Origin of the sequence: Paludibacter sp. 221 (assembly GCF_010501035.1) — a bacterium.
GTDB lineage: Bacteria > Bacteroidota > Bacteroidia > Bacteroidales > Paludibacteraceae > QVMH01.
Genome location: NZ_QVMH01000005.1, coordinates 57,079 through 105,101 on the forward strand (window position 1 = coordinate 57,079; position 48,023 = coordinate 105,101).

Genomic DNA, 48,023 nt, shown 5'->3' on the forward strand with positions numbered 1-48,023 from the left:
CGCCTTTCAGGCACCCTCTCCAAACGGAGAGGGAAAAAGGAAAAAAAGTTTTTGAGAGGGACTTTGAGAGTGAAAAAACGAAAGAACAATATCTGATGAATTTGATGCTTAAAATGTAATTTTGATGCGGTTGCCCTTATTTTCATTTCCGCGTGTAAACAAAATGTCCTTATTGTATGTTTATTAATTTTAAAATAACATTTATTAAAAAATCATAGAACATGAGTATTATTCTTTACATTATCGTATCAAGCATTGCTGTTTATTTTACGGCATGGTTGCTGCCGGGTATCTCGGTCGAAAGTTTTGGAACTGCTATTATTACAGCTATCGTATTAGGCGTGCTTAACGCTGTTGTAAAACCTCTTTTACAAGTATTGTCGCTTCCTATCACGGTCGTAACATTAGGCTTGTTCCTGTTTGTTATTAATACGCTTATTATCCTGTTGGTAGGTTGGATAGTACCGGGATTTCATGTAGCTAACTTCTGGTGGGCGTTGTTGTTTAGCGTTATCCTGAGTATTGTTATGGCAATATTAGAAAGTGTTGTGTAACGAAAATTTACAGCATACAAAAAGGCTTCTGATTGTTTGGGTCAGAAGTCTTTTTTTTGTGTTTTTACGCGTTGAAGAGTAACATGCCCAGCCACACAAAGAATAAACTAAGGACAACGCTTGCTGCAATATAAGCAAAAGCAAGCATTGGTTGACCGGAATGAAAAAGATTGAAATTTTCGAGGGCAAAAGCAGAGAATGTAGTAAAGCCGCCACAGAATCCGGCAATAAGCAGGTGTTTTAAGTCTTGGTTTACAAGCCCTTGTTTGATAAATAAGCCAAAAATTAATCCTATAAGGAAGCTGCCAATCATGTTGACTATAAAAGTGGCTAACGGGAAATGGGAATGAAAATACTTTTCGACCACCACGTTTGTCAGGTAACGAAGTATACTGCCAACTCCTCCGCCAATTCCTACCAATATAATAGCACGTATCATATTTATTAATCCTTTTTTATTTTTCGGGGTAAAGATAATAAATCTTGTGGAACGGTTGTATGTAAAATAGTTTCAATTTCGTTGGGTAGTACCATAAATTTTGTTTGTATTGGCTGCAATATAATGAAGACAAGCACAATGCCCCGGTTTTCTATATTAAAAAGAATATAAATTGATAAATAAGCTATTGTATTAATAATTTAAGGCTTTGGTAACAACAGCACTTACTGTTGTCGTCAAAGCCTTAAATTGCCACTAATCAGCTATGAATGATTACATTATGATTTTATAAGATATTCCGTTTACAGTTATAATATAAATTCCGGCAGGAAGATTTGCTGATTCGTAATCGACTTCTGTTCCCGAAAGGGTGTAAGCCCGGCATACATCACCATCATTTAAACCTTCAATTACGATTTTTCCATTCTGGCTGTAAATCCGTAGCTGTGTCGATTGTGAATTTAGAGCAGTAGTGCCACCTCCTAAGTCAACTAATATTGTTTCGCCAGACTTATTGTAAAGCGAACCGTCTTTTGATGAATAGACAGTATTTTCGGCATCAACGGTAATTTTGGCAAGATTTTTTAATCCAACCAGTGAGCCTGCTCCTTCGGATGGATTGATTTTCGTAATTGTCAGTTCCGAAAAACTTCCTGCCGCCGTTACTGCACTTGATAATTTACTGAAACCTGTACAAGCGCCTGTAGTAACTGTGAAGTTTTCGGTAACTCCTCCTGATATTATTTTTGCTGTATATTCAGTATCGTTATATGCCAGCGAAATAGCTATATTTTCCTTCGAGCCTTTCTGTATAGTTATGGCATCAGAGAAGGTGTGTTTCGTTGCTCCTCCACCATACTTATATACTATTGTACCTTTACTGTTTTCTCCTCCCGCTGTACCGTTGTTGAGCCAGAACTGGAATCCGCCTGTATAGTCATCAAGGCTTGGTGCTTCGCCTGAAGCAAAAAGAGCTGTTCCCCATTGATTAAAAGATTCACCGCCTGTATTCAGACAAGCATCTATTACCCAGATATCACTGCTCAGTACCGGATTTGTTAGTTCTACAGGAAATAGTGTTGTTGCAGGGCTCTCGGCTGATATTTCAGTATCAAGGCTTGTTACTGTAGCAGGGATATCGATTTCAGTTAATTCTGTATTACCTTCGAAAAGCTCCTTATTCAGCCATTTAACGGTGTAAGTAACATCGTCTATCTTCACTGTACCAGGTATTGTGAGTACACCATCGCCTGATGTTACGACTTCGGTCAATGCAATATCAGTTCCGATTGCTACATAATCAAACGACCAGTTATCTATCAGAATCGGTTCTTTTGTGTTTTGATTGTGAGCACTCAGGTCAACTAATACAGATGTACCTGCGGCGTCATACAATGATCCATTTATTGAAGAATATACTGTATTATCTGCGTCAACCGTAATATAAGTCAGGTTAGGAGCACCGGATATACTACCTGCCGTTGTACCAAAAGCGCATCTGTTTATTTCCAGTTTGGAGAATGTTCCGGCTGCGCTGATTGCGCTTGACAGTTTGTCAAAGCCGACAAAAGCATCAGGAGGTGTGATGCTGAATTTTTCTGTTTTATCGCCCGAACCTAATATTGCAGTAAATTTGCCTGTACGGTCGTATGTCAGGTTGATGGAAACATCATTTGTTCCTTCGGGAAGAATAACAATCTGATCGGAAAATGTATAGGTCGAACTGCTGTTTCCATATTTATACAGTATGCGTCCATTATTATTGCTTGTTCCGTTATTGAGCCAGAACTGGAAACCACCTGGGTAATGGTCGGTGTTGGGTACTTCGCCGGATGCGAACAAGGCAGTACCCCATTGGTTGAAAGATTCGCCACCAGTATTTACCACAGCATTGATAAACCATGTATCAGTGCTCGACACTGGTGTGGTAAGTGTAATAGGATTGTTTGCAAAAGGTTTTGACGAAGGTTCTTCGGTAGCTATTTCAGTACCCAGGCTGATAAGCGATGAAGAAATACTAATTGTTTTAAGTGATGTGTTATCCTTAAAAAGGTCATTTTTAAGTGAAATGATTGTATAATCGACGCCGTCGATATTTACAGTAGCCGGAATAATAAGATGTTCTCCACCGGATGTGCCCACTTCGGTGAGTACAATTTCAGTTCCAACCGCAACATAGTTAAAAGACCATCCATCATTTAACTGAATGGGAGCTGCTGAGAGACGAAGAGAAAAAGCTGTAAAAGCAAGTAATAATATACTTACAATAAGTCGATTGTTTTTCATACTATTAGATTTTTTTAAATTCAAGTTATTATCTTCACGTGATTTTATTAAACATATATCCATAGGATAATGTGGGAATTATAATATAATTTTATAAGACACATTATTGACCATCACAATATAGATGCCGGTAGGAAGTATGGTTTCCTTATTCACTTCATAGCCCGATATGGTAAAAACTCGGCATACATCCGATGTACGCAAGCCTTCAATTGTTATTTTACCGTTTTTTCCGTACACTTTTACATCCGGAGCCTGTAAGCAGGATAGCGAATTTGTATCATCGTCCGGAATTACCGAAATACTTAAAGGATACTTGGTAGCTTTGCTGATATATGTTATAGTTGGTAATGTGTAGGGATACCAATCATAGCTCTTGTCACCAACCGATACGCGTGTCTGAACTGTACCGCTACCGTCGCTTACTACCTCGAAGCTAAATTTTGTACCGTTGGTCTGGTCAACAACAATGTTATCTATGTTAACACTGTTGTTGAGCATTATTTCACCACCCGATTTCAGGTAATACTGAAACTTATAACCATCGAAAGCATTGTTCCCCTCGGTAAAAAGCGACGACCCCCATTGGTTAAACGACTCGCCAAATACAGTTATTTCAGCGTCTATTCTCCATTTGTCGGAAGTAGAAAGCGGCGGGTCGAAAGTGGTATAATTTTCTCCTGCCGGAAGTACAGTAGTTTCGCCTTTTTCCTCAAAGTTTGCCGTAAGTGTGACCGACTCTTTTTCGTAATAGCTGAACGGATTCTCTGTGCTTAAAATAGTTCCACTCTCATTAGTCCAGTTTTTAAAAGCATAGCCGATTTTACGGGTGGCTCTTACTACAACTATATCTGTAGTGGTTACTGTATTGCCTGTTTGTCCGTCAATAGCCACGGTTCCTTTTTTTTCATCGTCAACCGCTACCGTAATAGTACGCGGCGAAGTAATTTCATCCATTACAAGCAATGAACTGCTGAAACGGAGCCCGCAAAGCGCAGTTGTTCCAAAATCAATACTCCCTCCGGCAATATCGGTATAGAGCAGTAAATCTTTTCTTCCCTTCTGTGCATTAGCAGGAATATTGATTGTAAAAAGCGCAGTGCTTCCATTTACAACCGGAGAAAATTTTTCATTTTCGCTGTAACTCCCGTCACCGTTGAAGTCAATATATACCTTCATTAGCGGTTGCGCCAATAAGTTTACTTTCAGTGTTTTGCTACGGTAGGCATTTACCTGATATGCCACATCGGAGGTAAAATCGGCCGTGTTTTCTACAGGAAGCAAGATTGTAGTGCTGTTTGCTCCTTCAATCATTAGCTCGGCATAATACTTACCAAACACTTCTGCTGCCGTTTCAAGCGGATCGCTTTGCGATACGAAAGGATATGGCTCGGTAGTGGTTGGAGTAGTAGCCCATTCATATTCCATATTAAAAAATTCGGTTGAGTTTGGAGTTGAAGTACCCGCTTTGATACGGTCAAAATAGAGTTTCCAGCGTTTGTAGTAATAATCTTTCAACAATCCTCCCCATTCGCGGTTTGAGTAGTCATGCAATCCGCTGCTGTTGGCAGATGCCAACGGCCCCCATGTGCTTACCTGCAAACGTGCATTTTTTTCATACAGGTCTTTTTCTGCCTGTGTAGTTCCCAGGCTGCGGGCATCGTTTATCCATCTGCCAAGCATGAAATCAGGAATTGTATTCATCAGTTTATCCTGATCAATGATTACCTCAAGAAAACGATCCATCAAAGCATTGCGCAATTTAGTATTGCCATCCGTATTAGCTTTTTTAATGCGTTTCAATAATCCGTTGGCATAGTCGGCAAGCGTCTGGCGTACAGCGTCAACCACATCATACTCGTAATTGGAGCCCGACAGCACATCTTTTTGAGATAATAACAGATAAGCTGCTTCGCGTACATCATCCACGTTGTAATAAATAGCGGAAGTTGACCAGGTAGATACGCTACCGGCATCTAATGAGGGACGAGCGCACAGCAAAGATTCTGATACTCCCTGCTGACCTGTTGTACATTTATAAATGCTGTTCATAAGCAGCTGCCATGCCTCTTCTGTTTTATCATTCTGAGCACCATAGCGTGCCTTGGCATAACCTTTAATCCATTCGTCAGCCGGAGTTTTGGTATTGCGCCATGCCAACTCATAAACCGACTCGTACAACACGGGGTTATTTTCGCTGCCTTCCATTGTAGTACCAATTCCAAGCATTGTTTCAGGAAACTGCGCTTTGGCTTCGTAAAACTCGTCAATTGTTTTTTCAATACGCCCGTGCAAGCCGGTACGGCCTCCGAAGTTGCTCAACATACAGAATACGAACTGATGTTTGTCGCCGTCTGATTGTTTGTAGCTGTTTCCCCATCGTTTCACACCATCAGAGAACAAATCGAGTACAATAAGAGTACCCGGCTCAAGTGCATCCAAAGCCTGTTGACGGGGATTTTCATTCCACGACTGCAATACCCATTGAGGGGTAACTGCATTGCCGCTGTAATTCTTCATCGCATTGTATATTGCTTTATATGCAGCGTCAAGATTTACACCGCTCACATTGCCACCCTCATGAAAAGGGTCCATGCTATAATAACGCGAAGTGCCATACAGGGTACGCATTTCATCATAATAATACTGAGCCATTTCGTTGAAATTAGCGTCGGTAGGCAACAAAAATCCGGGACGCTGAAAACTGCACCACGTTCCGGGGTTTGAAATGTTCCAGCCTTTTTTCGTAGCGATATTACTTGGTACCATACCCGAATATCCTGCAAAGACAGGCTCAATATTCAACTCCCGCATGCGCGCTACTATTTTTTTCTGTAATGCCTCCTGTTGGTCATACCAACTGTCGGGGTTTGGTCCTCCCCAACCTTCAAGATTATTCATCAGAAACCACGCCTGAAAACCCGAGCCGGCAATAAACTCGTTGGCCTCAGTTTTGGAATACCCCAGCTTGTTTACCAGTACATTACGCCATACAACTTCTGTTCCGGTAAGTGCCAATGGCATATTTATACCATGCATTGCCATCCAGTCGATTTCTTTCTCCCATCGTTCCCAATCCCAAAATGCCATTGTATAGGAGTAAGTACAATAATTAAGATAATAACGGTATTTGAGCGAAGTAGACCGTGTCTCGGCTGTTGCTGGTACCGGAAGTGTAACAGCGCTCAGGTCGGTAGTCAGATTATTCCATGTCAGCAACACATTTGCATTATATTTCAGATACCAGTGTATTCCTGTTGCCACGGATAAATAACTGTCGCCAATGATTTTTGGTTTTCCGCTTTCGGAGGTAATCGTAAAATACTCTTTCGAATCAGCTGATGGTTCTATCGAAGTCAAAATCCGTTCGGAAGTACCTGCACCACCTATGCGGTTCAGTAAGTCTTCGGCAGGAGTAGTAGCCGCATTCATGCAAAATGCGGTCAACATAAAAAATGTAATTAATAAAAGATAGTTTTTTTTCATTTCGTCATGATATTTTTTGGTAATAATAAGCAGATGGAAATGGAGCATATTTACGGCGAATTTCCACACTTTTGAAACAAAGTTAAAAATGAAATAATAAAAAATGAAGTGATGGGAGATAAAATATAAATCAGTTGGACTATAATTGTTTGTTTATCAGCTAAAAAGATAAAATTTATGAGTAAAAAAAGTAAATAGATTTCAATTCTCAATAGCGTATTTAGAATGAAAATTGAAGCAAAATAGTAAATGTTGTTATTTAAGTGTTTGTGCAATTACAGCTTAATAGAATCTTTCTTATTTTTCAATATCTATTTTGGAGCGAACAGTGTGAATAGTGAAAATTCTTTGTAAATAAATGCCTATTTTTGTACTTTGTTTTTTAGAATACAAAAGGAGATGATAGTTTGCATAGCAGAAAAACCGAGCGTAGCACGTGACATAGCAGAGATACTTGGAGCTAAAGCCCGAAAAGATGGTTACATCGAAGGGAATGGCTATCAGGTAACTTGGACATTCGGGCACTTATGTGGTTTGCTCGAGCCGCACGATTATGCGCCTGAGTGGAAACCTTGGGCTTTGAGCCGACTGCCCATGATTCCGCAGCGTTTCGGAATTAAAGTGATGGATGATAAAGGAATACAAAAGCAGTTTCAGGTAATTGAGAAACTTGTACAAAGTGCTGATGAAGTAATAAACTGTGGTGACGCAGGGCAGGAGGGGGAGCTTATACAACGCTGGGTGCTTCAAAAAGCACTTTGCAAATGCCCTGTGAAGCGTTTGTGGATTTCGTCGTTGACAGAAGATGCTATCCGCGAAGGCTTTGCCAAATTGAAAAAACAAGATGAATATCAACGCTTGTATGAGGCGGGCTTGTCGCGGGCTATAGGCGATTGGCTGTTGGGTATGAATGCTACGCGCCTGTACACTCTGAAATATGGTAAGAACAAACAGGTACTCTCTATTGGTCGGGTTCAGACACCTACGTTGGCTTTGATTGTCAACCGCCAGTTGGAAATAGAGAATTTTAAACCGGAGGCTTACTGGGAGTTGAAAACCGTTTATAGGGATACTGTTTTTTCTGCAACAAAGGGACGGTTTTCGAGTGTGGAGGAGGGAACCGAATTTCTTCGGAAGGTAAAAGAAGCACCTTTTACAGTAACGGATACATCGGTGAAAAAGGGAACTGAATCGGCTCCCCGTTTATTCGACCTGACTTCGTTACAAGTAGAGTGTAATAAAAAATTCGGCTATTCGGCCGACGATACATTGAAGATAATCCAAAGTTTATACGAAAAGAAAATCACCACCTATCCCCGTGTAGATACCACTTATCTTAGTGATGATATGTACCCAAAAGTTCCGAATATACTGAAGGGACTGAAAGATTATGAATTACTGACAAAACCTTTGCTTGAAACCAAGCTGCCTAAAACTAAGAAGGTTTTTGATAATAAGAAAGTTACCGACCACCACGCTATTATTCCTACCGGGATGAATCCATCGGGCTTGACCGATACGGAAAAGCGTGTGTTCGATTTGGTTGCAAGGCGTTTTATTGCAAATTTTTATCCGGAATGTAAAATATCGACTACGACGGTTTTAGGCGAGGCAGGCGAGGTTGAGTTTAAAGTTACCGGAAAGCAGATATTAGAGGCGGGTTGGCGTATTGTTTTTGATAAAGCGAAAGAAGAAGATGAAAACAATAAGGAGGCCGACGAGGATAAAACATTGCCATTGTTTGAAAAAGGTGAAAGTGGCCCTCATGACCCTGATTTAGCTGAAAAATGGACATCACCTCCCAAGCCCTATACAGAAGCTACTTTGCTCAGGGCTATGGAGACGGCAGGTAAGTTGGTGGATAATGAGGAGCTACGCGATGCCCTTAAGGAGAATGGTATAGGACGGCCCTCGACACGGGCGGCTATTATCGAGACTCTTTTTAAGCGTGGCTATATCCGAAAGGAAAGAAAAAACCTGATAGCAACGCAAACGGGGGTTGAGCTTATCCAGACTATTCAGGAGGATTTGCTAAAGTCGGCAGAGTTGACCGGAATGTGGGAAAAGAAACTTCGCCAGATTGAAAGCGGTGAATATCAGGCTAAAGATTTTTTGGACGAACTGAAAGATATGGTGTGCAAGGTTGTGCTCAATGTAAAAAGCGATAACCGGACAATTGATGAAATAATGAGTTTGGCAAAACAAGAAAAAGACCCGATAGTAGGTACTGTATGCCCTCTTTGCGGAAAAGGTACACTGCTGAAAGGAAAAACTGCTTATGGGTGCAGCCAATGGAAAAGTGGCTGTGAGTACAGAAAACCGTTTTGAAATAAGTAGGGTTGCTAAAAAGAATTTGAATATGCAAGAAGGAAAAATAACAAAGGAGTTTATAGTAACAGAAGCAGATACAGCCGCAAAATTGGGTTCGGGCACTTTAGCTGTTTTGGCAACTCCAATGCTGGTGGCTTTTATGGAAAACACGGCTATGCAGTTAGTTGCTGACTTGGGCGAAGGTGAATCGAGTGTAGGAACAATGATTAACGTTCAGCACCTAAAGGCCAGCGCAGTGGGCGAAAATATACGCTGTACGGCAGAAATAACCAATAGGGAAGGACGTAAGTATAACTTCGGTATCGAAGCGGTAGATAGCTCAGGCGAGGTGATAGGCAAGGCAACACATGAGCGGTTTGTTGTAAATGTGGAGCGGTTTATGGGGAAACTGAATAAATAAATTTTCTTGGTGTAAACATTTATGTTTTTAGTCTGTCTCATCGGATTTGTAATCCGATGATATTCTAATAGCGGATTTAAAACCCGCAAAATAATAGCTTTCGGATTGCCGCTCGAACTTGCTCGCACCGCAAAGCGGATTGTTCCATTGGCTTGCCAAGAAATCCGAAAGGACGAGGGAATTAATGCTGATGCGTTAAACTGTTTTTTTGTTTTGACAATCGAAATATATCATCCGGATGCTCTGTAGGAGCATAGGTTTGATAATAACACATAATAACGAGCATTATTCGTGCCGTAGGTACGAAACCATTATTGCAGCAAGTAGCGTACCTACGGCACGCAGAGGCAGTACTAAAAGCCGGTCATTACCAAACTCTCGTCCCTATGGGACTTTAAATATTAATGTGGCTTTTAAATCGAAAAAACGATGTTTTTATGTATGTAGCTATGTAATATATAATTACTCGAAATAATTTATTTTTAACGTATCAGTATTAATATAGAATAATGGATTTAATTTTAAAATACTTTCCCAATTTAATGGATAAGCAAAAATCCCAGTTTGCGGCTCTTTATGATTTGTATACCGACTGGAATGAAAAAATAAATGTAATTTCGCGCAAGGACATAGTAAACCTGTACGAGCACCATGTATTACATTCATTATCAATTGCCAGTATTATTCAGTTCGACGATGGTACACGGGTACTTGACGTAGGGACGGGCGGTGGTTTTCCGGGGATTCCTTTAGCTATTTTATTCCCTGGTGCAGAATTTGTTCTTATTGATTCAATCGGAAAAAAAATCAAAGTTGGAGCAGAAGTTGCTAATGCGATTGGATTACAAAATGTGACTTTGAAGCATCTGCGTGTACAGGACGAAAAAGAGAAATTTGATTTTGTGGTGAGCCGTGCTGTTATGCCCTTGGGCGATTTGGTGAAGTTAGTTAGGAAAAACATAAGTGCGGAACAGAAAAATGCAATCCCCAACGGATTGATTTGCTTGAAGGGTGGGGAATTACAGCACGAAATACAATCCTTTAAGAATATAGCAGAGCTTTATAATATCAGTGATTATTTTGAGGAAGAATTTTTTGAAACTAAAAAAGCGGTATATCTTCCGCTTTAATCAATAGGAGAAATTTTTTTTACAGATGGAAATAAAAATATTTACTTTCAGCCCTTTTCAGGAAAACACTTACGTGCTGTATGATGAAACAGGCGAAGCCATCATTATTGATGCCGGGTGCTTGTTTGATGCCGAAAAAGAGGAATTAAAGGCTTTTATAGAAAATAACAACCTGACATTGAAACGTGTTATTAATACCCACCTGCACCTCGACCATCAGTTTGGAAATAAGTTTCTATACGATACATTCGGGATAGCTCCGGAAGCTAATCAGAAAGATGAGTTTCTTGTAGATATGTATCCGGTGCAGACACAAACTTTTGGGTTTGAGAATGCTGGAGAGGCTCAACCGTTGAAAGGGTATCTTGAAGATGATGAGAAAGTGGTTTTTGGCAACACTGAATTGAGAGCCATATTTGTGCCGGGACATTCGCCCGGAAGCCTTGCATATTACAGCGAGAAAGATAATATCCTTTTTAGTGGTGATGTGTTGTTTTTGGAATCTATCGGGCGTACAGATTTGGTTGGGGGCGATTATGCCACACTTATCAGGTCGATTACCGAACGCTTGTTTACACTACCGGATACTACCGTTGTATATCCGGGACATGGTGATAATACTACGATAGGATATGAGAAAATGAATAATCCTTATTTGTAAATAATTAATCCTCATGGTTAGATAAATATTGGTAGGAAGGGTAACAATACCCTTCCTACTGTTTTTATTTAAGCAGGTAATATTGTATGAATCCCATAACTTCCATAGTAAGGGCAATGCCGATGTGTACGATTACACCTCCCCATATATGTTTTGTCTGGTAAGCGAGCACACCGAGTATGTACCCTCCGAATATAGAGGATATCGTTTCTACTATCGGTTTTCCAAAGTGAATTGAAGCATAAAAAGCCACCATAGGCAATATAGCTTTAGGCCCAAGTATCGAGGTCATCCCGATGATTAATGCCCCTCTGAAAAACAATTCGGTAACTACAAAATCGACAGAGTAAGCCGATTCGAAGATTAGAGTTCTTCCTATGGTTGATAAATTGAAAATACCATCATAGTGCCATGGTCGGAATTGGGGATAGGCTTTTAAAAAATCGGGCGTGAATGATGTTATTACTAAAAAAGGCAACAGTAAAAGGAATAATAGCATATAAGCGTCCAAATGTTTTGAATTCCACGAAAGCCCGTAAAACCCTTTTACGTTTTTTTTGTCGATAGATAATTTTAGGAATATAAGAGGTATCACAATGAGAACAACGGATTTTAATTGTGCTATTATCCGCATCACAAAGTTTCTTTCCAGATGCGATAAATCAGGCAGTTCCCATTGACGATATTTGTAAAAACCGATAGATACCCCGTATATTATGATGAAGAATAGGCTCTTAAGGTAAAACCGGTAGTTTTTTAATGTTTTATAGTCTTTTTGGATAAGTAGAACGGGGATTGCTGTTGAAAAATAAATGAAGATATAGAAAAGAGGGTACATCCACATCGACTTGCCTGTATAATAGCTGTTGCGCATTATATTTTTGTAAAAATCAAAATGGTAATTCAGAAATATACAAATAAATATGAAGGCAAGTGTATAAGCGTACGTTTTCCAGTTGAAATCCTTTTTTACAAATTCAACAAATGTGCTTATGAGCGATTTAAGTGATTTTTTTAGATTCATGGGGTAAAAGTGTAGTAAGGCTTGTAATTATATAATCGTTTTTAGATAGTCTATAATATTTGCATATAGATTCCGGTGGTAGTATTTGCCATCCTTTCCCAAAGTTGTGTTATGCCACAGCAGGCAAAGCTCTCCATTATGTTTTTTTGTTTCGTCTATCAGCTTCTGAACATAATTATAGGCTTCTTCTTCGTTCAATCCCATATACCTTTGCTCATTCAGCGTTCCATCCATTACGGTAAGCGGATGTAATGTAAGCGATGTTAATTGCTTAGTTGCAGGATTTATCCAAAGAACAGGCCTTGATGTCCCTAACCGGAAACCGGCAACGTCAGCATATCCCATTGTGAAATCGTGGGTTATTCCCGCTTCTACCAGAGCTTGCATATCTTCGGGCTCCCGTGTATCAAGAAAATGGTGACGGTTATAATATACGGGAGATTTAATGGCTTTTTCCAGCTTGGCTTTTTCTGCAGGAATCAAAGATGGGTGTATCCCCGCCTCATAACTTGCATGTAAGCCAATGGAAGCATTGTTGTCTTTTAGGAGTTGAAAAAGATATTGAAAATCTTTCCCATACACATCAGAATGAGGTTTGTCTTCTTGCCGCTTGCCTCCTCCGGGTTTAACGAAAAAGATGCTTTCGGTACATCCCTTTTTCAGAGAGTTATTTTGCTCCAATATCCATGCGAAAGTAAACCAAGGGTCGTGTTGTATGCCTGTGAAATATGTTTTTAAAGCCGTTTTGAACTGTGAATTGCCCCTTAATAAGGCACCTACCACACTTTTCGTATTTCGGTAATGAGCAATGCAATCAACATCGTGAGTCAGGTATATTTTCTTTATTTGAGGTTTTGGCTCTTGAATGTCGAATCCTGTTTCGCGCAGCAGTTTTCTTAGTAATTTACCGTATTCATCTACTAAGGGATAACTTATAAATCCGGCTTGGTAGGGTAAAGATTCTTTTCCGGGAAAACGTCCATGTACATCTCTTATCTCACGGCGAACATATTCCTCGTACCTGCTAATGAGAAAATAAGTGCTTGCAATAATATCGGCGTGAAGAACCGTAGTTTCTCCCTTTTTCTCAATCTTGGCGTCTCCAAAAAGGATTGGGATTCCTTCAAAATTATTTAGAGGCAGCTTAGGCAATGATTTTTCGGTTCCGTATATTGCATCGTCAAAAAAATCCGATTTTACTATTACCAGCTTGTATTTAGGGTGCTTATTTACATCGGAAGTATAAGCAATTTCGGAAATAATATCCGAGGTGTTTTCTCCCCTCAACAAAAATTCTATTATGTAATTGAATGTTTCGAGCATTTACTAACAGTCAAATTAATAGTAGGTTGGGATTATTTCAACTTTCTTCGTTGCACATGCGAGAATGTGAGTACGATTGCAACAATTAGCCCCAGCCAAATATCATTAGTGGCGAATATTCCGAATATCTCGGGGTTTTCAGGGTATTTCCCGCTTATCAGACGAAGGATAACAACCAGTATTATATATACCGCAAAAACTCCCACCCCGTATAGTACAATCTTAAGTTTTGGATTCATCTTTATCGTTTTAGATTACAAATATACGTAAATAAACAGACATTCGTGTTGAAGGGGGTGGATGTTATATTTGGTATACATAATTTTCAATTAAACAAAATAAGCATCAAAATTTCGTTTTCGATGCTTATTTTTATTGTTTTATGTATTTGCTTGATTATCTGAAACTTATGCTTAGTGGGCTTGCGGTTACTTTGCTGAAATGCAAAAGTGCATCGAACCAGTCATCGTCGGTTGCGAATCCCCATTTGCTCCATCCACCTCCGAAGTAGTACGTAAACTCGTACCCTTGCTGGTAGTCGGATAAGATAAGTAAGTGGTTGGGTTCTTTTTCAGTTTCCACTTTACCCGGCATAAAAACTCCTACATAGTTTCTTCCCGAAGGTATTCCTGCATCGGATACAGCATTTTCGGCATAACCGATTACATTATTCTCAGTATCAATAAATTCAACGCCTTTGCCATCATGCAGAAATATACCTCCCGCTATCTTGAGTGGCATTTCGTTTCCTTCGTAAGTAACCTCAGCTTTGTTGAGGATGCTACCTGCGTCAACGGTAATTTTTATTGTTTGTTTGTAGTAGTTACTGTCTACTTTAACCGAATCGTAAGTCAGTTTGAAAATAGCGCGCAAAGGGCCGTTTTCTATTACTTCCTGTTGGCTGTAATGGTCGCCTACCCATAGTTTGTCGGTATAAAGCGCAACACCACCTGCACCAAGTGTATGTCCTACCTTATAACAATCCAATCCCAGTCCGTGGTCGATGTGATATGAAAGCCCTTTCTTCAATTCGTCGTGATAAAACTTATCTACAATTAGCTCGTCGGTACGTTTCAGCCAAAGGTCGACCCCATTGCTTGGATTTTCATTTGCCAATGCCGGGCCATACATCCGATATGCAGCAAAATTATTTTCCCATGCAAAGTCGTCTTTACGCTCAGAAATATAACGTGCATAAACCAATGCTTTTGCCTGTTTCGGAGTGCCTTCGGTCAAGGTATAGTTGCTTTTCGAGCTGGCTTTAACGTCAGCTTGAAACAGCAGTGTTTGCTTATCGGATAAAAGTTGATAATCTATTTCATTTCCTCCTTCATCTTTCAGTATGTACGACTTTTTGTTGAAGTTGCAATTTAATACAGATGTTTTTACTTCAACGATTTCACCGGTGCGGTCAAATTCCGCAAAATTGTTTACAACAATCGTGCGCGGTTCGCTGGAGCATGAAACCAAAAGAATGACCGCTAAAAACGAAAATATTAATTTTTTCATTTTATATAGAATTTATACGGTTTTACAAATAAGCCTCTGCTAATTTCAGCAGAGGCTTAAGTATTTAAATTAAGGTTGTTTTCCGATATAAGCAAGGATGCCACCGTCTACGTACAGGATATGTCCGTTTACAAAATCAGATGCTTCAGATGCAAGGAATACAGCCGGACCAACTAAGTCTTCGGCAGTTCCCCAGCGGGCAGCAGGAGTTTTTGCAATGATAAATTGGTCGAATGGGTGGCGTGAGCCGTCTGCTTGTTTCTCGCGAAGCGGAGCTGTTTGCGGTGTAGCTATATAGCCGGGGCCTAAGCCATTACACTGAATGTTGTATTGACCATATTCGGAAGCAATGTTGCGGGTAAGCATTTTTAAGCCACCTTTTGCCGCTGCGTAAGCCGATACTGTTTCGCGTCCGAGTTCGCTCATCATCGAGCAGATATTGATGATTTTTCCTTTGCCTTTTTTCATCATGCTTGGAATAACAGCTTTGGCTACGATGAAAGGCCCATTCAAGTCGATGTCGATAACCTGACGGAAATCGGCAGCAGACATTTCGTGCATAGGGATACGCTTGATGATTCCCGCGTTGTTTACAAGGATATCAATAGCACCTACTTCTTTCTCTATCTGGGCAACCATAGCATTTACTTGGTCTTCGTTTGTCACGTCACACACGTATCCTTTAGCTTCAATATTTTTTTCCTTGTATGCAGCTATTCCTTTATTAACCAACTCTTGATTAATATCGTTGAATACTATTTTAGCTCCCGATTGAGCCAGACCGGATGCAATAGCAAATCCGATTCCGTAAGTAGCACCTGTTACAAGAGCTACTTTTCCTGTTAAATCAAATTGTGTCATTTTGTTTATTATTTCTCAAGTCAATCCGGATATATTTCTCCGGCGTTTTGTGTTGTTTTAATTAGTTCCGTTTTATCAGAGAGTACAAGGTTTTAAACCTCACACTCTCTGTTTTGTGAAGTCTTATTAGCGCAATTCGGTTTCTTTGTAGAAATCTTGGTCGCCATAATCAAGGTTTTCGCCAGCCATTCCCCAGATAAAAGTATAGTTGCTTGTAGCAGCAGCCGAGTGTATCGACCATTCGGGAGAGATAACGGCTTGGTCGCCTTTCATCCATATATGGCGTGTTTCAGTAGGTTCCCCCATAAAGTGACATACCGCTTGCCCTTCGGGTACTTCAAAATAGAAATATGCTTCCATACGGCGGCTGTGTGTGTGTGCCGGCATTGTATTCCATACGCTGCCCGGTTTCAACTCTGTCATGCCCATTTGTAGCTGGCATGTTGGCAACACTTGCGAAACAAGCATTTTGTTTATATTGCGGTGGTTTGCACCCTCCATAGTTCCCATTTCGGCAACTACGGCATCAGCTTTTGTTACTTTTTTATCGGGGTAATTGCGGTGTGCCGGGGCCGAGTTGAAATAAAATTTAGCCGGATTGTTAGGGTCTAAACTTTCGAAAATAACTTCGCGGTCGCCCGCTCCTAAATAAAGTGCTTCCTTGTAATCCAATTCAAACACTTCGCCATTAACGGTAATTTTACCTTTTCCGCCTACATTGAACGTGCCGAATTCGCGGCGCGAGAGGAAAAACTTGGATTTCAATGGGTCTATCGACTCCAGATTCAGTTTTTCTTTTACCGGCATGGCTCCACCTACGATTAAACGGTCGTATAATGTGTACACCATGTTTACTTCATCGGCGGTAAACAGGGTGTTAATCAGATGTTCTTGTCGGAGGCGAGCTGTATCGTAGCTCTTAGCATCTGCAGGGTGCGATGCATAACGAAGTTCATAATTAGTTTTCATGCTTGTATGCTTTTAAAATGATGTTATAAAAAATCTTTGTAAAAATTTTTGATGTTCACGATTACAAAGATATTAAAAGAGCGGGGTATAAAATGTATAATTTTGTTCAAAAAATGTATAATTTTAAACAGAAAGGGGAGGATTGGAGGCGTTTTACTTATTTATTTTCATAAGCCAGCCCAAGTTGAGGGCTAAATTCATGTTGTCGGAATAACGGAAAGTTTTCCAGTTTCGATGATAAATATTGCTTAAACTGTAATTGGCCCGAGCTTCGAGCGAGAAGTTCTGTTTTTTTACAGAGAATTCGAAACCCAATCCGGCTGTGACACCGTAATCAAATTTACTTTGTATCTCTTTTGTATGCTGTGGGCGGGTAGATGCACCTGTGTTGTCTATCAATGTTTTTTCACCAATAAGGAAGGCAGCTTTGGGGCCTATATTAAACACAAAACGGGATTTTTTGCCAAAGTAGATGTGCGCTAAAAACGGTAGCTCTATGTAGTTCAAGCGTTTGGCGTATAAGTTTTCTTTTTCTTTCCATCCCCGCTGCGATAGGTTAAGCTCTATCTGCATTCCTAAGTTCTTTTCTGTCACATAACGAAATGTTACTCCTCCGTTGTACCCAATGAGAATATCCTGCTCCACATTGGGCGTAAACATAACCATCGAGGCTGTAGCACCGTGTGAAGTTCCGATGTATATTTCGGCAGGGTCTAATAAGATAGTCTGCGAAACAGCATATACAGAGGATATTAATAATACACAGAGGAAACAAATTTTTCGCATGGCATTTACTCTTATATGACTATCTGCTTTCTTGTTAATTAATAAAAATTATTTTTTCAAGGGGCTTTGCCCCTGTAACCCCACTTCATTTTTGCCTTGATGCAAAAACGAAGCAAAAAAATCAAGACTGTGCCCGCTTCACACGAAAAATTGGCGTTTGCCGGCTAAAATCTTCCAAACTCGCTCCTCACGTCGCTCAAACAGGGACGATTTTTTAACGCCGTCTGCTCTTATTTTTCGGCTCACCGGACAAGGTCGGTCCGACGAAGAAAAAAGTTATACGATAAAACGGATATTCATTTACTCTATTTTATCTGACTTTCGCCTAAATAAACCTGTTGATTAATGAATCCCGATTTTGGTGAATTACGCCTGAACCGGAATTGCGATTGCAGTCCTTCCAGATACATATCTAACTCGGGAGCCGACAGAATATCTAATTCCTCGTTGTTGAGCAACGTGATGAAATAACTTAATAAATCGTATCCAAGTATGTCGTAACGCGGATTCTGTTCGATAGCTTTCCAACCCAGCAAGTCCAGAAACCTTTCTTCATATTCTTCCAGATTCTCCATTTCATATTCAGTTCTGAATGCTGATACATATACGCCAATAGGACGGTGCGAATTTTGGCTTTTCCAACTGAATTTTTCCAATAGCATTATATCATAACGCCTGTCGGTGCGGTTCAGGTTTTCAAAGTAAGGTTGTACGTTTCCGAAACGTTCGGTATTGAATATTATCAGATTTTTTTTAGAATAAACTGCTACCGAGTCGAATAAATTGACATCGGGGTAGGAGAGGGTTAGTGTTTGATACGCTTTACCTTGCTCTTCCAATATGCTTTTTAATTGCAGGCTTGTAGTGAAACCTTCGTCCTGAACGGGAATACCCTCTATATCGGCAAATATATAGTTCATATTGTTCAGCTTTGTTTCAAACAGATGCTTAAGGTGCTCAATTTCGGCTTCGTTTCCGGGATTAAACTGAAAAACATAGGGGTTGTACTCAATATCCATTACCTTGGATGTGAACGGGATGAGCATCTTAACCTCATTTTGCCGTGCGAATAGTGTAGCCACAGGCACTTGGGCTGTATATGCCGGCCCTACTATCAAGTCCATTTCCTTTAGTTCGGGGTGGTTGGTCAGAATAGCTTCCATCGTTTCCTTTGTTTTCCCCGTGTCGTAGGTATATATATCAAGCGATATACCTTTTTCTTTGGCTTCGTGAATAGCCAATACCGCTCCACCGTAAAAGTCGACAAAACGTGCTATGCTTGCGTCGTTTTTGTTTTCGAGGGCAAATGGCAACAGGAATGCAATGCTCATTGCTTTTTCGCTTGGAATAATGCTGTCTTTCTTTTCCAGAAGTTTATCCCAGTCGATAAAAGATGTTGTTTCTCCTCCTTTGGTTTCGGTTGTTATTAAGCCGGCATAATACGGTATCCGTAATTCCTGGCCTATGCCTAATACTTCGAAATCGGGATTTATTTTTAAGATATCATCTACTTTCACTTGGTATTTTTTGCCTATGGAGTAGAGTGTCTCTTTTGGTTCAACTTTATGTATCAGGTATTTAACCGACAGGTCTTCTTGTAGCTTTTCTTCTTTTTTTTCAGGGTATATGTCTTCCGGCTTAGGTATTCGCAAAATGTCTCCTTCTCTTAATCCGGCTTTGGCCTGTGGGTTGTATCTCAGTATGTCTTCTTGGTTTACCTCGTATTGCTTGCTAAGCGAGTAGAGGGTTTCTTTTTTTTGTATCCGATGATAATAAAAGTTAGGCTCCGACTTTGATTGTAGGGTAGGTGTTGTGTTTTTGGCTACGATTGGAGTTTTCTCTTTTGGGGATTCGGCAGGGCTGCTTCCTCCAAAAGCGGACGCAATTATATCAACAGGTGCGGATTTTTTGCTTTCACCCTTGTGCTGCTGAATGGTGGTATCCGAAGGCCTTACGTCTTTTTTCTTTGGAATAAAAATGACCTGACCTGCTTTTAATCCTTCTTTAAGTTCGGGATTTACAGATAAAATCTCGTTTTGTGGAACTCCGAAATTTACACTGATACGGTACAGCCCTTCGCTTTGGCGAACGGTATAAATATAATATTCGACACCATCTATAACTTGTGTCTTATAATGGTCTTCCTGTGCATAAAAGTGCAAAGGTAAGAGAAGCATAATAAGAAAACAGATAATCTGGTTTTTCATATACATTTTTGAAATCTTAAAAAAAACAGCAATCATTTATTCTTTTTAAAGAACGCTGTTTTGTGCAGTTTGTTTTATGCCGCGATTTTTTTTTAGAACAGATGCAAATGTAAGAAAAATAACGGTATCTGCTGACGCAAGTACAATAATTCAACGTTTTTTTTGTTTTTGATTAGAAAGGTGTACTTTTGTGTACAAATAATGATATACCATCGTTTTATTCGTACACAAGAGCTTATGTTGTACGAATTTGAACCACCTGTATAGTATGAAAAAACCAATTTTCCTTTTATGTTTGTTGAGTTTTATACTGCCTGTTACGTCGCAGGTTACGTTAAATAATCCCGAATCGCAATACCTGCAATACGATAAGGCTCCGGCTGATGTGTCAGTATATATAATAAACGGAATAAAACCTACTTCGGCACTTCAATACTGGGGTTCGGCAGGCGAGAGCAGTTATGTATGGTATAAGTATAAAGGCGGCGTAAAAACGAACTATGCTTCGAATACCAACGATGGCAGTAATTATTCCGAAATTCAGCTTGATTATGAAAATGCAGCAGGATATATCTTGGAAGTAGACGGGGCAGAAAAAGCTGTAGTATGGATAATTGATTATCAGAATTTTTTACCTGATTTCAGTTCGGCTGCTTTGGAGCCGGTACTCGAAAACTCGTCGTGCGATGGTATTATATTGAAGTTGAATCCGTCGTCGACTGTCCCTGCATTGAGCTATCAGAAACCTCAGTCGGCTGCTCCTTATCCTATCGACCGGACTTTTACATTGACTTACGAAACTCGTGAGTGGAATGATAGCTGGTCGGACAAGGAAGAAAAGAAACAAGTCGTACTTCCCAAAGAAACGCTCATAAGGCTGTCCGCACCTTTGAAAGATACAAAATTCACCTTATCAGGCGATGAGTTTGCAGAGAGGCTGGAGATAGACCCGTTGCCGACAGTACAGTTGGAAACAAGCCCATATGTGGGGATTGAGTCTCGCATGAAAGCATTTTTGATAGTGCGCGATGCTACTAATGAGGTGGAACGGCCAAAAGAGGACGCGCCAAACCCTCCGATAAATGGTTCAGCACCCCTTCAAATAACTATTGAGGGTAATTCGAGCGACCCCAACAACACTATGTACACGTGGCAGATATATAAAGGAAAAGAGGTTTGGATAACCCGTACGGAGGAAAAACTGTTCAATGTGTTCAGCGAAGCCGGCAGCTATAAAGTAAAGCTCCATGTGGAGAATGGAACTTGTGCATATACAGACTCTATCGATGTGAATGTGTCTGAATCGCTGTTGGAAGTGCCTAATGTTTTTACCCCCAATGGTGATGGTGTTAACGACGAATTTAAGGTTGTGTTCCGTTCTTTAGAGAGTTTTCATTGCTGGGTGTATAACAACTGGGGGAAACTAATATACGAATGGACAGACCCTACAAAAGGCTGGGACGGACGTATAAACGGAAAGAATGCCGCTATGGGACCTTACTTTTATGTGATAAAGGCAAAAGGTACTGATGGTGTTAAGTATGAAAAAAAGGGAGATATAAACCTTATCCGCTAACGTGTATCATTGTGCTGATGGCAGAATTAATTTATTAGAAATTTCATCTGTATTTTTACCCTTATATTTAAAAAAAATTATGACAAATGCTTCTACTATAGCTGCTATATCAACTCCGGCAGGGAGTGGCGGCATTGCTGTTATACGTGTTTCGGGCAAGGATGCTTTCGGATATGTCAGCCGGATTTTTGTTCCGAAGAAAAAGGATTTACAACTAACCGAAAAAGAAGCAAACAGCGTTGTTTTTGGTTCGGTAGTAACTGACAAGGGCGAAACTATTGACGATGTCTTGGTTACGCTTTTTCGTTCTCCCCATTCCTTTACCGGCGAAGATACAATCGAAATTTCATGTCATGGTTCGGTGTTCATTCAGCAGCAGATTTTAAAGTTGTTGCTTAAGCAAGGGTGTGAGTTGGCTCGTCCCGGTGAGTTTTCGCAACGCGCGTTTCTGAATGGAAAAATGGATCTTTCGCAAGCTGAGGCTGTGGCCGACCTGATTGCGTCTACTTCGGCTGCCTCGCACCGGATGGCTTTAAGCCAAATGCGTGGCAATTTCTCCAACGAACTGACCTTGATTCGTGAGAAACTGTTGAATTTTGTTTCTTTAATAGAGTTGGAACTCGATTTCAATGAGGAAGATGTAGAGTTTGCCGACCGTAAAGAATTGAACCTGCTTGCTAAAGAAATAGAGGAAAAAATATCGAAACTGGCAGATTCATTTAATCTGGGTAATGTGCTCAAAAACGGAATCCCGGTAGCGTTGGTAGGCGAAACAAATGTGGGAAAATCTACCTTGCTCAATCTGTTTTTGAATGAGGAAAAGGCAATTGTGTCGGATATACATGGTACAACCCGCGATGTGATTGAAGATTCGGTGAATATTAATGGTGTGATGTTCCGCTTTATTGATACGGCCGGAATCCGTGAAACGAAGGATAAAATAGAAAATCTGGGAATAGAACGTACTTATAAAAAGATAGAACAAGCGAGCATTATTTTGTGGTTGATTGACAGTACGCAAGTGAGCGAACATATTGAATGGCTGACTGAGCGTATTGCTAAGCGGGCTGTTGGGAAAAAGGTGATATTGGTCTTTAATAAGATTGATAAAATTGATGAAGAGGAATATAAAGTGCTGGATGAGCTTTTTGACCAGTTTGATGCCGAACGGATTTATATTTCGGCTAAAGAGCGGATTAATACCGAAGAGTTGGAAACTGCTTTGTTAAAGGCTGCTCAAATACCGGAATTGCAAGCTACGGATGTGGTGGTAAACAATGTACGCCATTATGAGGCGTTGACTAAAGCACAAACCTCTATTCAGCGTGTTATTGACGGATTGGAAAATAATATCTCACACGACTTTCTATCTCAGGATATCCGTGAGTGTATGCACTTTTTAGGCGAGATAACAGGGCAAATATCAACAGATGAGATACTTGGCAATATCTTTAGTAAATTTTGTATCGGGAAGTAGGTTGAGATTATCATCCATTTCCAATAACTATCATCAATAGCAAAGTATCTTATTGCAAATCAGTTATATTTTATCTAATTAGAGCTATTCAGTAAATAGTTTCAAAATACCCCTTTCTAAAGATAAAAAAATCCCAACTAATTAGCAATAATTTAGTTGGGATTAATTTTTTGATTTAGGAATAGGCCTCAAATGAATTTGAAAATTCATCGGCTACAAGTGTCATTGGAATAAAAGCAACTATGTCTTCATCCTCTAAGCTGTTTTTCGGATTTAAGACAAATACATCCTTCAACCTACACCAGCACCACCCCTCTGGCACTTCGAACGGAATTTCATCCTCGATACATTTTACCGTTCCATCAGCGAACTGCTCATAATGGGACGTATCCGCATTAAGGAAAATTTTTATGTAGACATTCCTCATTCAGGCAAAAGAGTAAAAGTCTCGCGGCTTTTCGCTGATCTGAAAATAGGACATAGCAAATTCCTTTACAGGATTTACTATGTGAATAACCAACTTTGTTATCTTTCGGCAAGCAAAAAAGGTTCTACAGGGTTTTGTGTGGAAGCATATCTGAATTTCCAAGAAAAAGCAGTTTGTCAAAATAGGAAATGCATCTTGTTTCCCGATATACCCTACAATTCCACACATGATTTTTATCTTTATTTATATTCATCCCAGCTTTTTATAGGAATTTCATTCAAATCAATTTCGCAGAAAGCATGAATAAAAGCCGCAGCCAATCGCGCGTTGGTAAAAAGCGGAATATTAAAATCGATAGCGCCTCGCCGGATTTTATACCCGTTGGAAAGTTCGCCCTGTGTCAGGTTCTTCGGAATATTAATGATCATGTCAATTTGTTTTTCACGAATCATTTCCAAAGCGTTCGGTGTGCCTTCTTCGCTCGGTTGATAAACCAAAACAGAGGGGATTCCATTGATGTTTAGAAACTTATGCGTCCCTTTTGTGGCGTAAATAGTGTATCCTTCTTCTTGAAGTAGGCGACAGGAATCCAGTAAGTCTACTTTCGATTTCGTTGGACCGCCGGATACGAGTATGTTCTTCTTCGGAACGCGCATACCTACCGACAACATCGATTTGAGAACTGCTTCGTAATAATCGTCTCCTATGCAGCCTACTTCGCCTGTCGAAGCCATATCGACTCCCAATACCGGATCTGCTTTTTGCAAGCGTGAAAACGAGAACTGAGATGCTTTGATTCCGACATAATCCAAATCAAATTCGTTTTTATTGGGCTTTTCCACTTCTTCGCCCAACATAACGCGGGTTGCTAATTCGATAAAATTTAGCTTCAGTACCTTGGAGACAAAAGGAAAACTTCTAGATGCCCGCAGGTTGCATTCAATCACTTTAATATCATTGTCTTTTGCCAAAAATTGAATATTGAATGGCCCCGTGATTTGCAAAGCCTCAGCAATCCGGCCGGTTATCCGTTTGATACGCCGCACCGTTTCCACATATAGTTTTTGTGGTGGAAACTGAATAGTTGCATCGCCAGAATGAACTCCGGCAAACTCGATGTGTTCGGAAATGGCATAAGTAACTATCTCGCCTTTATTAGCCACGGCATCGATCTCTATCTCTTTCGCGTTCTGAATAAATTCGCTCACTACTACCGGATGTTTTTGCGAAACATAAGCAGCCAACTTCAGAAACATTTCCAATTCTTCAGGATTGGAACACACATTCATCGCCGCGCCCGAAAGCACATACGAAGGACGCACCAACACAGGGAAACCGACTTCTTCCGCAAACGAATTAATATCGGAAAATGATGTCAGTTCTTTCCATTTTGGCTGGTCAATTCCTAAATTATCCAGCATGGACGAAAATTTGTGCCTGTCTTCCGCGTTGTCGATACTCAAAGCAGATGTTCCCAAGATAGGAACTCCGGCTTTATCCAGCGAAAGCGCCAAATTGTTCGGAATTTGGCCGCCGGTAGAAAGAATCACACCGTGAGGATTTTCTATTTCGATAATATCCATTACCCGCTCGTAAGTCAGCTCGTCGAAATATAAGCGGTCGCATATATCGTAATCGGTCGATACGGTTTCCGGATTGTAGTTGATCATAACTCCCTGCCAACCTCGCTTGCGAATAGCTTGCAAGGTATTGACGGAACACCAGTCGAATTCGACCGACGAACCGATGCGGTACGCTCCCGAACCGAGAACAATGACAGCCCCTCCTTCGGAGGGGTTTGGTGAGGCTGAACTTTTGGGGGGATTTAGGGAGGCCTGAGTTGGATGGGCTATTACATCATGCTCAGTTCCATTATATGTAAGGTACAGATAATTCGTTTGCGCCGGATATTCAGCCGCGAGGGTATCGATTTGCTTAACAACAGGAAGGATCTTTTGTCTTTTTCGAGATTCCCGCAATTCACTCTTTTTATCTGAGGCAATGTCGGAATCTTTGTATATCAGTTTAGTAATTTGGAAATCAGAAAATCCTTTTTGTTTCGCGTCTCTTAAAAGCTTTTCCGGTAGTTCGCTTATGGAATTATAGCTGCTTATATCTTTTGATGTTTTATGAATCGACTGAAGTTTTTGTAAAAACCACAAATCAATTTTAGTCAGCTCGTGTATTTTTTCGATGGAATAACCGTTCTCCAATGCTTGTGCAATGATAAAGATACGTTTGTCTGTCGGCTCGGATAAGGCTTTGTCGATGTCATCTACCTCCAGATCTTTGTTTCCTACAAATCCGTGCATTCCCTGAGCAATCATTCGCAAACCTTTCTGGATAACTTCTTCAAAGTTTCGTCCGACAGCCATAACTTCTCCTACGCTTTTCATACTGGAACCGATTTCGTGCGATACGCCGTGGAATTTTTCCAAATCCCAACGTGGAATTTTGCAAACAATGTAATCCAATGCCGGTTCGAAAAAAGCAGGAGTTGTTTTGGTAACGGAGTTTTTCAATTCCTGCAAACCGTATCCTAACCCAAGTCTAGCCGCGACAAATGCCAGCGGATAGCCCGTTGCTTTGGATGCTAATGCCGAAGAACGACTTAAACGAGCATTGACCTCGATAACCCGATAATCCTCGGAAACCGTGTCGAAAGCATACTGAACATTACATTCGCCCACAATGCCGATATGACGAATAATGCGTATAGCCAATTCGCGAAGTTTGTGATACTCTTTGTTGGTGAGGGTTTGCGACGGAGCTACAACAATACTTTCGCCCGTATGAATGCCCAGCGGGTCGAAATTTTCCATATTACAAACCGTAATGCAATTGTCGTATTTATCGCGCAGTACTTCGTATTCAATCTCTTTCCATCCTTTCAGCGATTTTTCAATTAATAACTGATTGGAGTAGTTGAACGCTTTTTCGGCTAAGGCTTGCAACTCATTGCGATTGTTACAAAATCCACTTCCCAAGCCGCCCAAGGCATAAGCCGCCCGCACAATAATAGGATAACCCAATTCCGCCGCCGCTTTGCGGGCTTCTTCAATGGATTCTACTGCGACACTTTTAATCGTCTTGACATCGATTTCATCCAATTTTTTAACAAACAATTCCCGGTCTTCCGTGTCGATAATGGCTTGAACAGGCGTTCCCAATACTTCTACATTGTATTTTTCGAATACTCCGGATTGATAAAGTTCCACACCACAGTTCAAGGCCGTTTGCCCTCCAAACGAGAGCAGAATACCCTCAGGGCGCTCTTTTTTAATCACTTTTTCCACAAAAAAAGGCGTAACCGGCAAGAAATAAATTTTGTCGGCAACACCTTCGGATGTTTGCACAGTTGCGATATTGGGATTTATCAAAATAGTTTCGATACCTTCTTCTTTCAACGCTTTCAACGCCTGCGAGCCGGAATAATCAAATTCGCCCGCTTCTCCGATTTTCAGCGCACCGGAACCGAGCAGGAGGACTTTCGAAGCCCCTCCAAACCTCCCCGAAGAGGAGGCTTCCATCGTTTCTGAGGCTTCAGCTACAAGTATAGGAGACGAAGCTAACTTTATATCCCCTCCTTCGGAGGGGCTTTGGGAAGCTGTCATTTCTTTTACGAACATATCAAAAAGAAATCCCGTATCAGTCGGTCCGGACGCGGCTTCGGGATGGAATTGGGCGGAGAACCAAGGCTGCGTTTTATGGCGGATGCCTTCGTTCGAGCCATCGTTCATATTGGTAAATAATACTTCCCAGTCAGTGTTCAAAGTTGAAGTATCTACCGCGTATCCGTGATTTTGGGAAGTGATGTAGCACTTGGTCGAATTAGCCAATTGTACCGGTTGGTTATGGCTTCGATGCCCGTATTTCAATTTGTAAGTTGTTGCTCCGGCTGCTTTTGCCAAGAGTTGATTTCCCATACAAATTCCCATGATGGGTTTTCCTTTCGCCATAGCTTCTCGGATATGTTCAACCGTAATGTTGCAATGGTCGGGATTACCGGGACCGTTTGATAGGAAAAGTCCGTCGTATTCCAGCGTATTGAAATCATAATCCCAGGGAACCCGCACAATCGTAACATCGTGTTGTAATAAACAACGGATAATATTATGTTTCACACCACAATCGACAAGCACCACGTTTTTGGATCCGTTCCCATATTTCAGGACTTCCTTACAACTGATTTTAGCGATTAAATTCTCTTCGGATATATCAACAAAATCGATTTCGTTTTCAGAATCAAACACGATTTTCCCTTTCATGGAACCGTTTTCCCGAAGAAGCTTGGTTAAAGCACGGGTATCGATTCCATATATCCCCGGAATTTTATGTTCTTTCAGCCAGTCGCCAAGACTTTTATTTGCGTTCCAATGGCTGTATTCGTGCGAATATTCGGAAATAATCAATCCGCTGACCTGAATTTTCTCCGATTCGTAAAATTCAGAAAGTCCGTTCGTGATTTTATCTTCCGGCACGCCGTAATTTCCCACCAAAGGATAAGTAACCGTCAGTATTTGTCCTGCGTAAGAAGGATCGGTCAGGCTTTCGGGATATCCCACCATAGCTGTGTTGAAAACCACTTCGCCCGAAACGGGAGTCTCGTATCCGAAAGAAATTCCACTCAGTTGTACTCCGTTTTCTAATATTAGCCTTGCCTTTCTTTTCATATTAATAAGTTCAATGTTGTTTATTTGACGCTTTGCTATTAAAATCGTGTAAAATTACGACATTTTGTTTTTGTTTTTAGCGAAATATATTAAAATTATCATTTTAATTTTGTGCAGTGTAATAAATAGACGGAATAAATAGGAAATAAGTTGCAATTTGTATTATATCAATTCTTTTTTATGTTATTTTGAAACGCATAAAAATAAAACAAACCTTTTTGCTCATTTTTGTTGTTCGGAAAATCAAAAGCACTCAACTTTGCAGCGTAATTATTTCTTTTTGTCAGCAAAATAAGTAAAACAAAAGAAAAATGAAATTCACAAAAATGCACGGTATCGGAAACGACTATATATACATTAATTGTTTTGAAGAAACGATTGAACAGCCTGAGCAGCTCGCCATTCGGTTGAGCGACCGCCACAAAGGTATTGGCTCCGACGGATTGGTATTGATAATGCCGTCGTCGCATTGCGATTTCCGCATGAGAATGTTTAACGCCGATGGTTCCGAAGCCGAAATGTGTGGAAATGCTTCGCGCTGTGTGGGAAAATACGTGTACGACAATGGATTGACGAAAGAAACCGAAATTACGCTCGAAACTTTGGCGGGTATAAAAAAACTGAAATTATTTTTGGACGCCGACGGTTTGGTCAAATCTGTCAGAGTAGATATGGGCGAACCGATACTTGAAGCTTCGCGCATTCCCGTAAAAATAAACAAATCGTCGGTTATACGAGAAACGGTGGATTTGGGAAACGCGGTACGCAAAGCAATTACCTGCGTTTCGATGGGCAATCCGCATACAGTTATTTTTACGAAAGACATTGACAAACTGAATTTGCCGGAAATTGGCAGCCAAATTGAGAACGCTTCGATTTTTCCAAAAAAAACAAACGTGGAGTTTATTCAAATTATTTCGGGCAATAAACTGAAAATGCGGGTTTGGGAACGCGGTTCGGGCGAAACAATGGCTTGCGGAACAGGAGCTTGCGCGGCAGTTGTAGCGGGAATTTTGAACGGCGTAGCAGCTCGAAAAACAACCGTAGCACTTCGCGGCGGAGAATTGACCATTGAATGGAACGCTTTCGACAATCACGTTTACCTCACGGGAGAAGCCGCCACTGTGTTTGAGGGAACAGCCTTTTGAAAAATGTTTCGACTACAAAATTTTAATGGATATATTTTAAGTTTTTACAAAATAAAACTAACAAAAGCCTCCCTTGAGGGGAGGTTTGGAGGAGCTTATGATACAAATAAACGAATATTTTCAGAAACTATCCCAAAACTATTTGTTTTCGGAAATAGCAAAAAAGCTAAAACAATACAAGGCGGAACACCCCGAAGCCGAAATTATCAGCTTGGGTATCGGCGATGTAACCCGTCCGTTGGCACCGGCGGTTGTGCAAGCTATGCACAAAGCGGTGGACGAAATGGCGGATGCCTCGACTATGCGCGGATACGCACCCGAATGTGGATATTCTTTTTTGATAGACACGATTATAAAAAACGATTTCAACGCGCGCGGCATTCAACTCGATGCGGATGAGGTATTTGTGAGCGATGGCGCAAAAAGCGATACCGGAAATATAGGCGACATATTGAGTACGAAAAACGTGGTGGCAATTACCGACCCGGTGTATCCGGTTTATTTGGACACAAACATAATGGCGGGACGTTGCGAAATGTTTGAAAACGGCGAATGGAGCAATATTAAGTACTTGCCCGCTGTTCCCGAAAACGATTTTGTTCCCGCGCTGCCCGCGAAAAAAGTGGATTTGATTTACCTCTGTTATCCGAATAACCCGACTGGCACAACTTTGACAAAAAGTCAATTGAAACAGTGGGTCGATTACGCGATAGAAAACAAAGCGTTGATTTTGTTCGATGCGGCTTACGAAGCGTTTATTACAGACGCGGATGTTCCGCACAGCATTTACGAGATAGAGGGCGCAAAAAACGTGGCGATTGAGTTTCGTAGTTTCTCGAAAACAGCCGGATTTACAGGTGTTCGTTGCGGTTACACCATAGTACCGAAACAATTGAAAGCCTACGATAAAAACGGCGAGGCATTTCCGCTCAATCCGTTGTGGAATCGCCGACAATCGACCAAGTTCAACGGAACGGCATACATTGTACAGCGCGGCGCCGAAGCCATTTATTCGCCCGAAGGAAAAAGGCAGATCCGCGAAACCATTGACTATTACATGGAAAATGTGCGGATTATTAAAGAAGGCTTGGATGAATTACGATATACAACTTACGGCGGTGTAAACGCGCCTTACATTTGGGTAAAAACGCCGTCGGGAATCACTTCGTGGGAGTTTTTCGATAAACTGCTGAACGAATGTCAAATTGTATGTACGCCCGGCGTAGGTTTCGGGGCAAGCGGCGAAGGTTTTGTTAGAATGACGGCTTTCGGAACAAAAGAAAATACAATCCAAGCAATAAAAAGAATGACGAGAAATTGATGATTTACGCATTGAACTGATGAGACGTGGCGTGCCGCATCTCATCGGAGAAAAAACAAATACAAACAACCAACTATTTAAACAACCTCTAAGAATGAAAAATTAAGAATAATTCTTTGATTCTTAATTCCAAATTCTGATTTCCAAATTCTGATTTTTTAATTTTTAATTCTTAAATTTTATGACAATAATTCCAACAGGCTACAAGCCGGCTATTGTTCCCGAAGAGATGGAGCAGGCCATTAAACAGATAAAACTGAAATTTCAAGACGAATTGTCGCAAGCCTTGAACTTGCGGCGGGTAACAGCACCTTTATTTCTTCTTTCGGGAACGGGTATCAACGACAACCTCAATGGGGTGGAACGTCCCGTTTCGTTCGAAATTCCCGCTATCGGCGGAAAACGTGCTGAAATTGTTCACTCGCTTGCCAAATGGAAACGCATGAAACTCGGCGCTTACCGCATTGAGCCGGGCAAAGGACTTTACACCGATATGAATGCCATTCGTGCCGATGAGGAATTGGATAATCTTCACTCGCTTTACGTTGACCAATGGGATTGGGAGCGCACCATTATCGCCTCCGACCGGAACCTGGATTTTCTGAAAGGTATGGTCAAAAAGATTTATCAGGCACTCAAGAATACAGAGCAATATGTATCCCGGCAATATCCGAATATAAGACCTACACTGCCTGAGGATATTGTTTTTATCCATACGGAAGACCTACAAAAGGAATATCACTCCCTTTCGCCAAAAGAACGTGAAAACAAGGCTGCTGAAAAATACGGAGCCATCTTTCTGATTGGTATCGGTGGAGAACTTCCCGATGGAAAGATACATGATGGACGTTCACCCGACTACGACGACTGGAGTACACCGACAAAAGACGGTTACAAAGGTTTGAACGGCGATATCATTGTTTGGAACCCAATTTTGGAGCAGGCATTCGAGATCTCTTCCATGGGAATCCGTGTGGATAAAGCAGCTTTGTTATTGCAATTGAAAATCAGAAACAGCGAAGGCCGCAAGGACTTACAATTCCACAAAAGCCTGTTGGAAGATAGGATTCCTTTGTCCATAGGGGGAGGAATCGGGCAGTCGCGCCTCTGTATGTTCCTATTGCATTGCGCCCATATCGGCGAAGTGCAAGCCAGCATCTGGCCCGACGAAATGGTGAAAGAATGTGCGAAGAATAATATTATTTTAAAATAAAAAGCCTTTCCAAACCTCCCTGAAAGGGAGGCTTTTGAGTGCAAAGGCCGACGGAAAATACAAAATATAGAGGAGAATCACATTCGCCCGAAAAAAAGAAATATCATTAATTTAAAAATAAAGCCTTAGATAGTTGGAAAGCCTCCCCTTCAGGGAGGTTTGGAGGGGTTTCTTAATTAAATATAACATGTCAAATTTAAGATTTAGCGCAGTAAAAGAAGCTTCAAGAAGAATAGCCGTTGAAGTTCCTGCACCGAAAGAAAAAACGTCCGATTATTTCGGAAAAAATGTATTCGACCGCAACAATATGCGTAAATACCTGTCGAAAGAAACCCTGAAATTAGTGATAGGCGCTATCGACAAAGGCGAACCATTGGACAGGCACGTTGCCAACCACGTTGCCGCCGGTATGCGTATGTGGGCAATGGAAATGGGTGCGACACATTACACACACTGGTTTCACCCGCTGACCGACGGAACTGCCGAAAAGCACGATGCGTTTGTCGATTTCGACGGAAACGGTGGCATGATTGAGGAATTTTCGGGAAAACTGTTGGCTCAGCAGGAACCCGATGCGTCGAGTTTCCCTAACGGAGGTATCCGTAACACCTTCGAAGCTCGCGGATATACCGCTTGGGATCCGTCGTCGCCGGCGTTTATCGTAAAAGATACGCTTTGCATTCCCACTATTTTTATATCGTACACAGGCGAAGCACTGGATTATAAAACACCTTTATTAAAATCAATCGCTGCGATAGATAAAGCTGCTACCGAAGTATGCCGTTACTTCGACAAAGATGTCAAAAAAGTATTCTCCTACTTAGGCTGGGAACAGGAGTATTTTTTGGTCGATAAAGCGTTGTACAGCGCACGTCCCGATTTGGTTTTAACCGACCGCACGCTCATGGGACACGACAGCGCGAAAAACCAACAGCTCGAAGACCATTATTTCGGCTCGATACCGACGCGGGTGTGCGCTTTTATGCGCGATTTGGAGTACGAATGTTACAAACTGAGCATTCCCGTAAAAACCCGCCACAACGAAGTAGCACCCAATCAGTTTGAAGTAGCTCCGATTTTCGAAGAATGCAATTTGGCGAACGACCACAACCTGTTGCTAATGTCCACTATGGATATTGTAGCCGAACGCCACGGTTTTAAAGTGTTGTTGCACGAAAAACCGTTCAAAGGAATCAACGGTTCGGGCAAGCACAACAACTGGTCGCTTGGTACTGATACCGGTGTAAACTTGCTCGGAGCAGGCAAAAACGCGAAAGAAAACCTGCAATTCATAACTTTTATAGTCAATGTATTGATGGCGGTTTACAAGAACAATGCGTTGCTCAAAGCCAGCATTTCGTCGGCAACCAATGCGCACCGCTTGGGAGCTAACGAAGCGCCGCCCGCCATTATTTCGGTGTTTATGGGTTCGCAGATTTCCACTTTGCTCGACGAAATTGAATTGAGCGCGGGCATTAAAGATATCGAGTTGAGCGAAAAAACCGGCAAACGTTTGTCACTGAATTACATTCCCGAAATTATGGTTGATAACACCGACCGCAACCGTACTTCGCCGTTTGCCTTTACCGGTAACCGTTTCGAGTTCCGTGCGGTGGGCTCGTCGGCAAATTGCGCTGCCGCCATGTTGGCGCTGAACACCGCCGTAGCAGCTCAGTTGAAACAATTCAAAGCCGAAACCGATGCGTTGATTGCTTCGGGAAAACAGATAGATGAAGCTATTTTCAGCATTATTCAGCAATATATCAGCGCGTCGAAAGCCATTCGTTTCGATGGAAACGGTTATAGCGACGAGTGGAAAATTGAAGCCGAAAAACGAGGACTGAATTGCGAAACACGCGTTCCTGTTATTTACGATGCGTATCTGACAAGCCAAAGCATCGATTTATTTACGCAAACAGGCGTGTTGAGCGAAAAAGAAATCCATGCCCGCAACGAAGTGAAATGGGAGCAATACACCAAGAAAATCCAGATTGAAGCGCGCGCGTTGGGCGATTTGGCAATGAATCACATTACGCCCGTAGCTACCCGTTATCAAGGTCTGCTGTTGGACAATGTATCGAAAATATTCGCTTTGTACGACAAGGAAAAAGCCTCGAAAATCGCTTCGCAGGATTTATCGATTATAGAAAACATTGCCGACCACCTGAATTTTATCAAACTAAAAGTGGACGAAATGGTCGAAGTGCGCAAACAAGCGAACAAAATAGAAAACGAGCGTGAAAAAGCCTTGATGTATTGCGAAAAAGTAGCACCCTACCTCGACGAAATCCGCTACCATGTAGATAAACTCGAACTGATGGTTGATGACGAAATGTGGACACTTCCGAAGTACCGGGAAATGCTGTTTATAAGGTAAGAATTAAGAATTTAATGTGCAAATGTGTAAATGCACAAATGCTTTTTCTTTGTACGAGGCTGTCTCAATAGTCAAATAGCAAAGTAAAAAACTTTCAAATTGTAAGTTCGCCACGAAGTGGCAGGTTATTTCAGCCCAACGCTTCGCATTGGGCTGAATTAGAATGGGCTTTCAGCCCTAAGAACTTACAAACTGAAAGTTGCAAATTGGTTAATTCAGCTTTTGATATAGTTCTCGTAACTCTTTACTTGTAATTCATAATTTGTAATTCGTTACTCACTCGTCGCTCATTTGTTTTTAACAAAAGTAATTTAAAGCCCCTCTTTCGGAGGGGTTGGGGAGGCTGATATGAAACAAAACAACTTATACAATCCCGAATTCGAACACGATGCCTGCGGTGTCGGATTGGTGATAGACATTCACGGGAACAAATCGCACGACATTGTTGAGAAAGGTTTGCAGGTACTCGAAAACATGCTGCACCGCGGAGCCGAAAGCGCCGACAACAAAACAGGCGATGGCGCGGGCATTATGCTTCAAATTCCGCACGAGTTTATACTGTTGCAGGGCATTCCCGTTCCCGAACGTGGGAAATACGGCACCGGCTTACTCTTTTTGCCCAAAGACGAGGAGCAAGCCCGCCTCTGTATGGATACGTTCGAAAACGTGTTGGCACAAGAAAATTTGAATTTGCTCGCTGTACGCGATATGCCTGTCAATAGCGATATTCTGGGTGAAATATCCCAACAGAACGAACCGCTTATTAAACAGATTTTTGTGGTGGAACAAGATCTTTCCGCCGACCGATTGGAGCAGAAACTGTATATTGCCCGAAAAAAAATAGAGAAAAAAATACTGCAATCGTCGCTGCAAAACAAACGCGATTTTTATATCGTCAGCTTGTCCACCACCCGCATTGTATACAAAGGTATGCTCACTTCCACGCAGTTGCGCGAGTATTTTTCCGACCTATCCAGTCCCTATTTTACAAGCGCGTTGGCATTAGTACATTCGCGTTTCAGCACCAACACTTTCCCCACTTGGGATTTGGCGCAGCCCTTCCGCCTGCTTGGACACAACGGCGAAATCAACACCATTCGTGGCAACCGCTACTGGATGGAAGCCCGCGAAAACCTCTTTCAAATGAAGAATGAAGAATTAAAAAAGAAGAATGATACATCAGACACCGAATTTTTAACTCTTAATTCTTCATTCTTAACGCCTATCGTTCAGCAAGGCATGAGCGATAGCGCCTCGCTCGACAATGTGTTGGAGTTTCTCGTTATGTCCGGGAAATCGCTTCCGCATGCGTTGGCAATGCTTGTGCCCGAAAGTTGGAACGACAAAAACCCTATCCCCGACGATTTGAAAGCATTTTACGAATACCATAGCATTATTATGGAACCGTGGGACGGACCGGCAACTCTACTCTTTACCGACGGACGGTACGCGGGCGGTATGCTCGACCGAAACGGACTTCGTCCCGCGCGTTATCTCATTACCAACAACGACATTATGGTGGTGGCTTCCGAGGCGGGCGTACTACCTTTCGAAGCGAGTGAAATTCGCAAAAAAGGACGATTGAAACCCGGAAAAATGCTTATGGTCGATACGCGGGAAGGTAAAGTTTTTTACGATGCCGAACTGAAAGAAACCCTTGCCAAAGAATATCCTTATGCCGAATGGCTGTCTAAAAATCGGATTATTCTTTCCAACATTCATTCCGGGCGGACGGTAAAATACGGTATAAAAAACCACGACCGCTTGCTCAATGCTTTCGGATATTCCAAAGAAGATATTGAAAAAATAATCCTGCCGATGACCACCGAGGGCAAAGAACCGATTGGCTCGATGGGCAACGACACGCCGCCGGCTGTGCTTTCTGAAAAACCGCAACGGCTGTTCAACTATTTCCGGCAGTTGTTCGCGCAAGTAACCAACCCGCCTATTGACCCCATTCGTGAAGAATTGGTGATGTCGCTATCGCTGTATATCGGCTCGCAGGAGGGAAATTTGCTCGAACCCTTGCCCGAATTGTGCAAAATGGTGAAACTTACCTCGCCCGTTATCAACAACCGCGATTTGGATATTCTGCAACATTTGGACTACAAAGGTTTCCGCACGCTGGCCATTCCCATCTTGTTCGATGCGAATGTAGATACGCGGTGCGCCACGTCTATACTGGCGGAAGCCCTCAAATCAATTTGCAACCAAGCGGAACAGGCAGTAAACGAAGGATACAATTATGTTATTTTGAGCGACAAAGGCATAACTGAGCAGCAGGCAGCGATTCCTTCTTTACTTGCCGTTTCCGCTGTGCACCACTATTTAATCAACAAAAAGAAACGGATGCAGATTGCCATTGTGGTGGAAACGGCGGAGGTACGCGAAGTGATGCATTTCGCCCTTTTGCTCGGTTTTGGCGCTACTGCAATCAATCCCTACATGGTTTTTTCTATTTTGGAAAATGCTGTCAATTCGCACGAAATACAACTCGATTACCACACGGCGGAAAAAAATTACATGAAAGCTGTGAACAAAGGCTTGCTGAAAATCATGTCGAAAATGGGTATTTCCACGCTTCGCAGCTATCGCGGGGCGCAAATTTTCGAAGCCATCGGCGTAAGCCAACAACTGCTCGACAATTATTTCCGTGATATGACCTCGCGTATCGGCGGAATTGAGTTGGAAGACATTGCCAAAGATACCTTGCACGACCATTTTTCGGCGTTCGCCAACAACGACGACGAAGTTCGTTTGTTGCAAAACAACGGCTTTTACAACTACCGCAAAAACGGCGAATACCACGCGTGGAATCCCGAAACTGTTTCGAAACTGCAAATCGCCACACGCTTGGGCGATTACGCTAAATTCAAAGAATACACGCGGATTGTGGACGAAAAGATGCACCCCGTATTTCTGCGCGATTTCTTTACCTACCGACGCAATCCCATTGATATTTCGGAAGTCGAACCGATCGAATCCATTACCAAACGCTTTGTAACCGGCGCTATGTCGTTCGGCTCCATCAGCAAAGAGGCACATGAAGCAATAGCTGTCGCGCTCAATACGGTTCACGGACGGAGCAACACGGGCGAAGGCGGCGAAGATTCCGCACGTTTCCAAATCGGCGGCGATGGTTTGAACAAACGAAGTGCCATTAAGCAAATTGCTTCGGGGCGTTTTGGCGTTACCGCCGAATATTTGGTCAATGCCGACGAACTGCAAATTAAAGTGGCACAAGGTGCGAAACCCGGCGAGGGCGGACAGCTACCCGGCTTCAAAGTGAACGAAATTATCGCCAAAACGCGCCATTCCATTCCCGGAATTACCCTTATTTCGCCGCCGCCGCACCACGATATTTATTCCATTGAAGATTTGGCTCAGCTTATTTTCGATTTGAAAAATATCAATCCAACAGCCGAAATAAGTGTAAAATTGGTAGCCGAAAGCGGCGTTGGAACCATTGCCGCCGGTGTTGCCAAAGCCAAAGCCGACCGCATTATTATCAGCGGCGGCGAAGGTGGAACCGGTGCAAGCCCCATTAGTTCGGTAAAACATGCCGGCATTCCGGGCGAACTCGGACTTGCCGAAACGCAGCAAACGCTCGTAATGAATAACCTGCGCGGATACGTTCGCCTACAAACCGACGGACAACTCAAAACCGGCAAGGACATTATTGTGTCGGCATTGCTTGGCGCCGAAGAATTTGGTTTTGCCACCAGCGCGCTCATTGTGTTAGGTTGCGTTATGGTGCGAAAATGCCACCAAAACACCTGTCCGGTAGGCGTTGCCACGCAAGACGAAAAACTCAGGGCGCGTTTCAAAGGACGGCACGAATATGTGGTCAATTTCATGACTTTCCTTGCCGAAGAAGTACGCGAACATTTGGCTCAAATGGGTTTTCGCAGCATGGACGAAATTGTGGGACGAAGCGATTTGCTCGAAATAAAACCGATGGAGCTGAACGAAAAAGCCCGCAAGCTGGATTTGTCCAAGCTCATGTATTTCGCCGGAAACGGAAACGACATACGCCGCGCCAAAAATCAGGAACATAAAATAGACAATGTACTCGACCGCGAGCTCATTCGCAAAGCACAACCGGCTATTAAAAGCGCGTTGGCAGTAGAGATAAAACAAACGATTGCCAACACCGACCGCTCGGCAGGCGCTATGCTTTCGGGCGAAATAGCTAAATGTTATGGAAGCGCAGGGCTGCCCGAAAATACCATTACCGTGAAATTTACCGGAAGTGCGGGGCAGAGTTTCGGCGCGTTTTTGTCGCCGGGAATGACGTTCCGCCTCGAAGGCGAAGCCAACGATTACCTCGGAAAAGGCTTGTCGGGCGGAAAAATAGCGCTTGTACCGCCGGTAAATGCCGTTTTTGCACCCGAAGATAATATTATCGCCGGAAACACCTTGCTCTATGGTGCTACTTCGGGCGAGGTGTATATCAACGGTATTGTGGGCGAACGTTTCTGCGTGCGCAACAGTGGAGCAATCGCGGTTGTGGAGGGCGTGGGCGACCATTGCTGCGAATATATGACCGGTGGACGAACCGTTGTACTCGGCATGACAGGCAAAAACTTCGCTGCCGGTATGAGCGGCGGATTGGCGTATGTGCTTGATATGGACGGCACGTTCGACTCGAACTGCAACATGGAAATGGTGGAACTCTCGCTTATCGACGACCAATCGGACAACCGCGAGCTTCGCCAACTCATTTCGGCACATGCGCAACACACGCAGAGTCCGCTTGCCAAACTCATTCTTGCTGATTGGGACAACTACCTGAAACATTTTATCAAAGTAACACCCATTGAATATAAAAAAGTATTGCATGAAGAAAAAATGAATAATGAATAAAATGGCAGTAGAGACGTGGCTTGCCGCGTCTCATAAAACAATAGTGCTATTCATTATCCAGCAAAGCAGCCGATGCCGCAAGTTGGGGTTTGCGGGAACCTCGCAAGAAGGAAAACGTGTCATTTTGATAGCTTTCTTTCTCTCGTTTCTAACAAGAAGCGGCAAACACCGTACAACATGTTATGGGTTCGGAAAATTCCGAAAGTACCGCCTTGAGTTTTGTCGAGCGTAAGACATTTTCAGGCAAAATATCACATTAGTTCTTTCAATTTTCATTTTTTAATTAGCACAAGACTCACTTTCAATTTTCAAAGAAGATGGAACAACTCAAGCACGAATGCGGAATCGCGTTAGTTCGTTTACTAAAACCGATAGAATATTACGTTGAAAAATACGGCACTTGGCAACACGGGTTAAACAAGCTGTATTTGCTGATGGAAAAACAGCACAACCGCGGGCAGGAAGGCGCGGGCGCGGGTTGTGTTAGCGCGACAGCTCAGCCCGGGACCGAATACATTTTTCGCGAGCGCGCTATGGGAAGCGGCGCCATCAGCGAAGTATTTGAAAATATCCACCACGCAATTGCGCAAGTCTCGCCCGATAATGCCGCCAATCTTCCGTTTTGCGGCGAAGCTTACATGGGACACCTGCGATACAGCACTACCGGACGGTCGGGTATGGCGTATGTACACCCGTTTCTGCGCCGAAACCAAAAGCGCATGCGAAGCCTGATGCTCTGCGGCAATTTCAATATGACAAATGTGAACGAAATTTTCGATTATTTGGTAAAACGTGGTGAGCACCCGCGTTTGTATTCCGATACGTTTATGCTGCTCGAAATGCTAGGCGGGATGTTGGACGAATCGGAAAAACCTGATTTGTCGCACATACTGCGCGAAACTTCCCGCGTTTGGGACGGGGGATATGTTATTTGCGGTATCACCGGAACGACCGAAATGTTTGCCATGCGCGACCCTTGCGGCATTCGTCCCGCCTTTTATTACTACGACGACGAAATTGCGGTAGTCGCTTCCGAACGTCCCGTCATTCAGACGGTTATGAATGTCGATATTGATGAAGTGAAAGAATTGCTTCCCGGCGAGGCTTTTTTCGTAAAAGCCGATGGCGAAATTCGCACCGAACAAATCCGTGAACCCCAAAATGTGAAACCTTGCTCGTTCGAGCGCATTTATTTTTCGCGTGGAAGCGACCGCGATATTTACCAGGAACGCAAAATATTGGGCGAATTACTCATTCCCAATGTTTTGAAATCCATTGATAATGATTTGGAAAACACTGTTTTTTCCTTTATTCCGAACACCGCTGAAGTGGCCTTTTATGGCATGATGGAAGGCTTGGACAAATATTCGCACAAGCAGAAACTACCTTTCCGTATCCGGCGCGAAAAAGTAGCGATAAAAGACATAAAGCTGCGCACGTTCATTACCGAAGGCAGTACACGGGAAGATTTGGCTGCGCATGTGTACGATATTACTTACGGCTCAATCCGCCCTTACGACGACAATTTGGTTGTAATCGACGACAGCATTGTGCGCGGAACAACATTGAAACAGAGTATTATAAAAATTCTCGACCGCTTGCACCCCCGTAAAATTGTCATTGTGTCGTCCGCCCCTCAAATTCGCTATCCCGACTGCTACGGAATTGATATGAACCGCATGGACGATTTTGTGGCTTTTCGTGCTACGATTGCCCTGTTAAAAGAACGCGGAATGTCGCACATTATTGAGGACACGTACCAAAAATGCAAAGCACAGGAAAATCTTCCCAAAGAGCAGATTGTGAACCATGTGAAAGATATTTACAACCCTTTCACAGCCGACGAAATTTCCCGAAAAATAGCTCAAATTCTTACCCCCGAAGGTACGCAAGCCGAAATCGAGATCGTGTTTCAATCCATTAAAGATCTGCACCGAGCCTGTCCGAACCATACCGGCGATTGGTATTTCTCAGGTAACTATCCTACTGCGGGTGGAAATAGAGTTGTGAATGAGGCGTTTATTAAATATATTGAAAAAAATAAGGTTCATCCGACAAATGCGTAGTTGAAATTATTCTTGTATAAAAAGCAGGTTAAAAGCACCGTAGGTGCGAGGTTATTCATAATCTCGCATCTGCGGTGCTAAGAGGTTGTTGCTGAAAATAAATTCAAAAATTGTTTCTTGTTTTATTTTTTCTTACAGCTTTTCTCACTCTCAAAAAAAGATATGACCCGTAAATCAGAAGTAATGAAACGATTGATATAATTTGTCTGGTTTCCCGACTCACTTGAAAATCGGCAAACCCTTTTGTTCGTGCTTTTCCGCCTCCTGCCGGTTGTTGCCGAACGGAAGTTAACGCGCTTACTTCGTCGCTTTTATTTTGTTTTTGCTGTACTGAGTTTATGTCCGAAATTTCTTCTACACGTTTGTCTTGTTTTTTTCCCGATTTTTCATTTTGTTCGGTTCTGCCTTGTGGAATTTCGGCAACAGTAACAATTTCTGTTTTTTTATTCTCGTTGGTGGACGATGCATTCCTGCTTATCATTCCTCCGACTTGTATTCCCATGGCATGAATAAACAGCATGGCGTAAAGTCCATACGACCAGCGTTGTAATTTTTTCCATTTTATGCTTCCCATTCGTTTGTGTATGGAATCGAATGAAGTAATCCAAAGGGGAATAAATAACGCCAACAGCGCGATGCCAAGCACCAGGCTAAAACTACTGATACCGGCTCCTAATTCGCTTGTAACACGTGGATTCGCCATATATTCGGTATGGTCGGTAAAGTATTTCAGCGAATTGGGGAAATTGTTCGCAACCCGCACTAATGAGTGAGTGAAAACGGGAAATCCTGAAATAATCGACAATTCTTTCCGAATACTCATGAGCCTTTTTACATAAGGATTTTTGATATTCAAAGCTCCCATATACATAATAATAATAAGCAATGGATGTCCGAAAGCCCCCATGTGGATATAATCGCGGATAATTTCGCCAAGAATAGGAATTCTGGTAAAACTAAATTCTACTTCAATGCCACACCATCGCAGGATAGTGGGAACAGCATGCATTAAAAATGGTATTGAAAATGCAATATAATAGATTTTCGCATGCTTTTTTATTGATTTTGCCAATAAAATGAACAACAACGTAAAAATAACAAGTGATACAAGAAGTGGTGCTGTTGTTCTGAGGAAACCTAATAAATCAATTAATACTTTTATCATAAGCTTTTGAAAGTTGAAAATTGAAAGTTGAAAACGTTTCTCAACTCTCAATTTTCAATTGTTTTTATTCTTTATAACTCAATTTTCCTATCGCGGCAACGCTGGTTGCAGTATTTACGGTGATTCCTTTCATGGCTTTTGCCGTGGCGGGGTCGATAATGTAGATAGCCGGATCGGTGCCGTCGGTAGTTACAACCGGAATGTAGGCAAGTCCGTTTTCGGCATAGGCAAAAAGTCCGAAATCGCTGATAATATCTTGCGCGGGAAGTCCTTCGTTTACCCAAGTGAAATCGCCGTTCGCCGCATTGAAAATCGCCAAGCGGCGTGTGTCGTTTTTATTTGCCGTGCTTTCGCCGGGGTTGGCATACATGCGTAACAAGAAATATCCATCCGAAATGTAGTAAACACGATACAAATGGCGTCCGCCCGAAAGTTCCTCTATATTGTAATAATAATCCTTGTCGAACGTTTCGGTGCCGGCTTTTATGCGAAGCACGCCCGACGGTTTGTCCGATTTGTGAGGGTCAGCATTGTTTTTTGCGTTAGCAGCCGAAAATACATATATATTTCCATTTTCGTCGGCCTCGATAGTGGAATAAAATTGTGACTGGCGGCGCGAAGTGGCAAAGCTCAAACGGTCGTCCGAAATAATTTTCGGGTTTTCAAAATTTACATTATCGTAAATTGCCATCCATACGCGGTTAGGGTGCAGCGTGGTTGAAATAGCATTGTATTTTCCTTCGGTTTGCGTAATCAGACTCTCGGGCTCGACACCTGCTTCGGTTGCCAGTTCGCTGATTTTTTCCTGATTTTTCCATACACCATAAGGACTGTAACCTTGCGGACAAAGGGCGGTATACAGTTTTCCGCCGGCATCAGCAATGCCCGAAACGGTGTAGTATTCGCCGTTATCGTCAACCAGATTTTCGGTTACTATGGTTTTGGTGTTTAGCATTTGCGTTTCCACGTTTAGGTATGTAAACGTTATTCCGTATTTAGGATAGGCTTTTTCGGTGTCCGCCGCGTCGTAGTTGTTGGTCGTGCCCGAAGCGCCAGTGATAACATACTTATCGTAAGGTCCGTAAGTTGTAAAACGATTGGTGATTTCGAAAGCAATACTGCGTTCTTTCAAATTTCCGTTCGCGTCTAAAATATACGAAGAACCTGTTCCCGAATTTCCTTGATTGTACACCAAACGGTAGGCGTAGGTACCTGAGTGAAAAACCCATGCGGTGGCTGTTTTTGCTTCTTCACCCGCGCCTGTTATCGAAATGTCGTCCGTGTCCAGATTTTCCGCTTCGAGCAGATAAACCGCTTCGCTGCTGGAAGCGCCGACAACATATTTAGTGGTTCCGGCACTGCCGTTGTTATTGTTGTTGTTTGGTTCGTCGCCATCACAGGCAGCGAACATTCCAATACAGAAAAGAGCTGTCAAAGCCCCAAAAAAATTTACTTTTTTCATTTTTTATTTGTTAAATTATTGTTTGTGTTTTTTTTAGAGATTATGTTTAAGTTCTGCCTTTTAGGCAAAGAGAATGTGTATTCCAGTTTACTCAACTGTTTATTTACTAAGATAATATCTGAACTTTCCGTAAAACGCACGTCCGGCTTTTTGCAGGTTGAAGTTGTCGTAAAGCCTTTCGTTGGTGAAGTTGCGGCATTCGAACGAAAGATTGTAGCGTCCGTTTTTTATGCTGTATGCCAGCGAAATGTCGTGCGAAAACTGATTCGGAACGCGCATTTTTGTGGTGGAATTTCCATGATTTTCCCAATAAAGCGGAAATTCGTTCACAAAGAAATTAGCATAAGTTAGGGTAAGCGTGTTTCCTTTGCCGAAAAGGTTGTGGAAATAAACCGCGGCGTCTGTATTGAAAAAGAAATAGGGCATATTCGGTATGCGCACTTTGTAGGTCGAACTTTGTTGCAGTGAACCGCCGGTTACATATTTTTCGTAGTCGCGAATATTCTGGCTTGTCAAGTTGCCGCCGACCGAAAATAGGTTTGAATAGGTGTAACGCAGTTCAGCGTTTAGTCCAATAGTTTTCACACGACCGTGATTTTCGTGGGAAGCATAAAAAAGCCCCCCACTAAATTTGTTTGTTACACGGCGGATATAATCTTTCGTGTCGCGGTACAGGAATCCGCCTTCGACATAAATGGCATGTTTTTTTAAATCGGCATTATACGATAGGCTCGCGTTAAAATTGTCGCTCCGTTCGGGTTTCAGATTCATGCTTCCGAGTTCGAGGTCCTCGTCGCCGAAAAGTTCGTCGGTGGTCGGCAAGCGCAAGGCTTTTTCATACGATATTTTTGTTTGAAAATTTTTAAGGAAAAAATACGTTCCGGCAGCTCCATATCCCCAAGCATCCGCTGTTTCCGAAAATTGTACATAGTTATACGAGCCGCTTTCCGCCGATTCGTTTCGCGGACCTTCGCTAAATTGGTTGTAGTATTTCCCGAAAAGGGAAATGTTCCATTTTCTGTCGTAATTAAAATGATATGACAGCCCGGTAATATTTTTTTGTGAAACTTTATCCATAGCACTTGAGGCCGATTGTGTTTCCGAATTTCCAAGTGTTTTGCGGGTAAAAGCGGTCAATACATGGTTCAGCGAAAGAGTATGTTGGTCGCCAATCCGGTAGCGCACATTGAGCGTGCCATTCCAGTTATCGTTGTTGCTGCGTGCGTTCTGATAGCTTTGTTCTCCCAATTTTCCATTGTTATATTTCGATTCGCCGCGCCAGTTGTAAAGGTAAGTCGCCGTATCCAGGTTATGGGTTTGATTGCGGTTGTAATTTGCTGTTAAATTCATGTCCAAGCCTTTCACGAACAGATTCCGCTTACGGTATTCAAGTGAAGGCATAAAGGAATCGGATTTCCGCCTTTTCTGACCAAACACAATAGTTTGTTCCACGCCGTTCTGAATTTCTTTGTCGCTTTGCGAAAGATTCACACTCAAAAGCAGCCGGTCGGCATATTTTTTCCCCACAACACCCACTTTAGCAATTACCGCTTCATTGTGATAAGTGTCGTGGAAACGTTTTGCTTTTTCGATTTTGTCGGTGTCAATATAATCGCCATGCTCGGTAAATTCTTTTACGGAAGTGTAAACATAATAACTATTGTCCGAATAATTCTGGAAAGCGTTCAATTCGACCGTAAAGCCGTTTTTAGCCGTGTGTCCAACGTTTATGTGCGATTTGTGCGTGTTGAACGATCCGTAGGAATACGACACGTCCGCAAACGTTCGCCGCCTGTTTCCCTTAGCTATGGTAACGATATTGATAACGCCACCCAGTGCATCGGAACCGAATTCTACCGGTACAACGCCGCGGTAAATTTCGATTCGCTCCGCAAAATTTACCGGAATATTATTAATTCCGAACGAAGCTCCGGCTCCTTCCTGCGGCACCCCGTCGATAAAAATCTTCACATGCCGTCCGCTGAATCCGTCGAGCGAGAGCTTCATGTCCGAACCCACGCCGCCCGACTCACGAAGCTTTATTCCCGGCGCTTTCGCCAACGCGTCCGAAAGCCCTCCGGTGGTGTTGTGCAATGCTTTCACGTCGATTGCCACTGCGTTGAATGCCGATTCGTTTACTTTTCGCACTGCCGATTTTCCGCGTACTTCCACTTCTGAAAGCTCTTGAGACGACTCTTCCAGCACTACGTTTACTGTTTGCGATTCGCCCTTTTTGGCAACATTGATTTCAACCGATTTATTCCGGAATCCGAGCAATGAAAATACCAGTTCTTGTTTTCCTCGCGGAACATCGAGCGTAAAACGCCCTTTCTCATCCGAAAAACAGGCGTAATGCGTACCTTTTATATAAACGGAAACATAATCGAGCGGTTCGCCCGAAGAGGATTTTACTGTGCCTGTGATAGAATTTAACATTCCATTTTCAGCAAAAGAAAAATTTGTAATAAATGTGGAAAGAAAGAATAATATATATTTGTTCATCGAAATTATCTAATTGAAAAATACAATCTTGAAAGTCGATTGCAAAATTACTCTTGAGAACAAAGTACTACAATCACTTGTTTTGGGTATTTTAGCACGCGGGAAAATACCTATAAATGGTTAACTGTTGTTGAGCTTTTATAAGCTGGATATATTACTTAATCATAATTTTATGTCTGAAGAATAATAGGCGTTTACCCTCAATTCATGCTTGTTAATTGTTGAATAATTTTAAAATAAAGCCGAAAATAATCCCATTAATAAAAAATGAATGAACACAGTATTACTGCATCAAATCTTATTTTTTTCGTAACAAAAAAGTTTGGTCTTTGTAATGTTTTGGAAATATGTTTGCACCGGAATAACTGAAACATGATTATGTATATAAGAAAAAGCGCTTTTACACTATTGACTTGCTTGTGTTTATTAAGCAATGCGTTTGCTCAAGAGCAATCTTCGACAGAACGGATTGAAAAATTGGAACAGGAAAACAAACTCCAATCCGAAGCGATCAAAAAACTTCAAAAACTAAAAATTTCCGGTTACGTTCAAGGGCAAATTCAGTGGGGCGAAGAGAATGCATCGCTCAAAGTTGGCTCGGCAAACGAAAATCCCGAAGAATCGTTCAACCGCGTAGGTATTCGCCGGGGACGCATTAAATTTACCTACGAAGAAGGCATTGCCTCCGGTGTTTTTCAGTTAGATATTACAGAAAAAGGCGTCGGCATAAAAGATGCTTATCTAAGCATAAAAGCTCCGTGGTTGAAATCAATTTCTCTAAAAGCCGGTGTTTTCGACCGTCCTTTCGGGAACGAAATCAGTTATTCTTCTTCGCGCCGCGAATCGCCCGAACGTTCTGCTGTATTTCAAACGCTTTTCCCCGACGAACGCGATTTAGGTGCTATGCTTACTCTACAAGCTCCAAAAACATCGGCTCTTAACTTTCTAAAATTGGAAGCCGGGCTTTTTGCCGGAAACGGAATAAAGCAGGATGCCGACAATCGCAAGGATTTTATCGGACATTTATCAGCCAATAAAGCGTGGAAAAATATCCAACTCAGCGGTGGTGTGTCTTATTACAATGGCGGCGTGTATCAAGGTTCTGAAAATATTTATACAATGAACGGAACTTCTTTTGTACTTGATAATAACGCGGATAATATCGGAAAATTTGCCAAACGCGAATATATCGGTCTTGATGCGCAATTCGGTGTTAAAAGCATATTGGGGGCCACCTGTCTGCGGGCGGAATACTTATTCGGCACACAACCCGGAAAAGATTCGGGTAGCAAAAGTCCGAATGCTACTTCGCTGCCGGCAAACGATACATATATTCGTAATTTCGGTGGTGGATATGTGATACTTGTACAGGATTTGGGAAAACTTCCGCTTGCCGCTGTATTGAAATACGACTGGTACGATCCGAACACAAAAATTTTCGGTAACGAAATAGGACAAAGCAATACGGCAAAAGGCGATATTGCGCAAAACACATTCGGTTTCGGCATGCTTTGGAATGCAAATGCCAACATACGGTTGACCGCTTATTATGAGATAAATAAAAATGAAAAAACGGAAGTTTTATCCGGTTATGAAAAAGATAGAAAAGATGATGTGTTTACATTAAGGATGCAATATAAATTCTGATACAGAAAACAGTTTCTTAGAATATCCGAACAAATAAAAACACATGACTAGTCCTAAAAAACCGTTACAGGTTTGATTAGACAAAAGTATTAATAATTTATGAGATAGTTGTCGGGCTAGCCCGACAACTATCTTTG

30 protein-coding genes and 1 pseudogene are annotated in these 48,023 nt (G+C 42.1%); 14 read left to right on the forward strand and 17 right to left on the reverse strand.

What is annotated here, in order from left to right; genetic code table 11:
* The first annotated feature begins 221 nt into the window (after nucleotides 1–221).
* Nucleotides 222–554 carry a phage holin family protein gene (locus tag D0T49_RS02170; protein ID WP_163628952.1) on the forward strand — a complete coding sequence of 111 codons (333 nt, stop codon included), beginning with the start codon at nucleotides 222–224 and terminating at the stop codon, nucleotides 552–554.
* Between the two features lie 64 nt (nucleotides 555–618).
* Here the strand turns inward: D0T49_RS02170 and crcB are convergent, their stop codons facing one another.
* The 4 genes and pseudogenes from crcB to D0T49_RS13180 form a co-directional block, all read right to left on the reverse strand.
* Entirely contained in the window at nucleotides 619–993 is a 375-nt protein-coding gene (crcB, locus tag D0T49_RS02175; RefSeq protein ID WP_163628953.1) for a fluoride efflux transporter CrcB, read from the reverse strand.
* A gap of 273 nt (nucleotides 994–1,266) precedes the next feature.
* Nucleotides 1,267–3,279, reverse strand: coding sequence for a hypothetical protein (locus D0T49_RS02180; protein WP_163628954.1), 2,013 nt, complete (start codon nucleotides 3,277–3,279; stop codon nucleotides 1,267–1,269).
* 78 nt (nucleotides 3,280–3,357) lie between these two features.
* Nucleotides 3,358–4,593 carry a GEVED domain-containing protein gene (locus D0T49_RS13175; RefSeq protein WP_370519568.1) on the reverse strand — a complete coding sequence of 412 codons (1,236 nt, stop codon included), beginning with the start codon at nucleotides 4,591–4,593 and terminating at the stop codon, nucleotides 3,358–3,360.
* Between the two features lie 24 nt (nucleotides 4,594–4,617).
* A pseudogene (locus tag D0T49_RS13180) lies at nucleotides 4,618–6,765 on the reverse strand (alpha-N-acetylglucosaminidase); the annotation flags it as partial.
* A 399-nt stretch (nucleotides 6,766–7,164) separates the two neighbouring features.
* Here D0T49_RS13180 and D0T49_RS02190 point away from each other — a divergent pair.
* The 4 genes from D0T49_RS02190 (at nucleotide 7,165) to D0T49_RS02205 (ending at nucleotide 11,287) form a co-directional block, all read left to right on the forward strand.
* Nucleotides 7,165–9,093 (forward strand): DNA topoisomerase 3, encoded by a 1,929-nt coding sequence (locus tag D0T49_RS02190; protein ID WP_163628956.1) that lies wholly within the window; start codon nucleotides 7,165–7,167, stop codon nucleotides 9,091–9,093.
* Nucleotides 9,044–9,496: a thioesterase family protein gene (locus D0T49_RS02195; RefSeq protein WP_370519567.1), complete on the forward strand. Its 453-nt coding sequence runs from the start codon at nucleotides 9,044–9,046 to the stop codon at nucleotides 9,494–9,496. The genes D0T49_RS02190 and D0T49_RS02195 overlap by 50 nt, the downstream gene beginning before the upstream one ends.
* A gap of 509 nt (nucleotides 9,497–10,005) precedes the next feature.
* Nucleotides 10,006–10,626: a 16S rRNA (guanine(527)-N(7))-methyltransferase RsmG gene (gene rsmG, locus D0T49_RS02200; RefSeq protein WP_163628957.1), complete on the forward strand. Its 621-nt coding sequence runs from the start codon at nucleotides 10,006–10,008 to the stop codon at nucleotides 10,624–10,626.
* A 25-nt stretch (nucleotides 10,627–10,651) separates the two neighbouring features.
* On the forward strand, nucleotides 10,652–11,287 hold the full coding sequence (locus D0T49_RS02205; protein WP_163628958.1) for an MBL fold metallo-hydrolase: 636 nt from the start codon (nucleotides 10,652–10,654) through the stop codon (nucleotides 11,285–11,287).
* Between the two features lie 64 nt (nucleotides 11,288–11,351).
* Here D0T49_RS02205 and D0T49_RS02210 read toward each other — a convergent pair whose 3' ends face one another.
* From D0T49_RS02210 to D0T49_RS02245, 8 genes are all read right to left on the reverse strand, one after another.
* The gene (locus D0T49_RS02210; protein WP_163628959.1) at nucleotides 11,352–12,311 is read right to left on the reverse strand and encodes a CPBP family intramembrane glutamic endopeptidase; all 960 of its coding nucleotides are present in this window, start codon (nucleotides 12,309–12,311) and stop codon (nucleotides 11,352–11,354) included.
* A 27-nt stretch (nucleotides 12,312–12,338) separates the two neighbouring features.
* Nucleotides 12,339–13,634, reverse strand: a complete 1,296-nt coding sequence (locus tag D0T49_RS02215) for a polysaccharide deacetylase family protein (RefSeq protein ID WP_163628960.1) — start codon at nucleotides 13,632–13,634, stop codon at nucleotides 12,339–12,341.
* A gap of 32 nt (nucleotides 13,635–13,666) precedes the next feature.
* The gene (locus D0T49_RS02220) at nucleotides 13,667–13,873 is read right to left on the reverse strand and encodes a hypothetical protein (protein ID WP_163628961.1); all 207 of its coding nucleotides are present in this window, start codon (nucleotides 13,871–13,873) and stop codon (nucleotides 13,667–13,669) included.
* A 157-nt stretch (nucleotides 13,874–14,030) separates the two neighbouring features.
* Entirely contained in the window at nucleotides 14,031–15,143 is a 1,113-nt protein-coding gene (locus D0T49_RS02225; protein WP_163628962.1) for a DUF4861 family protein, read from the reverse strand.
* Nucleotides 15,144–15,212: 69 nt separating this feature from the next.
* A complete protein-coding gene (locus D0T49_RS02230; protein ID WP_163628963.1) occupies nucleotides 15,213–16,004 on the reverse strand; it encodes a gluconate 5-dehydrogenase in 792 nt (263 codons plus the stop codon).
* Nucleotides 16,005–16,130: 126 nt separating this feature from the next.
* Nucleotides 16,131–16,973, reverse strand: coding sequence for a 5-dehydro-4-deoxy-D-glucuronate isomerase (kduI, locus tag D0T49_RS02235; RefSeq protein WP_163628964.1), 843 nt, complete (start codon nucleotides 16,971–16,973; stop codon nucleotides 16,131–16,133).
* Between the two features lie 153 nt (nucleotides 16,974–17,126).
* A complete protein-coding gene (locus tag D0T49_RS02240; RefSeq protein WP_163628965.1) occupies nucleotides 17,127–17,759 on the reverse strand; it encodes a porin family protein in 633 nt (210 codons plus the stop codon).
* A 305-nt stretch (nucleotides 17,760–18,064) separates the two neighbouring features.
* Nucleotides 18,065–19,966, reverse strand: coding sequence for a LysM peptidoglycan-binding domain-containing protein (locus D0T49_RS02245; protein ID WP_163628966.1), 1,902 nt, complete (start codon nucleotides 19,964–19,966; stop codon nucleotides 18,065–18,067).
* Between the two features lie 268 nt (nucleotides 19,967–20,234).
* On the opposite strand from D0T49_RS02245, the gene D0T49_RS02250 reads away from it, so the two are divergent.
* Together D0T49_RS02250 and mnmE are read left to right on the forward strand one after the other, a co-directional pair.
* Nucleotides 20,235–21,542, forward strand: coding sequence for a gliding motility-associated C-terminal domain-containing protein (locus D0T49_RS02250; RefSeq protein WP_163628967.1), 1,308 nt, complete (start codon nucleotides 20,235–20,237; stop codon nucleotides 21,540–21,542).
* Nucleotides 21,543–21,621: 79 nt separating this feature from the next.
* Nucleotides 21,622–23,019 (forward strand): tRNA uridine-5-carboxymethylaminomethyl(34) synthesis GTPase MnmE, encoded by a 1,398-nt coding sequence (gene mnmE, locus D0T49_RS02255; RefSeq protein ID WP_163628968.1) that lies wholly within the window; start codon nucleotides 21,622–21,624, stop codon nucleotides 23,017–23,019.
* 175 nt (nucleotides 23,020–23,194) lie between these two features.
* On the opposite strand, the gene D0T49_RS12930 is transcribed toward mnmE, so the two are convergent.
* Both D0T49_RS12930 and carB read right to left on the reverse strand, forming a co-directional pair.
* Complete coding sequence (locus tag D0T49_RS12930) at nucleotides 23,195–23,446, reverse strand: hypothetical protein (protein WP_203583407.1); 252 nt, start codon at nucleotides 23,444–23,446, stop codon at nucleotides 23,195–23,197.
* 239 nt (nucleotides 23,447–23,685) lie between these two features.
* On the reverse strand, nucleotides 23,686–28,119 hold the full coding sequence (carB, locus tag D0T49_RS02265; RefSeq protein WP_163628969.1) for a carbamoyl-phosphate synthase (glutamine-hydrolyzing) large subunit: 4,434 nt from the start codon (nucleotides 28,117–28,119) through the stop codon (nucleotides 23,686–23,688).
* 311 nt (nucleotides 28,120–28,430) lie between these two features.
* Here carB and dapF point away from each other — a divergent pair, with 311 nt between their 5' ends.
* The 6 genes from dapF (at nucleotide 28,431) to D0T49_RS02295 (ending at nucleotide 41,110) form a co-directional block, all read left to right on the forward strand.
* The gene (gene dapF / locus D0T49_RS02270) at nucleotides 28,431–29,267 is read left to right on the forward strand and encodes a diaminopimelate epimerase (RefSeq protein ID WP_163628970.1); all 837 of its coding nucleotides are present in this window, start codon (nucleotides 28,431–28,433) and stop codon (nucleotides 29,265–29,267) included.
* A 97-nt stretch (nucleotides 29,268–29,364) separates the two neighbouring features.
* Nucleotides 29,365–30,588, forward strand: a complete 1,224-nt coding sequence (locus tag D0T49_RS02275) for an LL-diaminopimelate aminotransferase (RefSeq protein WP_163628971.1) — start codon at nucleotides 29,365–29,367, stop codon at nucleotides 30,586–30,588.
* Nucleotides 30,589–30,769: 181 nt separating this feature from the next.
* On the forward strand, nucleotides 30,770–31,801 hold the full coding sequence (gene asnA, locus D0T49_RS02280) for an aspartate--ammonia ligase (RefSeq protein ID WP_163628972.1): 1,032 nt from the start codon (nucleotides 30,770–30,772) through the stop codon (nucleotides 31,799–31,801).
* A 187-nt stretch (nucleotides 31,802–31,988) separates the two neighbouring features.
* Nucleotides 31,989–34,178 carry a glutamine synthetase III gene (locus D0T49_RS02285; protein WP_163628973.1) on the forward strand — a complete coding sequence of 730 codons (2,190 nt, stop codon included), beginning with the start codon at nucleotides 31,989–31,991 and terminating at the stop codon, nucleotides 34,176–34,178.
* Nucleotides 34,179–34,526: 348 nt separating this feature from the next.
* Nucleotides 34,527–39,044: a glutamate synthase large subunit gene (gene gltB, locus D0T49_RS02290; RefSeq protein WP_163628974.1), complete on the forward strand. Its 4,518-nt coding sequence runs from the start codon at nucleotides 34,527–34,529 to the stop codon at nucleotides 39,042–39,044.
* A 317-nt stretch (nucleotides 39,045–39,361) separates the two neighbouring features.
* A complete protein-coding gene (locus D0T49_RS02295) occupies nucleotides 39,362–41,110 on the forward strand; it encodes an amidophosphoribosyltransferase (protein ID WP_163628975.1) in 1,749 nt (582 codons plus the stop codon).
* Nucleotides 41,111–41,213: 103 nt separating this feature from the next.
* Here the strand turns inward: D0T49_RS02295 and D0T49_RS02300 are convergent, their stop codons facing one another.
* From D0T49_RS02300 to D0T49_RS02310, 3 genes are all read right to left on the reverse strand, one after another.
* Nucleotides 41,214–42,275: a ferric reductase-like transmembrane domain-containing protein gene (locus D0T49_RS02300; protein ID WP_163628976.1), complete on the reverse strand. Its 1,062-nt coding sequence runs from the start codon at nucleotides 42,273–42,275 to the stop codon at nucleotides 41,214–41,216.
* 64 nt (nucleotides 42,276–42,339) lie between these two features.
* Complete coding sequence (locus D0T49_RS02305) at nucleotides 42,340–43,737, reverse strand: DUF4374 domain-containing protein (protein WP_163628977.1); 1,398 nt, start codon at nucleotides 43,735–43,737, stop codon at nucleotides 42,340–42,342.
* A 99-nt stretch (nucleotides 43,738–43,836) separates the two neighbouring features.
* On the reverse strand, nucleotides 43,837–46,239 hold the full coding sequence (locus D0T49_RS02310) for a TonB-dependent receptor (protein ID WP_163628978.1): 2,403 nt from the start codon (nucleotides 46,237–46,239) through the stop codon (nucleotides 43,837–43,839).
* A gap of 378 nt (nucleotides 46,240–46,617) precedes the next feature.
* Here D0T49_RS02310 and D0T49_RS02315 point away from each other — a divergent pair, with 378 nt between their 5' ends.
* The gene (locus D0T49_RS02315; RefSeq protein ID WP_163628979.1) at nucleotides 46,618–47,886 is read left to right on the forward strand and encodes a hypothetical protein; all 1,269 of its coding nucleotides are present in this window, start codon (nucleotides 46,618–46,620) and stop codon (nucleotides 47,884–47,886) included.
* The last annotated feature ends 137 nt before the right edge of the window (nucleotides 47,887–48,023 follow it).

Excerpts from the sequence above, each read along its gene's own strand:
- D0T49_RS02170 (WP_163628952.1), top strand. The coding sequence starts at position 222 with ATGAGTATTATTCTTTACATTATCGTATCAAGCATTGCTGTTTATTTT.
- crcB (WP_163628953.1), bottom strand. The coding sequence starts at position 993 with ATGATACGTGCTATTATATTGGTAGGAATTGGCGGAGGAGTTGGCAGT.
- D0T49_RS02180 (WP_163628954.1), bottom strand. The coding sequence starts at position 3,279 with ATGAAAAACAATCGACTTATTGTAAGTATATTATTACTTGCTTTTACA.
- D0T49_RS13175 (WP_370519568.1), bottom strand. The coding sequence starts at position 4,593 with ATGATTGAAGGAGCAAACAGCACTACAATCTTGCTTCCTGTAGAAAAC.
- D0T49_RS02190 (WP_163628956.1), top strand. The coding sequence starts at position 7,165 with ATGATAGTTTGCATAGCAGAAAAACCGAGCGTAGCACGTGACATAGCA.
- D0T49_RS02195 (WP_370519567.1), top strand. The coding sequence starts at position 9,044 with ATGGGTGCAGCCAATGGAAAAGTGGCTGTGAGTACAGAAAACCGTTTT.
- rsmG (WP_163628957.1), top strand. The coding sequence starts at position 10,006 with ATGGATTTAATTTTAAAATACTTTCCCAATTTAATGGATAAGCAAAAA.
- D0T49_RS02205 (WP_163628958.1), top strand. The coding sequence starts at position 10,652 with ATGGAAATAAAAATATTTACTTTCAGCCCTTTTCAGGAAAACACTTAC.
- D0T49_RS02210 (WP_163628959.1), bottom strand. The coding sequence starts at position 12,311 with ATGAATCTAAAAAAATCACTTAAATCGCTCATAAGCACATTTGTTGAA.
- D0T49_RS02215 (WP_163628960.1), bottom strand. The coding sequence starts at position 13,634 with ATGCTCGAAACATTCAATTACATAATAGAATTTTTGTTGAGGGGAGAA.
- D0T49_RS02220 (WP_163628961.1), bottom strand. The coding sequence starts at position 13,873 with ATGAATCCAAAACTTAAGATTGTACTATACGGGGTGGGAGTTTTTGCG.
- D0T49_RS02225 (WP_163628962.1), bottom strand. The coding sequence starts at position 15,143 with ATGAAAAAATTAATATTTTCGTTTTTAGCGGTCATTCTTTTGGTTTCA.
- D0T49_RS02230 (WP_163628963.1), bottom strand. The coding sequence starts at position 16,004 with ATGACACAATTTGATTTAACAGGAAAAGTAGCTCTTGTAACAGGTGCT.
- kduI (WP_163628964.1), bottom strand. The coding sequence starts at position 16,973 with ATGAAAACTAATTATGAACTTCGTTATGCATCGCACCCTGCAGATGCT.
- D0T49_RS02240 (WP_163628965.1), bottom strand. The coding sequence starts at position 17,759 with ATGCGAAAAATTTGTTTCCTCTGTGTATTATTAATATCCTCTGTATAT.
- D0T49_RS02245 (WP_163628966.1), bottom strand. The coding sequence starts at position 19,966 with ATGAAAAACCAGATTATCTGTTTTCTTATTATGCTTCTCTTACCTTTG.
- D0T49_RS02250 (WP_163628967.1), top strand. The coding sequence starts at position 20,235 with ATGAAAAAACCAATTTTCCTTTTATGTTTGTTGAGTTTTATACTGCCT.
- mnmE (WP_163628968.1), top strand. The coding sequence starts at position 21,622 with ATGACAAATGCTTCTACTATAGCTGCTATATCAACTCCGGCAGGGAGT.
- D0T49_RS12930 (WP_203583407.1), bottom strand. The coding sequence starts at position 23,446 with ATGAGGAATGTCTACATAAAAATTTTCCTTAATGCGGATACGTCCCAT.
- carB (WP_163628969.1), bottom strand. The coding sequence starts at position 28,119 with ATGAAAAGAAAGGCAAGGCTAATATTAGAAAACGGAGTACAACTGAGT.
- dapF (WP_163628970.1), top strand. The coding sequence starts at position 28,431 with ATGAAATTCACAAAAATGCACGGTATCGGAAACGACTATATATACATT.
- D0T49_RS02275 (WP_163628971.1), top strand. The coding sequence starts at position 29,365 with ATGATACAAATAAACGAATATTTTCAGAAACTATCCCAAAACTATTTG.
- asnA (WP_163628972.1), top strand. The coding sequence starts at position 30,770 with ATGACAATAATTCCAACAGGCTACAAGCCGGCTATTGTTCCCGAAGAG.
- D0T49_RS02285 (WP_163628973.1), top strand. The coding sequence starts at position 31,989 with ATGTCAAATTTAAGATTTAGCGCAGTAAAAGAAGCTTCAAGAAGAATA.
- gltB (WP_163628974.1), top strand. The coding sequence starts at position 34,527 with ATGAAACAAAACAACTTATACAATCCCGAATTCGAACACGATGCCTGC.
- D0T49_RS02295 (WP_163628975.1), top strand. The coding sequence starts at position 39,362 with ATGGAACAACTCAAGCACGAATGCGGAATCGCGTTAGTTCGTTTACTA.
- D0T49_RS02300 (WP_163628976.1), bottom strand. The coding sequence starts at position 42,275 with ATGATAAAAGTATTAATTGATTTATTAGGTTTCCTCAGAACAACAGCA.
- D0T49_RS02305 (WP_163628977.1), bottom strand. The coding sequence starts at position 43,737 with ATGAAAAAAGTAAATTTTTTTGGGGCTTTGACAGCTCTTTTCTGTATT.
- D0T49_RS02310 (WP_163628978.1), bottom strand. The coding sequence starts at position 46,239 with ATGAACAAATATATATTATTCTTTCTTTCCACATTTATTACAAATTTT.
- D0T49_RS02315 (WP_163628979.1), top strand. The coding sequence starts at position 46,618 with ATGTATATAAGAAAAAGCGCTTTTACACTATTGACTTGCTTGTGTTTA.